The sequence below is a fragment of the Pectobacterium versatile genome (genome assembly GCF_003932035.1).
Lineage (GTDB): Bacteria > Pseudomonadota > Gammaproteobacteria > Enterobacterales > Enterobacteriaceae > Pectobacterium > Pectobacterium versatile.
Genome location: NZ_CP034276.1, coordinates 1,787,817 through 1,845,487 on the forward strand (window position 1 = coordinate 1,787,817; position 57,671 = coordinate 1,845,487).

General features: G+C 54.9%; 43 protein-coding genes and 1 pseudogene (2 of these 44 cut by a window edge). 13 read left to right on the plus strand and 31 right to left on the minus strand.

The window, feature by feature from the left end; translation table 11 throughout:
* From EIP93_RS08025 to EIP93_RS08050, 6 genes are all read right to left on the minus strand, one after another.
* Positions 1-1,239 carry the 5' portion of an HlyD family type I secretion periplasmic adaptor subunit gene (locus EIP93_RS08025; RefSeq protein ID WP_109226011.1) on the minus strand. The gene continues 120 nt to the left of window position 1, outside the view, so the window shows 1,239 of its 1,359 coding nt (coding positions 1-1,239); its start codon is at positions 1,237-1,239; its stop codon lies beyond the left edge, outside the window.
* Between the two features lie 64 nt (positions 1,240-1,303).
* A complete protein-coding gene (locus EIP93_RS08030) occupies positions 1,304-3,151 on the minus strand; it encodes a type I secretion system permease/ATPase (RefSeq protein ID WP_125232536.1) in 1,848 nt (615 codons plus the stop codon).
* A gap of 326 nt (positions 3,152-3,477) precedes the next feature.
* Positions 3,478-4,095 (minus strand): heme acquisition protein HasA, encoded by a 618-nt coding sequence (locus EIP93_RS08035; protein ID WP_010309465.1) that lies wholly within the window; start codon positions 4,093-4,095, stop codon positions 3,478-3,480.
* Positions 4,096-4,212: 117 nt separating this feature from the next.
* Positions 4,213-6,891 carry a TonB-dependent receptor gene (locus tag EIP93_RS08040; protein WP_125232537.1) on the minus strand — a complete coding sequence of 893 codons (2,679 nt, stop codon included), beginning with the start codon at positions 6,889-6,891 and terminating at the stop codon, positions 4,213-4,215.
* A gap of 258 nt (positions 6,892-7,149) precedes the next feature.
* Positions 7,150-8,103: a FecR family protein gene (locus EIP93_RS08045; protein ID WP_103941148.1), complete on the minus strand. Its 954-nt coding sequence runs from the start codon at positions 8,101-8,103 to the stop codon at positions 7,150-7,152.
* A 99-nt stretch (positions 8,104-8,202) separates the two neighbouring features.
* Positions 8,203-8,712 (minus strand): RNA polymerase sigma factor, encoded by a 510-nt coding sequence (locus EIP93_RS08050; protein WP_103971225.1) that lies wholly within the window; start codon positions 8,710-8,712, stop codon positions 8,203-8,205.
* 455 nt (positions 8,713-9,167) lie between these two features.
* Between EIP93_RS08050 and EIP93_RS22735 the strand changes: the two genes are divergently transcribed.
* The 4 genes from EIP93_RS22735 to EIP93_RS08065 all read left to right on the plus strand — a co-directional run bounded on the left by EIP93_RS22735 (position 9,168) and on the right by EIP93_RS08065 (position 15,096).
* Entirely contained in the window at positions 9,168-9,338 is a 171-nt protein-coding gene (locus EIP93_RS22735; RefSeq protein ID WP_162847959.1) for a hypothetical protein, read from the plus strand.
* Positions 9,339-9,457: 119 nt separating this feature from the next.
* Positions 9,458-10,882 (plus strand): aminobutyraldehyde dehydrogenase, encoded by a 1,425-nt coding sequence (gene patD, locus EIP93_RS08055; protein WP_103971224.1) that lies wholly within the window; start codon positions 9,458-9,460, stop codon positions 10,880-10,882.
* Between the two features lie 327 nt (positions 10,883-11,209).
* Complete coding sequence (gene ygjG, locus EIP93_RS08060) at positions 11,210-12,616, plus strand: putrescine aminotransferase (protein WP_206428389.1); 1,407 nt, start codon at positions 11,210-11,212, stop codon at positions 12,614-12,616.
* A gap of 812 nt (positions 12,617-13,428) precedes the next feature.
* Positions 13,429-15,096, plus strand: coding sequence for a methyl-accepting chemotaxis protein (locus EIP93_RS08065; RefSeq protein WP_107333091.1), 1,668 nt, complete (start codon positions 13,429-13,431; stop codon positions 15,094-15,096).
* A 140-nt stretch (positions 15,097-15,236) separates the two neighbouring features.
* Here the strand turns inward: EIP93_RS08065 and EIP93_RS08070 are convergent, their stop codons facing one another.
* Entirely contained in the window at positions 15,237-16,223 is a 987-nt protein-coding gene (locus EIP93_RS08070) for a class I SAM-dependent methyltransferase (protein ID WP_107333090.1), read from the minus strand.
* Positions 16,224-16,289: 66 nt separating this feature from the next.
* Here EIP93_RS08070 and EIP93_RS08075 point away from each other — a divergent pair, with 66 nt between their 5' ends.
* From EIP93_RS08075 to EIP93_RS08085, 3 genes are all read left to right on the plus strand, one after another.
* Positions 16,290-17,282, plus strand: a complete 993-nt coding sequence (locus tag EIP93_RS08075) for an AraC family transcriptional regulator (RefSeq protein WP_191089088.1) — start codon at positions 16,290-16,292, stop codon at positions 17,280-17,282.
* Between the two features lie 274 nt (positions 17,283-17,556).
* A complete protein-coding gene (gene proP, locus EIP93_RS08080) occupies positions 17,557-19,059 on the plus strand; it encodes a glycine betaine/L-proline transporter ProP (RefSeq protein ID WP_039492709.1) in 1,503 nt (500 codons plus the stop codon).
* 133 nt (positions 19,060-19,192) lie between these two features.
* On the plus strand, positions 19,193-20,512 hold the full coding sequence (locus tag EIP93_RS08085) for a hypothetical protein (protein WP_125232539.1): 1,320 nt from the start codon (positions 19,193-19,195) through the stop codon (positions 20,510-20,512).
* A gap of 69 nt (positions 20,513-20,581) precedes the next feature.
* On the opposite strand, the gene EIP93_RS08090 is transcribed toward EIP93_RS08085, so the two are convergent.
* Positions 20,582-20,821 carry a hypothetical protein gene (locus EIP93_RS08090; RefSeq protein WP_039540821.1) on the minus strand — a complete coding sequence of 80 codons (240 nt, stop codon included), beginning with the start codon at positions 20,819-20,821 and terminating at the stop codon, positions 20,582-20,584.
* Between the two features lie 71 nt (positions 20,822-20,892).
* Between EIP93_RS08090 and dksA the strand changes: the two genes are divergently transcribed.
* Entirely contained in the window at positions 20,893-21,315 is a 423-nt protein-coding gene (gene dksA / locus EIP93_RS08095) for an RNA polymerase-binding protein DksA (protein WP_226297477.1), read from the plus strand.
* A gap of 81 nt (positions 21,316-21,396) precedes the next feature.
* Here dksA and EIP93_RS08100 read toward each other — a convergent pair whose 3' ends face one another.
* The 10 genes from EIP93_RS08100 to EIP93_RS08145 all read right to left on the minus strand — a co-directional run bounded on the left by EIP93_RS08100 (position 21,397) and on the right by EIP93_RS08145 (position 35,127).
* Positions 21,397-22,857, minus strand: a complete 1,461-nt coding sequence (locus tag EIP93_RS08100) for an AMP nucleosidase (protein WP_125232540.1) — start codon at positions 22,855-22,857, stop codon at positions 21,397-21,399.
* Between the two features lie 417 nt (positions 22,858-23,274).
* The gene (locus EIP93_RS08105; protein WP_107333087.1) at positions 23,275-25,053 is read right to left on the minus strand and encodes an ABC transporter permease subunit; all 1,779 of its coding nucleotides are present in this window, start codon (positions 25,051-25,053) and stop codon (positions 23,275-23,277) included.
* Between the two features lie 37 nt (positions 25,054-25,090).
* Entirely contained in the window at positions 25,091-26,602 is a 1,512-nt protein-coding gene (locus EIP93_RS08110) for an ABC transporter substrate-binding protein (protein WP_103971218.1), read from the minus strand.
* 10 nt (positions 26,603-26,612) lie between these two features.
* Entirely contained in the window at positions 26,613-27,860 is a 1,248-nt protein-coding gene (locus tag EIP93_RS08115) for an MDR family MFS transporter (protein ID WP_103862036.1), read from the minus strand.
* A gap of 84 nt (positions 27,861-27,944) precedes the next feature.
* Positions 27,945-28,781: an ABC transporter ATP-binding protein gene (locus EIP93_RS08120; RefSeq protein ID WP_107333086.1), complete on the minus strand. Its 837-nt coding sequence runs from the start codon at positions 28,779-28,781 to the stop codon at positions 27,945-27,947.
* On the minus strand, positions 28,778-29,617 hold the full coding sequence (locus tag EIP93_RS08125; protein ID WP_180790252.1) for an ATP-binding cassette domain-containing protein: 840 nt from the start codon (positions 29,615-29,617) through the stop codon (positions 28,778-28,780). Before EIP93_RS08125 ends, EIP93_RS08120 begins: the two co-directional genes overlap by 4 nt.
* A gap of 186 nt (positions 29,618-29,803) precedes the next feature.
* On the minus strand, positions 29,804-30,724 hold the full coding sequence (locus EIP93_RS08130; RefSeq protein WP_107333085.1) for an Rpn family recombination-promoting nuclease/putative transposase: 921 nt from the start codon (positions 30,722-30,724) through the stop codon (positions 29,804-29,806).
* Positions 30,725-30,897: 173 nt separating this feature from the next.
* Entirely contained in the window at positions 30,898-32,691 is a 1,794-nt protein-coding gene (locus EIP93_RS08135; RefSeq protein ID WP_125232541.1) for an aryl-sulfate sulfotransferase, read from the minus strand.
* Positions 32,692-32,707: 16 nt separating this feature from the next.
* Positions 32,708-33,517 carry an ABC transporter ATP-binding protein gene (locus tag EIP93_RS08140; protein ID WP_125232542.1) on the minus strand — a complete coding sequence of 270 codons (810 nt, stop codon included), beginning with the start codon at positions 33,515-33,517 and terminating at the stop codon, positions 32,708-32,710.
* Positions 33,514-35,127, minus strand: a complete 1,614-nt coding sequence (locus EIP93_RS08145; protein ID WP_107333722.1) for an ABC transporter permease — start codon at positions 35,125-35,127, stop codon at positions 33,514-33,516. Before EIP93_RS08145 ends, EIP93_RS08140 begins: the two co-directional genes overlap by 4 nt.
* 237 nt (positions 35,128-35,364) lie before the next feature.
* Here EIP93_RS08145 and EIP93_RS08150 point away from each other — a divergent pair, with 237 nt between their 5' ends.
* Positions 35,365-36,501 carry an ABC transporter substrate-binding protein gene (locus EIP93_RS08150; RefSeq protein WP_125232543.1) on the plus strand — a complete coding sequence of 379 codons (1,137 nt, stop codon included), beginning with the start codon at positions 35,365-35,367 and terminating at the stop codon, positions 36,499-36,501.
* A gap of 12 nt (positions 36,502-36,513) precedes the next feature.
* On the opposite strand, the gene EIP93_RS08155 is transcribed toward EIP93_RS08150, so the two are convergent.
* The 5 genes and pseudogenes from EIP93_RS08155 to EIP93_RS08175 all read right to left on the minus strand — a co-directional run bounded on the left by EIP93_RS08155 (position 36,514) and on the right by EIP93_RS08175 (position 43,301).
* On the minus strand, positions 36,514-37,452 hold the full coding sequence (locus tag EIP93_RS08155) for a LysR family transcriptional regulator (RefSeq protein ID WP_039473546.1): 939 nt from the start codon (positions 37,450-37,452) through the stop codon (positions 36,514-36,516).
* Positions 37,453-37,597: 145 nt separating this feature from the next.
* A pseudogene (locus EIP93_RS08160) lies at positions 37,598-38,355 on the minus strand (CDP-diacylglycerol diphosphatase).
* Between the two features lie 270 nt (positions 38,356-38,625).
* Positions 38,626-40,635, minus strand: a complete 2,010-nt coding sequence (locus tag EIP93_RS08165; protein WP_125232544.1) for a TonB-dependent siderophore receptor — start codon at positions 40,633-40,635, stop codon at positions 38,626-38,628.
* A gap of 208 nt (positions 40,636-40,843) precedes the next feature.
* Positions 40,844-42,094, minus strand: coding sequence for an MFS transporter (locus EIP93_RS08170; protein WP_241229568.1), 1,251 nt, complete (start codon positions 42,092-42,094; stop codon positions 40,844-40,846).
* 238 nt (positions 42,095-42,332) lie between these two features.
* Entirely contained in the window at positions 42,333-43,301 is a 969-nt protein-coding gene (locus EIP93_RS08175) for a helix-turn-helix transcriptional regulator (RefSeq protein ID WP_103972622.1), read from the minus strand.
* A gap of 252 nt (positions 43,302-43,553) precedes the next feature.
* Between EIP93_RS08175 and EIP93_RS08180 the strand changes: the two genes are divergently transcribed.
* Both EIP93_RS08180 and EIP93_RS08185 read left to right on the plus strand, forming a co-directional pair.
* A complete protein-coding gene (locus EIP93_RS08180) occupies positions 43,554-45,392 on the plus strand; it encodes an ABC transporter ATP-binding protein (RefSeq protein ID WP_125232546.1) in 1,839 nt (612 codons plus the stop codon).
* On the plus strand, positions 45,392-47,164 hold the full coding sequence (locus tag EIP93_RS08185) for an ABC transporter ATP-binding protein (RefSeq protein WP_103941433.1): 1,773 nt from the start codon (positions 45,392-45,394) through the stop codon (positions 47,162-47,164). Before EIP93_RS08180 ends, EIP93_RS08185 begins: the two co-directional genes overlap by 1 nt.
* 17 nt (positions 47,165-47,181) lie before the next feature.
* Here EIP93_RS08185 and EIP93_RS08190 read toward each other — a convergent pair whose 3' ends face one another.
* Positions 47,182-47,919 (minus strand): helix-turn-helix transcriptional regulator, encoded by a 738-nt coding sequence (locus EIP93_RS08190; RefSeq protein ID WP_039473530.1) that lies wholly within the window; start codon positions 47,917-47,919, stop codon positions 47,182-47,184.
* 618 nt (positions 47,920-48,537) lie between these two features.
* Here EIP93_RS08190 and EIP93_RS08195 point away from each other — a divergent pair.
* The gene (locus tag EIP93_RS08195; RefSeq protein WP_103941168.1) at positions 48,538-49,152 is read left to right on the plus strand and encodes a TetR/AcrR family transcriptional regulator; all 615 of its coding nucleotides are present in this window, start codon (positions 48,538-48,540) and stop codon (positions 49,150-49,152) included.
* Here EIP93_RS08195 and EIP93_RS08200 read toward each other — a convergent pair.
* Genes EIP93_RS08200 through EIP93_RS08220 form a run of 5 tightly spaced genes read right to left on the minus strand, consistent with a single transcriptional unit; the run spans position 49,130 to position 53,352 of the window.
* A complete protein-coding gene (locus EIP93_RS08200) occupies positions 49,130-49,774 on the minus strand; it encodes a PqiC family protein (protein WP_103941170.1) in 645 nt (214 codons plus the stop codon). The genes EIP93_RS08195 and EIP93_RS08200 overlap by 23 nt on opposite strands.
* Positions 49,771-51,414, minus strand: coding sequence for a PqiB family protein (locus EIP93_RS08205; RefSeq protein WP_125232547.1), 1,644 nt, complete (start codon positions 51,412-51,414; stop codon positions 49,771-49,773). Before EIP93_RS08205 ends, EIP93_RS08200 begins: the two co-directional genes overlap by 4 nt.
* Positions 51,411-52,028, minus strand: a complete 618-nt coding sequence (locus EIP93_RS08210) for a paraquat-inducible protein A (RefSeq protein WP_125232548.1) — start codon at positions 52,026-52,028, stop codon at positions 51,411-51,413. Before EIP93_RS08210 ends, EIP93_RS08205 begins: the two co-directional genes overlap by 4 nt.
* Entirely contained in the window at positions 52,018-52,653 is a 636-nt protein-coding gene (locus EIP93_RS08215; RefSeq protein WP_185894033.1) for a paraquat-inducible protein A, read from the minus strand. The genes EIP93_RS08210 and EIP93_RS08215 overlap by 11 nt, the downstream gene beginning before the upstream one ends.
* A gap of 36 nt (positions 52,654-52,689) precedes the next feature.
* The gene (locus EIP93_RS08220; protein ID WP_107333077.1) at positions 52,690-53,352 is read right to left on the minus strand and encodes a DUF3313 domain-containing protein; all 663 of its coding nucleotides are present in this window, start codon (positions 53,350-53,352) and stop codon (positions 52,690-52,692) included.
* A gap of 539 nt (positions 53,353-53,891) precedes the next feature.
* Here EIP93_RS08220 and EIP93_RS08225 point away from each other — a divergent pair.
* On the plus strand, positions 53,892-54,863 hold the full coding sequence (locus EIP93_RS08225) for a chemotaxis protein (RefSeq protein WP_103862019.1): 972 nt from the start codon (positions 53,892-53,894) through the stop codon (positions 54,861-54,863).
* Between the two features lie 164 nt (positions 54,864-55,027).
* On the opposite strand, the gene EIP93_RS08230 is transcribed toward EIP93_RS08225, so the two are convergent.
* The gene (locus EIP93_RS08230) at positions 55,028-57,214 is read right to left on the minus strand and encodes a TonB-dependent siderophore receptor (protein ID WP_103971205.1); all 2,187 of its coding nucleotides are present in this window, start codon (positions 57,212-57,214) and stop codon (positions 55,028-55,030) included.
* A 179-nt stretch (positions 57,215-57,393) separates the two neighbouring features.
* Positions 57,394-57,671, minus strand: partial view of a TetR/AcrR family transcriptional regulator gene (locus EIP93_RS08235; protein ID WP_109226034.1) — the final stretch only. 976 nt of this gene lie beyond the right edge of the window; 278 of the gene's 1,254 nt are visible here — the last part of the coding sequence; the start codon falls outside the window, past its right edge; it ends in the stop codon at positions 57,394-57,396.

Genomic DNA, 57,671 nt, shown 5'->3' on the forward strand with positions numbered 1-57,671 from the left:
CCCGGCGAGTTGCTGCTTACCCTGTTCATCGACGTGAATGCGTAAGGCGTAATAAGGTTTTCCTGTCTGCTGTTCGACTAACTGATCGGCACCGATCAGCGCGACAACGCCGGAAATACGCGGCGTGGTGCTTTGATTGAATGCAGAAAACAGCAGCTCGACGGGTAGCCCGTTGCTGACTCTGTCTACCAGTTCGATAGGCAGCTGTGCGTCAATCAATAACGGTTGCCCATCAGGAACAATCTCCATCAGCATCTGCCCGCTATTCACCACGCCGCCTTCGGTGTGCAGCGCCAGCCCGACTACCGTGCCGCTAGCGGGGGCACGAATGTGCGTGTGCTGAAGTTCATACTCCGCCGTTTTCAGCCGCTGGGTGAGATCCTGAATGGAACGCTGGGTATCGGCGAGCTGGGCGCGCACCTCTTTCTGGTATTCGTTTTGGCGCTGCTGGATCTTTTGCTCCAACTCGACGACCTGCTGCTGGAGCTGTACCTGATTATTCCGTTCCTGTGCAATCGCGCCCGCTAACTGGGCGGCCTGCCGTTCGACGTCCAGCAGGCGATTACGGGCGATATAGCCTTCCTGCGCCAACGGGCGCAACCCGCGTAGCTGTTCGCTGATAATCTGGAATTGCGTCTGGCTGCTGGCCAGCAGCGCCTGTGATCCCTGCGACTGCGCTTTTGCCCCGATGATGGCGGCCTGCATCGCCGCGCGTTCCTGTTGTAGCGCAGCGCGACGGCTGATGAAGAGCTGCTGTTGGGCGATCTGAATTTGTTGCGTGACGGTGCTGTGTTGCTCTGTGGGAGCAGGGAAAACGATCGTACTGAGATCGTCGCGTTCCGCCAGCAGACGTGCTTCGCCCGCATGAGCTTCCTGAAGCTGCGTGACGAGATTATCGCGTTGCGCCTGAGCGGGCGTTTGGTCCAGCGTGGCAAGGATTTGCCCAGCCTGCACGTGGTCGCCATCCCGTACGGTGAGCGAGGCGATGCGCCCGCTACTGACGGGCTGCACGGTTTTGCGGTTATCTGCAACGACGACCCGGCCGGATACGGCGACCCCTTTATCCAGCGGTGCCATGCCGGCCCAGAGTAGCAGGCCACCAAAGCCTGCCAGAACCAGCCAGAGGCCGTACTTCAAATAGCGTCCGGCGTCGGTGTGTAACGGCATCGCCGCGACGTTATCTGCCATCTGAGGGAGGGGCGTTGTCGGCTGTGATGTGACTTCGCGTAACGCGGACATGGTTATCCTCTTCTTTCCGTGATGCTGTTCTGACGGCAGGCGTTTGCTATCAATGGGCTGAATTTCATTTATCCGGTACGGCGCGGCTAGATGCCGGTGCGCTGTACACCATACTTAGCCCGGCTGAACTCGGTTCCTTTGGGATAAAGGCATTTGCGGCGTCGGCTGTCTTAACTGGCGCAGGTTTCACGCTGGGTGATGTGGCGATAGGAGCCTTGGAGGGCTTGGCGCGCTGTAGTTCTTTCAGCACCTGCTCTGTTGCACCGAAATACTGGATTTGTCCGGCGCGCAGGACTAACAGCTTATTGGCGCAGGAAAGTAGTGCGGGTTTATGCGTGATCAGCACCTGCGTGCTTTTGGCTTCCTGTTGGGCGGCAATCGCGGCTAATAAGGCTTTCTCGCCGTCGTCATCCAGGCTGGCATTCGGCTCATCCATCACAATCAGGCGCGGCTGGTTGTAAATAGTTCTGGCTAGGGCGACACGTTGCTTCTGACCACCGGACAGCCCGGCACCGCTTTCGCCCAGCAGCGTATCGTAGCCCTGCGGCAGCCGCAGAATCATCTCGTGAACGCCTGCTGTGACGGCGGCGGAAACGATCTTTTCTGGATCTGGCTGAGTGAAGCGGGCGATGTTTTCGGCAATTGTCCCGCTGAAAAGCTGAACATCCTGCGGCAGATAGCCGACGAAGCGGCCCAAATCGGCTTTGTCCCACTGATGCATGTCTGCGCCGTCTAGCCTGACTTTGCCACCGAGGACGGGCATAGCGGCAACCAGCAGACGGGCAAGGGTGGATTTACCTGAGCCGGAAGGCCCTAACACGCCGAGCACATCGCCGGGAGCCAGTTCAAACGTGATATTGGCGAGTATGGGTGTACGCGTGTTGGGGGCGTTGGCGCTGAGCTGTTCCACCTGAAGTTTGCCTTCTGGTGCGGGCAGCGCCATGCCAGCGGGACGCGCCGGGTGATTATCGAGTAAGAGATTGACACGCTGCCAGGCGAGACGCGCCTGCATCCACTGTTTCCAGACGCCAATGATCTGATCGATCGGGCTGAGTACGCGACCCACCAGAATGGAGCCCGCAATCATCATGCCGGGCGTGATATCGCCCTTGACGGCCAGCAGTGCGCCCAGACCCAGCATCAGTGACTGAAGCGCCAATCGGGTGCTTTTCGTCAGTGAAGTAATGTTGGCGCTCTTTTCGCTGGCAACATTCTGATAATAGAGAAAAGATTTGTGCTGCGTCAGCCAGCGTTCACGCATGGCGGGCAGCATTCCCATCGCTTCGATGGCATCGGCGTTGCGCAGGTTAGCGTTAGCCTGTTGCGTCGCCTGAACGGTGTTTTGTGCGGCTAAGGCCAAGGGTTCGCGCGTGAGTTTTTGATTCAGCCAGGCCAGCACAATCAGGATGATCGCCCCCGCCAGCGCCATCACACCCAGCCAGGGATGAAGTAAGAAGATCACCAGAAGATAGACCGGAAACCACGGCGCATCAAAGAAGGCAAACAGCGCGTTTCCGGTGGCGAACTGGCGCAGGGCGGTAAGATCGTTTAAGGCTTGTCCGGCTCCCGCCGTTCCATTCTTGAGATTGCTTTCAAACGCTGCATTGTAGATGCGCTGATTCAGGCTCATGTCCATCTGCGTACCGAGGCGGATCACCACGGCGCTGCGTATCCATTCCAGTAATCCCATCAGTAAAAACAGGCCCAGCATAATGATCGTCAGCATCGCCAGCGTCATGGTGCTGCTGGAAGGCAGTACGCGGTCATAAACCTGGAGCATATAAATTGCCGGAGCCAGCATCAGCAGGTTGATGACGGCGCTGAACAGGCCAATTCCCCAAAATCCCTGACGGTAGGCGGCCAGCGCGTCAATAATCTCCCGGCCTGATGAAGCCGGATGGGATGCGGGCATGGGATGTTCCTTCTTCAATAAAGTGCCATCGTTCTCACCGTGGTGTACCCACAAGGTGGAAGAGGGGGGCGGTTAGCCGTACCGCTATTGACGCGGTTTGCCAACGGTTATTACACTCACTAGACCGTCGCGGTTCTTTACCCGTCATACTTCAAGCCGCATGTGTGTTGGCTTCCCTTACTTACCCCAGTCACTTACTGATGTAAGCTCCTGGGGATTCGTGCGGTTGCCGCCTGCATGCAACTCGAATTATTTAGGGTATATACTCTCCGTACCGCGACGGGGTTCACTCAAACGGCTAAAAGCGTCATCTTTTAGCCGTTTTCTTATGCCGCCAGCAGATCGGCGGTCTCTGCTACGCCCACAACGTCAACCACGGTATCGGCAGAAAGTGCGGCATCAGCGGTCGCCGTGGCGAAGCTGAGGCTATCCAGGCTCGCGTTAATATCGATACCTGCATTGGTCAGCGCAGTCAGCAGCGGCTGAACCTGTCCGCTCATCAGACCGTAAATCACGTCATGCACCACGCCGCGATCGCTAACGGTCTGGTTGGCAATATCAGTGGAGAGATCCAGCCCGCTGAAGGTCACTTCCGGTTCAGCAAGAGAATACGTGGTACCAGCCGTGGTGCCGCCTTGCAGGACATTACCGAATGACAGGCTGTCCAACTGACCCCACAGCGTGTGGGCAGGAGGGGAGAAGAGGCTATAGGTCAGATCGCCGCCTGCAATGAGCGCGGAGAAATCGTTCTGCGTACTCGTGATCGCATATTGAGTACCGTCTATAAAGGTGTCGCCGCCGTAAAAGCCCCCAGTATTATTGCCACCGACTTGTGTGTTACCCGCGGTATGATTAACGTCACCAAACGCTGCCGACCATTCAGTCAGGTAGCTGGCAATGCTGTAATTGGCATAGTAGGCATCGTAGGTAATTGCAAAACTCATAATAGATTCCTCATTAACTAGCGATCTACAGGCACGGTCATCCGTGTCTGTCGTGAAAGAGGATGAGCCCTCCCATCCCCTTTGTTTTCCTGCCTCCCGCGTGGGGAAACAGAGAAATTAGAATCGATATTCCACGCCAGCCTGCACCGTTCTTCCCCGGCTTGGCGTGTAACCCAGTGATTCGCCATAGCTCACGACGTAAGTACGGTTAGCGATATTCTCGACGGAACCGCGTACCGTCAGGCTGTCGGTCAGACGATAGCTGGCGTACAGATCGTAAACTTCATATTTGGGCCAGTCGGCTAAATAGGCGGAATTGGCCGGTGCGGCAGCATCCTGATAGCCGGGAGCAAAACGCATCGTGACCCCCATATCCAGCTTGCGGTCGAAGACGCGCGTCCCCAGCGTGACGGAACCGCGGTCGCCCGGCAGATAGGCGGCGTTGCTGAATAACAGCGTTTTCTGGCAAGAGGCATCGCTGGCTGTGGTATCGACAGGCGTGGAATAGTAGTTGCCTCGGGAACCGCCGACGGTCGTGACGCCACCCATCCAGGCCACCGGCGCACAGAAGTCGTTATTGCCGATCATGTGGGTGTAGGTGGCATCGACATATAAAAAGCCCGCGTCGTAATTAAGCTGGTATTCCATGCCGCGAAAGCGACTCTTCGCCAGATTGTTTTGGAACACCGAGTTGCTGAGGGAATAGCCGTTATAGCCCGGCTTATTGCGCGCGCCGTTCAGACTGATGTAGTTATTTATCCGAGTGTCGAAATAGGACACCTTGGTGACCAGCCTGTCGCCGTCAGTGAACAATTCTGGTTTCTGAATATTGAACCCGACCTCCCAGGCACGGGAACGTTCCGGCTTGAGATTGGGATTCGGATAGAGGTAATAGTTGCCTGCGCTGTAGGTGCCGTTGGCAAAGGTTTCGCTGACGGACGGTGGTCGCCAGGATAGGCCATAGCTGGTGTACAGCTGTAGCCATTCAACGCCGGGGCGGACACCAGCAAACAGGGTGGGAGACAGCTTGCCGTGTTCGTCATCGACATTCCAATCCTGCGTGGTGGTCACGAACGGCGGGCAGCGCGCGATCGACCCTTGCTTACAGGGATCCGCGACGGTATAGGGGATTTCGCGATAGCTGATGCTGGTGGTGCCGCGTAACCGATAGCGATCGTAACGCAGGCCACCTTGCAGCGTTATCCATTCGTCGTATGCGTAATTCAGATTCGCGAACAGGCTGGCCATCGCACGGTTTCCTTCCGGAGTGGCGTTACTGGCTGTGCTATTGGTGCTGTCCGTGGTGATCTTGTCGTAATAGAAGTCCAGCCCGTAGTCGGCTTTCAGATCGTGCGCGCCCTGCTGCCACAGCGTTGAGGTGTTTTGCGCCTGCGCCCCGTACGTGCGTAACCGCGTGCTCTCGTGATACGCGCTGGTGTTAGAGAGGGCATAGTTATTGGTGTCGTTATTGGTATCGGCGTAATAAATCTTGGCCTTAAAATCCAGCCAGCGCTGGTTGTCTGGCTTCATGCTGTAATCCAGTGCGGTACTGCGCGCCATAATCTCGCTGTGCCCGCTGGCCTTCCAACCCAGTTCGGTATTGGAAAGGTTGGACAACGTCCCAGCGTTTTCAGAAGAGGTTTGCGTTTGCATATAGCTGAGCTGGAAGCGCTGGTTAGCAGGGAGGTTCCAGCCGATTTTCGCCAGCCGCGAGCGCATGGTGTAGGCCGCGCTGGTCACTTTCTGATGCTTTAAATTATTGGCCCACGCTTCGTAATTACTTGAATTGCCAGGGATACGGATATTACCGAGGTTGCCATCATTGCCCGGCCAGTAATTGCCCAGATGACGCTCGCTGGCACCGACCAGAATGTCGCCGCGTTCGTTACCCAGTGCGAGCACGCCGCTGCCGATAAAATGCGTTCCATTGTCGCCCGTGCTGGCGTGCAGTTTTCCGCCCAGCTCTTTACCCGGAGCGAGAAAATCGTGGGCGTTGACGGTATTAAATGTGGCGACGCCGCCCAATGTTCCCGCGCTGCCCATCACGTTTGTCGCGCCTTTTTCAATCGTTGCGCCGGAGAGCAACTCCGAATCGATATACATCTGTCCGTTGCGCTGACCGTAGCCAGTTTTTTGAAAATTCTGCCGCACGCCGTCAATGTTCATATTCACGCGACCGAAGTCCTGTATTCCGCGAATGTTGACCGATAGCGAAGGGTCCTGCTGGCTGACGCTGGAGTAAACGCCAGCGGACTGCTCCAGCATATCAGCGGCGTGGCGGGAAGGGCGGTTATCCATCTGCTCGCGTGAAATGACGCTGATGGCGCGCGGCTGTTCATAGATCCAGTCGCCCGGATTGGCGACGGTAAATGCGCGAACTGTCATCACGTCGTCTATTTTTGCCGTATCGACGTTGACTGAACGAGGGCGCAGGGTAATCACGCCATTGCTGCCGATCTGAAAGTCGACCGGGTTGGCACCGATCAACTGGCGCAGCCCTTGCTCTGGCGTGAAGCGCCCTTGAAGCGCGGCGGCCTGCATATTTTCCAGTTTGACGTCGGCAAAGAAGACCTGTAGCCCCGCCTGTTCGGCGAAACGCAGCAACGCGCTGCTCAACGGCTGCGAGTTGATGGAAAAGGCGGTGCTCTGACGGGCCGCTTCCTGAACGCTGGCGGCCTGCGTTTCTGCTTGCGCATAGTGGAGCGAGCCAGACAACGACAGTGCGATGCCGACGGCGAGAGAAAGTGGATTACGTTGTAACAAGCGGCTGTCTTGCTGTTGTGTTTTTTTAAACATTTTTCGCCTGGTCTGCCATCCGTTAAATCATCAATAAGCATTAATAAACAAAGGGATAATTAACCCTCTTTTTCTTAATGAAAATGATAATAAAAATCATTACCTAAATATGAAGACGGCTGAGATGACAGAACCCGTAAAAAAATATTTAAATTTTTTTCTCCGGTGCGTTGCGGCCTTGTGAACGTAAAGGGAATTTATGCGTGATTACCACTCCTGAGCAGCATGGCAGGAGTGGGTAAGGCAGAGGAGAAAGGATCAGTACAGAAGGGTGACGCCGGGGAGTGAAACCGTTTTGGCACCCAGTTCGGTAGCGATGGTTTGCAATGCGCCATCCAGCTCGTTCAGCGAAAAAATGCCGCTGACCTGACGCTGACGCAGCGCTGATGTAGGGATAACGATCGTCCCCGCGCGGTACTGATTGATACGCGCGATCACAATAGCCAGCGGCTGTTGATCAAAAATGAGCAGGCCGCGTCGCCAGTCGCCGCGCTCGCGGCTATTCCAGCCGGGGAGGCGAGTCATCCCTTGTTCGGTATAGCGTGCCGCCTGTTGTTCATCAAGTCGCAGCGCTTGCCCGTTTGCCGTTACCTGAACGCTGTGCTCCACCACGCCGACGGTCGTGGTCTGTGATGAATTTTGCACGATGAACTGCGTGCCTAGCGCCTGTGTGGTGCCCGATGCCGCATCGACCAGAAAAGGCCGTTTTTCCTGTGTCGTCGTCGGTGCGACGGTGAACCAGGCGGAGCCTTGCAGCAGCGTGACTCGCCGTTCTTGCGACGTGTAGGCGAGCGAAATGGCGCTGCCTGCATCCATATCAACCTCACTGCCGTCCGGCAGCGTAACGTGTTTGACCTGATGTGCCGCATGATAATCCGAACGTAACATGAGGATGCCATCGGAAATCCACGTCGCGCCGAGACTGAAACCCAGCAGCAGCAAGGCCGCGATTTTCCACTGCGTCATACGGTTAACACGTCTGACAGGCAATGTGGCTGGCGGCTGTGGTTGCAGCACCTGTTTTTGCTCAGCGCTGAGCGACCCGAGCCCGTGCCAGAGCGTCCCTGCCTGTTCCAACGCGTGGCGATGGTGCGGATCCTGTGCCAGCCAGTGCTGGAATGTCAGTTCCTGTTCATCGTCCAGCGGCGCTTCGGCCAAACGGATGGCCCATCGTGCTGCCTGCTGTTGAATTTCAGGGGGATAAGCGTTCATGTTGTAGGCCTGGAATATGTAGGGTCTCTAAATACGTAGACGTTTGACGGCAATAAACCCGTAAATAATTTGTGATTATTTCACGATGGGCGACGTGTTTCACGAGGAGCGGATCGTCATCATTGCACTCAGCGTCATGGCAAGATGCTTCTCAACAGTGCTGAGGGAAATCTCCAACTGCTGAGCAATTTGTGCCTGCGTCATGTGTTCAAACCGATGCAGATGAAATATCAGCTGTGTGCGCTCCGGCAGCGTCGCCAGTACCTTTGCCAGACGCTCCAGCTCCTGTTGGGCGATGGCCGTTTGATCGAGCTGGGGAGCGGCATCCGGCAGGTATTCCAGTGTCGCTTCCACGTCGTCAACGGACGTCGCCATCTGCCAGCGCTGCTGGTGACGGACATGATCAAGCAGCAAATTATTTGCTGTCTTATAGAGATACGCCTTCTTGTCGTCTACATCATCTTGCTGTTCCAGCCGTTGTGCCAACCGTAAAAAACTCTCTTGCACCAGATCTGCCGCTGCCTGAGGGTCGCGCAGTTTATGATTGAGATAGCGTTCCAACCGTTCTGCATAGTGGTTGAACAGCATTCTGAGTTCAGACTCTGACATGCCAACGTCCCGTCAGGTGACCTTCCCGCCGACTTGCGGCAACAGAACCCCTTTTCCTTGCCACGGCGCTATCCATAGCAATGCACTGTCCGTTGACGGGGTAAGGCCCTGAATAATATACCCGTCATACTTCAAGCTGCTTGTGCGTTGGCCGCGTTACTCGGCACACTTGCGTGTCCCTCGCCCCACTGGGGCCGCTGCAAGCAGCGTTCAAACCAGCCTCTGGCAGGTTTGTCAGTCACCCGAATCACTTACTTATGTAAGCTCATCGGGATTCCCTCTCTTGCCGCCTTCCTGCAACTCGAATTATTTAGGGTACAAATTTAATGTAATTGATAATTATTATCACATATGACGAACCGGAAAGCAGAGTTAAATCTTCTTCAGATTGGCGGATTCTCGCCATCGACTACACTTATCTTTGCTGGCTTATTATTTAATCAGGAGATACAGAGATGACCACGAAGGACTCAACGCAGGATCCTAAAGAGGTGACGGTCAGCGAAGGGCTGGCAAAGGTGCATGAGGCATCAGAGCAGTTGACGGAAGAAGAGATTGAAGCGCTGGCTGAGGAAGCCAGACAGGCCGCCACGCAGACGCAGAAAGAATCAGGCAACGCGCCCTAGTGTAATGCCACGGTTGCAGAATGGAGCGACAGCTAAGTACAACGTGGCAGGTTTTTTGCACAGACATTTTGCAGATAGTGATGAAAAACAAGATGGTTTTCTCTCTGTAAGGAAAATGTATGCACGATAAATTACTGATAGAAGGCAAGCTGGTCGCGGGGAAAGGCGAGGCGTTAGCGGTATTTAATCCTGCCACAGGAGAGCAAATTGCCGCCATTGCGCAGGCCGATCTGCACCAGGTTGATGCAGCCGTTCTGGCTGCAGAGTCCGCTTTTGCACACTGGGGCCAGACCACACCGAAAACGCGCGCGACGCTGTTGCTACAAATTGCCGATGCCATCGAGGAAAATGCTGAGGCGTTTGCCGAGCTTGAATCGCTGAACTGCGGTAAGCCCTACCATGCGGCGCTGAATGATGAAGTGCCTGCGGTCGCCGATGTGTTTCGCTTTTTTGCCGGTGCGGCACGCTGCCTGAGCGGTTCGGCGGCGGGAGAGTATCTTGAAGGACATACCTCGATGATCCGGCGCGATCCGGTTGGCGTAGTGGCGTCCATCGCACCGTGGAATTATCCGTTGATGATGGCGTCGTGGAAGCTGGCACCCGCGCTGGCGGCGGGAAACTGCGTGGTGCTGAAACCGGCGGAGCAAACTCCACTGACCACGTTCTATCTGGCGCATCTGCTGTCCGAGATCCTGCCAGCGGGCGTGGTGAATATTGTGTTCGGGCGCGGGGCGGATATCGGCGATGCGCTGACGGGGCATGAGAAAGTCAACATGGTATCGCTGACTGGTTCGATTGCGACCGGGGCGCATATTCTGTCGCATACCGCCGCGAGCGTAAAACGAACCCATATGGAGCTGGGCGGTAAAGCGCCGGTGATTGTCTTCGACGATGCTGATATCGATCAGGTGGTTGATGGAATCCGCAGTTTCGGTTTTTACAATGCGGGGCAGGATTGTACCGCGGCCTGTCGGCTGTATGTGCAGCGAGGGATCTACGATGAGGTCGTAGAAGCATTAGGAAAAGCGGTAGCGACGCTGAAAATAGGCGATCCACATGATGAAACGACCGAACTGGGGCCATTAATTACCGAGCCACAGTTGGAACGCGTGATTGGTTTTGTCGAACGCGCCAAAGCGCTGCCGCACATTACGGTGGTGACCGGTGGCGAGCGGGTGAAAGGGCAGGGATTCTACTTCCAGCCTACGGTGCTGGCGGGAGCAAAGCAGGAAGACGAAATCGTTCAGAAAGAGGTGTTTGGCCCGGTGATATCCATCACACCGTTTGACGATGAAGCGCAGGTGATTGGCTGGGCGAATGCCTCACATTACGGGCTGGCCTCGTCGGTTTGGACGCGCGATATCGGGCGGGCGCACCGTCTGGCCGCGTGCCTTCAGTACGGTTGTACCTGGGTGAATACCCACTTCATGCTGGTGAGTGAAATGCCGCACGGTGGGCAGAAGCTGTCTGGCTACGGCAAGGATATGTCGATGTACGGTCTGGAGGACTACACCATCGTGCGCCATATCATGATCCGGCACTGAGGATCTTCTGTCTGCCGCAGGGTTCTGTTTATCCTGAACGACAAGCGGGTAATGACATAGCGCGTTTATCCAGCCCCGGCGTGCCCCAAAAAAGGGCGCGCTGGACAAAAGTGGGGCATCACAAGATGCTTTGATTTTCCTCATACTGGCATTTTCCATGCTTATCGGTTTTTAATTCCGCATATTATTATTTAGTTCAAATCATCTGCTGAATTTTTGGATTAGATCGCGTTTTTATATTTTATTCTGATTTGGGGCGGGCGACTGGCGTGTTATGTGCATTAATTAAAGTGGCATCGCGTGATGTCCGTTTTCAAGGAGCGCATTTTGTCCAGATCAAACGCCCACCTTAACCCGCTAGAGTGTACTCAGCAGGCACTGCATTGGATTCATAGTGACACGCTATCCCACGATGACATGGCGGCACTGAATCGAGAAGTTTTGAGTTGTTTTCGCGAATACGTCAACCCGGGTTTTCTGGAGTACCGAAAATCTGTCACTACCGGCGGCGACTACGGCGCAGTCGAATGGCGCGCCAGCGGCCCGAATACGCTGATTGATACCCAAGGGAATGAATATCTGGACTGCCTCGGCGGTTACGGCATTTTTAACGTTGGGCATCGTAACCCTAACGTCATTGCTGCCGTTGAGCGCCAGCTTGCCAGACAACCGCTGCACAGTCAGGAACTGCTCGATCCGCTGCGGGGGCTGTTGGCGAAAACGCTGGCGGCGCTGACGCCGGGCAATCTGAAATACAGCTTCTTCTGCAATAGTGGAACGGAATCGGTTGAGGCAGCGTTAAAGCTGGCGAAGGCCTACCAGTCACCGCGCGGTAAATATACCTTTATCGCCGCGACAGGCGCATTCCACGGGAAATCGCTGGGCGCGCTTTCCGCCACCGCCAAGCCCGCGTTTCGTCGTCCTTTCATGCCGCTGTTACCCGGCTTCCATCATGTTGCTTTTGGCGATATCAACGCCATGCGCAAGCAGGTTCAGCAATGCCAGAAGACCGGCGATGACGTTGCTGCCATCATCCTTGAACCTATTCAAGGAGAAGGCGGCGTGATTGTGCCTCCGGAAAATTACTTGCCTGCGGTCAGATCATTATGCGATGAGGTTGGGGCATTGCTGATTCTGGATGAGGTACAAACCGGAATGGGGCGCACGGGCAAGATGTTCGCCTGTGAGCATTATGGCGTGCAACCCGACATTCTGTGTCTGGCGAAGGCGTTGGGCGGCGGCGTGATGCCGATTGGTGCAACGGTGGCAACGGAAGACGTTTTCTCCGTGCTGTTTGAAAACCCATTCCTGCATACCACCACGTTTGGCGGCAATCCGCTGGCCTGTGCGGCGGCGCTGGCGACGGTTAATGAGTTGCTGACGAAGAATCTGCCGGAACAGGCGACGATACAAGGGGAATTTTTGTTGCAGGGCTTACAGCAGTTGGCAGCCGAATATCCTCAATTGATTATCGAAGCACGAGGAATGGGGCTGTTGCAGGCTATCGAGTTCAGGAAAAACGAGATCGGGTATGCCTTCGCGAAAGAGCTGTTTCAACGTAATGTTCTGGTTGCGGGCACCTTGAATAATGCTAAATCGGTCAGGATTGAGCCACCGCTTACCATCACGCGCGAGCAATGTGCCCGAGTGCTGAAAGAAGCGAAGGAAGTGCTCAAGAAACTCAATGGCACAATGCCTGACGAAAATAAAATGAAGGAATATGCGGTAGAGTGAAAAACGAGACGGAAACACGCAGCACCCGATTATGTTCACTCCGAAAGCCAGTCAGCCCTTACTGACTGGCTTTTTTTATTCTCCCGCGAGACGCGGGAACCTGCCATTATGCGTTAAATCTAATTAATTCAGTCACGTTACACTATATTGAGTGTCACAAAGCGTAATGATATGGACGGTGTTGTTACTCAATCTTAACTATTAGCTTTCTAACTTATAAGTCTGATTTAATTAATGGAACTCAGATTTTTCCCATTATTATTTTTTGATAGAAAAAAACGATCGAACAAAGGAAATTGAACGGTTTAATGATCGTTATTTCCGATCGATCTTCCATTTGTGATAGTGTATGGTTATAGAATGTAGCTTGCTTCGACCTGACGTTATTTTTTATTTATACAGACTCCAAATAATTAAGCGTAACACTAACTCGAGTTCGGTAGGTGAGAGCTAAGGCTTTTAGCTTTCTTTGAGCAATAGTTTGCTCTTTATTATGCAATAAATCATGTGAATTTCAGCGAGGAATAAAAAAGGAGAGTTAAATTACTTTATCAAGTAAACCGTTTCAGTAAGCAAATATCACAAAGACACATGCAATGTGAGATATAACAATATATGGCCAAATGGATTTCTTATGCCAGTATTCTGTTACATGCATCAGAAAATAAGAGATTTAGAGAAGCCAGGGAGCCCGGTGCGATAGCGGTTCGCTTTACCGTCTGTGCTGTTTTTTCGTTAAACAGACAGCGGCTGACTATGTCATCAATCGTGGTTGGGTAACGATTTTTAAAATGTAATATTCTGGTGCTAACATGATTTTTTTTAAAAATATAAAAATTGGCAGTCGGCTTTTTCTGGGGTTTGGCTTGTTAATTGTATTGACACTGACTTTGTCATCCATTAGCTATTATTTTATGAAAAATATTGGCGCTGAGTTTGATGAGGTGACTGAGGATAGAATGGTTAAGGTCGACATGCTGCGCGATATTCAGGACGTACTGAATACCAATGTCCGCACGCTGCGTGATATTATTCTCCTCCCTGCAGACAGAACGCAAGAAAAACAGGAACTAAAGGCGACCATAGTAAAAACGACTGACACGGCAAGTGGAATATATAAAAAGCTTGATGGTATGGTCAATTCGGAACATGCGCGGGAGTTATTTAATCAGCTTATCGATATCAGAAAACAGTATAGCCTGAGCATCAATAAAGCGATTGGCTATGCAATGGAAGATGAGGATGCGCTGGCAACAGAATTGGTATTTGGTGATATAGCAAATATTCAGGCCGTTTATTTTGCCAAACTGAGTGAATTTACCGAGCTACAGGTATCGTTTGTTGATCATGCCAAACAGGTGACGAGAACGTATATTACTGATGCGCTGTTGTGGATGTTGGTGCTATCAGTCTTTTCAACCGTTTTAGGGTGCCTTACCGCCTGGTCATTAACGCGTAGCGTCACCATACCGTTATCCACAGCACTCTCCTCTGCGAAACGTATCAGTGCAGGCGATCTGAGTGGTTCAATTGATGTGAATAGCCGTGATGAAACGGGCCTGTTGTTGGAAGAAATGAAAGAGATGCAGGCTGCGCTGACGCGGATGGTTATTGGTGTCAGAAATAATGCGGAGAGTGTCGCGACTGCCAGCATGCAGATTGCTCAGGGTAACGCTGATTTGTCATCACGAACCGAAGAACAGGCGAGTGCACTCGAAGAAACCTCTTCAACCATGACGCAATTAGGGATGACGGTAAAAAACAATGCCGACAATGCCCGCCAGGCTAATGTGCTGGCTCAAAATGCGAGTACCGTTGCCCTTCAGGGAGGGAATGTTGTCAATGACGTGGTGGGCACGATGAAGTCCATTAATGAAAGTTCGCGCAGTATTGCGGATATTATCAACGTCATCGACAGCATTGCGTTCCAGACGAATATTTTAGCGCTTAACGCCGCCGTTGAGGCTGCCCGGGCTGGCGAACAAGGGCGAGGGTTCGCCGTTGTGGCGGGAGAAGTGCGTAATCTGGCACAGCGTAGCGCAGAAGCCGCTAAAGAGATCAAAAACCTGATTACTGCGAGCGTTGAACGTGTTGAGCTTGGTTCGGTATTGGTGAATAAAGCGGGGGAAACGATGCAGCAGGTGGTGATGTCAATCCGCCAGTTGAGCGATACCGTATCAGAGATTAGCTCCGCAAGTGCTGAGCAATCGACAGGGGTTGAGCAGGTCGGTATCGCTGTCAGCCAAATGGATCAGACAACACAACAAAATGCCGCGTTGGTGGAAGAATCCGCGGCGGCAGCACAGAGCCTCAAGGAACAAGCGGATCAGCTTGTCAGAGAAGTCTCGGTGTTCAGGATTGCGGGATATGAACGTTCGGCGCCCAAGCAGCCTGTAACGGAGACGCTGTCGCTTGTTGCTATGCTTCCAGTCTCTTCCAAAGCATCTGCCCCTAGTGCGTCTGACTGGACCCGTTTCTGATAATGAAAATAGTATTGCCGCCAGCACGTCAGGGAGAGTGTGAAAGTAGGGAATCATAAAGCAGATAGTGTTATTGAAGGTTTTATTTGCCAGTCAGCTTTTGCTGACTGGCTTTTTACATTCAGATAAAGCATGCGCGGTTATCGGTGTTTACGAGCGATCAGCACATTCAGCGGTGCCATGGGGAATGCCTGATGACGATGAGTTTCGACAGAGGTAAAGCCCGCAGCCAGTAGCCACCGTGTCAGTTGGCCTTCCCGCGTAACATGGCGTCCACTCATTTGCATCGGCAGATAAAACGGCAGAACCGGTGCGGCATCCTCCGGTGCTTCAGCAATCTCCGCCTGTGCCAGAATCAGCGTGCCCTCCGATGTCAGCGCATCGTGGAGCGTGCCCAGCATGGCGGGAATGTCTTCGACAAAATGCAGGAAAGAAGAGCTCCAAATCAGATCGTATTTTTCGCTGGGAAACGGGCCGCTTTGCGCCGACAGACGTGCGGATAACCCCGCACTGTCGATATTGCGTTGGGCCACGACGGCGGTCTGCGGCAGGTCATACACCGTGCCGGAGATCTGAGCGTGACGCAGCGCCAACGTAATCGCCACCCAGCCGGGACCGCCGCCCAGATCGAGAACGTGTCTGATTTGCGGAAAATCCGGCAGGCTGGCGATCAACTGCTCGGCACGGTCGGCCGTCACCGCCCGCTGCTCTTGTGCGATCTGCTGTTCTGCGGCGTTGGCCCACGCTGCATCGCGCGGTAACTCGCTCAACTGTGTTTGCAGCGGCTGATGCATGCCGTCGCCGAGTCCCTGACCAAACTGACGCAGGCTGGTCAGGCGAAAACGCCAGGCGTCGCCCAGAAAACGTGAACTGCTGCGACAGAGCACGGCGCCACAGGCTGGAGCGGTGCGATAACCATCGTGATGACGCGTCAATAGCTGCATGCTCCACAGGATCTCAAGCAGAAACCCAGTTTTCTCCGGCTGCCAGCCCAGCGCTTCCGCCAGCTGTTCCGGTGTGGTGACCTCTTCCAGCCGATCGAAAATCTGCTGTTCCAGCGCCAGATGTAAGGCGTCAGCCTTCACGCTGCTGGCGGCAAGCTGCCATAACGTCTCTAATGGATTCATAAACGGTCTTTCTCATTGATGGTCAGTCGATAGGGAATATGCTATCTATAAATGAGAATGGTTATTATGTTCATTGTTATGCGAGGCGGCGTTTTTCATATGCGAAACGGCGGGGGGACGATGGTGCAAAGGCAGCAGCAGGGGCGAGAGGGATTGTCATCAGGCGATCGATGTCGTGTGGGCCAGGTGAATCGTTCTGATTCGCGTCGAACACTGCCGGGCGTTATTGGCGAATGCTGGTCAGATTTCAGCTGTATCGATACGGATCTGTCGCTGGCTCGTTCGCAATATCGCCCGCGCCGCAACTTGGTGGAAGAAACACAGAACCCGCATTCGCAACCGATGCTGGTCATGACGTTTGCGCTGGCAGGGGAGTCTGTTTATTACGATTGTGGCGGCTCATCGATCTGGTTTCGTCAACAGCATGTCACTATCACGACGTTTGGTTCCAGCGTGGGCGAGCGCCATTATCAGGCTCAACAGCAGGTCGATCAGCTACGGCTGCTGGTGGGAAAAATGGCGGCGACTCGCTATTTTGGCGCGAACTGTGCGGAGCAGCTATTCAGTGACGTTGGGGTAGAACAGCGTGCGTTTACGCCCCTATCTGCGGCGAGCCAGGTTCATGTCAATGCGCTGTGCGCTGACGCCGATCCGCTGAATCGTCATATCCATGCCTTAAGCCTGCTGGCGCAGTATCGGCACGTCCTGCAACCGGAAGAGAAACGAGGCGGCATTCATCCACAGGAGCGGCAGCAAATAGATCAAGTATGCCGCTGGATGCGTGAGCATTTGGCTGAACCGCTGACGCTGGCCTGTATTGCGGCACAGGCAGGAATGAGCGAATCCAGACTCAAGTTTGGGTTTCATCGCTGCTTTGCGACCACGCCGGGTCAGATGTTATTACGGATGCGGATGGAACGGGCGCATCAGCTACTGGAGCAGGGATTTCAGGTGGCACAGACTGCCTGGCAAGTTGGCTATCGACATCCCGCTAATTTCAGCCTGGCATTTACGCGCTATTTTAACCGTAACCCGAAAATGATTGCTTCACGTAAGTAAAAATACCCCGCTGACATTAATGTGATGATGTTGTAATAACTATTTACCGTTATTTTCCTTTGATTATATTCCCGTGCGTTATTTAGGCAGGCGGTGCCTGAATCCGAGCTTTTGTCCAAATTCTTCTATACTTCATCCAGCAGTATCAACGAGTAATGAATATTGCGGCCAATAAACTGTTCATTTTTCAGCGCACAGTCGGGTGGTTCCCTGTGCATGAAAGAGAGCATTTTATTTTTAATAAAGGGTCGCTTTTTAAGCAAAGGAAAAAAGGATGAGATTAAAAAAGAAAAAAGTCGAACCGATGAAAATTCAGGACATTACCATTATTGATAATGCCAGACTCAAAAAAGCCATTACCGCCGCCGCATTGGGTAATGCGATGGAATGGTTTGATTTTGGCGTATATGGTTTTGTGGCGTATGCACTCGGACAGGTCTTTTTCCCCGGAGCCGATCCCGGCGTACAAATGATTGCCGCGCTGGCAACGTTCTCGGTTCCCTTTTTGGTTCGGCCACTTGGCGGGATATTCTTTGGGGCGATGGGGGATAAATTTGGTCGCCAGAAAGTCTTGTCGATCACCATTATTATCATGTCGGTGAGTACATTCTGTATCGGCTTGATTCCGTCCTATGAATCGATTGGTATTTGGGCGCCGATATTACTGCTGTTGGCGAAACTGGCGCAGGGATTCTCCGTCGGGGGAGAATATACCGGCGCGGCAATTTTTGTTGCCGAATATTCCCCGGACAGACGACGCGGCTTTTTAGGGAGCTGGCTGGATTTCGGCTCTATTGCCGGGTTCGTCATGGGGGCTGGTGTCGTGGTGCTCATTTCTTCCATCGTGGGAGAAGAGAGTTTTCTTGAATGGGGATGGCGTATTCCGTTCTTTATTGCCGCGCCGCTCGGATTAATCGGGATTTATTTGCGCCATGCGCTGGAAGAAACGCCGACGTTCCAACAGCACGTTGACAAAATTGATAAAGAATCAAAAGACAGCATCCAATCTCCGCCGAGGGTCTCCCTGCGTGAGATTGTGACCAAACAATGGAAAGGCTTGTTGATCTGTATCGGGATGGTGATTACCACCAATGTCACCTATTACATGCTGCTGACCTATATGCCGAGTTACCTTTCACACAGCCTGAATTACTCGGAAGATCATGGTGTGATGATTATTATCGCCGTCATGATCGGGATGCTGTTTGTGCAGCCAGTGATGGGGCTAATGAGCGACCGGTACGGGCGTAAACCGTTTATTATTTGCGGCAGTATTGGGCTGCTGTTGCTGTCAGTACCCAGCTTTATCTTGATTAACAGTGATGTAATTGGGTTGATCTTCTGCGGATTGCTGATGCTGGCCGTACTGCTAAATTCCTTCACGGGAGTGATGGCGTCGACGCTTCCTGCTCTGTTCCCCACACATATTCGCTATAGCGCGCTGGCGACGTCATTTAACGTTTCCGTGCTGGTTGCGGGCTTTACGCCAACGGCAGCGGCGTGGCTGGTGGAGTCTACCGGTAATTTATATATGCCGGCGTATTACCTGATGGTGATTGGGCTGATTGGTCTGATTACCGGGATGTCGATGCGGGAAACCGCTAACCAGCCGCTGAAAGGCGCAACGCCAGCGGCATCGGATCGGACGGAAGCCAAAGAGCTGTTGCAGGAACAGTACGACAATATCGAGCAGAAAATAGAAGAAATTGATGAGCAAATTGCCGAACTGGAGAAGAAAAGAAAACGCCTGACCGAACAGCATCCTGAGATTAATTAGTCTCAATCTTACTGTCTTAAGCAAGCGCCACAGATGTGGCGCTTTTGCTCTGCCCCTTCCTGCCCGATTCTGGCATCTTTAATTGTTATGTTATAACATAACTACAAATCACAATAACATCACGGAGATAAAGATGCAGAAAACGACAATCGCAGCGACTCTGGCGCTGTTGATGGGGGCGGGGAGTGCGAGCGTTCAGGCGCACGATCATGAGGTATTGCGCGGGCGGTTAATCTTTTCCGATCATCAGAAACCGACGCTCAGCGTGCTGGATCTGGACACCTTCAAGGTTACGCATACCTTTGACGTGGGCCGGGCGAATGCGGCGTTGGTGCCTACGGAGGATGGGCGATTCACCATCATCAACCTTTATGATGATGCTGGCACTATCGCTTTTCTTGATACCGGCCTGACCTATGAATCGCACGACGACCATCTGGACGTGCATAAAGGCGAACCGCGTCTTTTGCCGCTACGGGTGACGGGAGACAAACCCTCACATATTACCTCGGAGAATGGTTGGGTGGCCTGGTCGTACGATGGCTTACGTCCGTGGGACGGCCCCAGCAAGCCAGAATCGGTCATGATCCGCTTGTCGGATCTGGATAGCGCGAATCCTGTTGTTGAGAAGCGCAAAAGCCCAGCACCGCAGCACGGCATCACCGCACCGTTGGGGAATAATCAGTGGCTGATTTCCGTGCCGAAAGCAGCCTATGCCAAAGGGGATGATAAAGCGGTGACATCGCGTCCTAACGGTTTTGTGGTTTATCAGCAAGACAAGGACTGGAAAGCGATAGCGGACTTTAATCAGGAGCAGGATCTCCAGCGTTCTTGTAAAGAGTTTCATGGGCACAGCGCGCTAAATCACGTCCACGTTTTTGGCTGTAACGCGAAATTATTGGATGGCGATGCGAAAAGCGACGGCGGAGTTTTGGTCGTAAAACAGCAGAGCGGGAAATGGGTATCACACAAGCTGGCTTATCCTGACGATCGCCGTACCAGCACGCTGAAATCCGGCCTGCAAGGCACTTATGTGATTGGTAATTACGGTGGGCTGGGTGGGCAACCGTTTAATGCACTCATTCGCATCGATCCTCAGGCTAAAAAGCTCACGGCACAGGATACGTTTGCTATCCCAGACGCTCAGGCCGTGTGCAAATTTGAAGTCTCTGCTGATGGCAAGCGGGTCGCCAACCTGACGCCGGATGGCAAGCTGCGATTGTATGACGTGGCGCCGAACTGGAAACAAGTCGCCAGCTTTGATGCGGTTGAGGCGTTTGACTGCGCTTACGGTGCGAAAACGCCAACACCATCGCTCGCCATTGTCGGCGGCAGCGTGTACGTCAGCGATCCGGTGAATCAGCGAATTCGTGAGTTTTACCTGAACAGCGCGAAGCAAGGGTTGGATATTAAAATTGATGGCGCACCCACCGAGTTGGCGGGTAAGCGCTAAAAGCTCAATCAGGGTTGAAGCAATACGCGGGCAGGGATGCCCGCATTTTCGATGTCAAAGGTGCGATGCTCAGCGACCCACGAGCCGCAGCTGAGTGCAAAATGGGCAACCACAGCCATTAACGGAGGTTGCATCACACTGACCGGGGTGAATGGTTTGGAGCCCCATTGGCGTAAAGCCAGAAAAAGTGCGCTTGGCCTCATCGATATTACGTAACCCAGCATCATCGGACTGGGCTATTTTCGCCTGAAAAGCGGAAGCTTGTGCTGCCACCAGGGAAAGAAACAGAACTGACAGACCTTTTTTCATTGGGCACATCCGTTATGGTGTTTTTACTGTTATAACATAACAAATTCGGGCGTGCTATCGTGGAGAACATTATGCCAAGTCGGATACTAAAAGAAGAAGTGCTGATTCTCGCTATGCCAGAAGTCGATTACATGAATTCGGCACAGTTGGCCTTTTTCACGCAGCGTTTACAGACCGAGCGCCTAGCGCTGCTGCAACACATTGAGGAGCTGAAAGGTGGTATTCAACGGAGTGAACAGAGCGGTGATGAAGGCGATAAAGCCATGCGCGAAGAAGAGTTAAGGATGCTATTTCGGCAAATCGATCGAGAAAGTCGGCTGTTGCCTAAAATTGATGCGGCGTTGCAACGTATCCGCAGCGGTGAGTATGGATATTGTCTGGAAACTGGCGAACCGATTGGGCTTCGGCGGCTTTTATTAAGGCCAACGGCGGAATTAAGTATCGATGCCAAGCAAACGCAGGAAATCAAAGAGCACCAGCGCCGCCGCCATTAGTAATGTGGTGAGAGGTTGGGTGCCCGCGTGAATCAGGCAACCGCACGAATGCGGTTGCCTGTCCGAACAAACGAGATGTAATCAGCGGAACGGTGGCTCGTTAAAGGTGCGTAGCTTACGTGAGTGCAGCTTGTCACTTTCCGCCCGCAGCAGATCGATAGCGCAGATGCCAATCTGCAAATGCTCTGAAATCGCCCCTTCATAGAAACGGTTCGCCTGTCCCGGCAGCTTGATTTCACCGTGCAACGGTTTGTCCGAGACGCACAGCAGCGTGCCGTAAGGTACGCGGAAGCGATACCCCTGTGCGGCAATCGTCGCACTTTCCATATCCACCGCCACGGCGCGACTGAGGTTAAACCGCAGGGCAGAGGCCGCGTAGCGTAATTCCCAGTTGCGGTCATCGGTGGTCACAACCGTGCCAGTACGCAGGCGCTGTTTAACTTCTTCCCCCGGCATCCCGCTGACCATCTTGGTCGCGTCGTACAGCGCTCGCTGCACCTCGGCGATGCTGGGAATCGGGATATCCGGCGGCAGCACGGCGTCCAGTACGTGGTCGTCACGCAGGTAAGCGTGCGCCAGCACATAATCGCCGATGGACTGGCTTTCACGCAGGCCGCCGCAGTGGCCGATCATCAGCCAGGCATGGGGGCGCATCACTGCGAGGTGATCGCAGATGGTTTTAGCGTTGGATGGCCCGACGCCGATATTGACCATCGTAATCCCTTTACCCTGACGAGGAATCAGATGATAGGCAGGCATCTGGTGGTTCTTCCAGGCTAGATCGGACACCGTCTGCTCGGGATTAGGCGTGTCGGCGGTGATATAGATCCCCCCCGCGCAGGACAGCGCCTCATACGGGCTATCGGGATCGGCAATCTGCGCACAGGCCCAGCGTACAAACTCATCGACATAGCGGGTGTAGTTGGTGAAGAGAATGAACGGCTGAATATGTTCTACCGGCGTGCCGGTATAGTGGCGAAGTCGCGCCAGCGAGAAATCGGTACGCAGCGCGTCGAAGTGCGACAGCGGCGATGTCGTGGTGGCGTGAAACAGCCCATCTGCCGTCTCGTCCCCAATCTGCGACAGTTCTGTCGTAGGGAAATGCTTGGCGATGCCCGCGCTCATGGAACGGTCAAGAATCAGGTCGGAACCGTCGAGCACGTAGGGGAAGGGAATTTCCTGCTGAGACGGACTGACCTCGATAGTGACGTCATAATCCCCCTCCAGCAGCGCCAGCTGTTCCGCCAGATAAGCACGCAAAAATGCCGGACGGGTAACGGTGGTGGAGTAACTGCCGGGATGAGTAAAACGCCCATAGGCGCGATGTCGGGGATGACCGGTCGAATTGCCACTCCAACTGACGCGTAAGGCTGGGTAGGAAAATAGTCCTGCTGCACGCGCAGTGGCATCGGGCAGCGTGCCATCATTGATGAAGTCCCCGATGGCGTCGCGCAGCGCTGAGACGGCTTCATCATACAGCGCTTCCAGTTTATCCAGAGTCTGAGTGACGGTAAGACTGACGTGGGATCCGCTGTTATGCATATTCTCTCCTTTAATCACGCTCTGCACTATACCCGTCATACTTCAAGTTGCATGTGCGTTGGCTACGTTACTCGGCACACTAACGTGTACCTCGCCCCGTTGGGGCCGCTGCCAGCAGCGTTCAACTCTGCCTTTGGCAGAGTTGTCAGTCACCCGAATCACTTACCTGAGTAAGCTCATCGGGATGAAATGAGAGACGTCCTGTCTCTCACCGAAGGCCAGCCGTTGGCTGGTCAAATTCGTTCCCGACGAATTTGTCCTTCGCTTGCCGCCTGCCTGAAACTCGAATTATTTAGGGTATATTCATATGTACTTCGACAGAGATTCGCTCACAGCGTAACTGAAGATGCACAGCCCCGCCATCGTGAAATCTGGCAGGGCTGTGAACGTCGAGAGAGGCGGGAGTCCCTCGATCGATTAGTGTTTGTGGCGACCGGAGAGGTTCGCTGCGCTCACGGCCAGTATCGACAGCACGCCGAGTGCGGCAGCCGGTGCCAGCACGCCCCAGAAGGCACGTTCGATATACGGCATCCCTTCAGCTAGGACGCGTCCCCATTCTGGCGTCGGCGGTGACGCGCCCAGACCTAAAAAGCCGAGCGATGCCAGCGCCAGCGCGATGCCTGGCAGTTTCAGCATAGCGTGACGGAAAAGCGGACCAATCAGCGCGGGCAGAATATAGAACAGGCTGCGCCGTATCGGACCGACACCGAGAATCGGCAGCATCCGAATATAAGGGCGCGCATTGATTTCGGCGACCAGTGCTGCCGTGTGGGCCGCGAGCGGAGCCCAACTGACGGCAATGACGGCAATCGCCGCGCCCGTTGCCGTCGGACCATTGACCGCAGCAACCAGCAGCCCGGCAATCACTGGCGGCAGAGCGTTAGTCACTTCGATGGGGCCGCTGAACAGACGCGGAAACAGCCCAACTAACAGGCCAATCGCCAGACAGGCCAGTGACACCGCCAGCGCCAGCAGACAGGTATTTAGCGTGCCGTGTGCGACGCGCGCCAATAAATCGCGCCCCATCGCGTCCGCGCCAAAAGGCAGCAGGAACGACGGCGGTTGCAGGCGCAGAAAGGCGGAGGTATAGGGATCGCGCGGCAGGCCAGCCAGCAGCAGAAGCGCCAGCAGCAGCACGCAGATAATCGGCAGCCAGATAGCATGACGAGATGCCGGGCTACCGTGTTCTTCCGGCACTGGCATAGCACCGCTCCGCAGTGCGCGTCCGAGAATCAGCAGTCGCACGCCGCTTGCTGTTATGCCAGCCAGCGAGGCGATGAGTAAGAGAATCAGCACGCCGACCTGCAAGGCGGGCAGATCCTGCGCGGCCGCTGCCCCCAGCGTTGCACGTCCCAGACCGGGAATCGCGAACACTTTTTCGACGGCGATAGCACCGCCGGTTAACGAAACCAGAACCAACCCGACTAGCGGCATCACGCTGGGCAACGTGCGCTTCAGCACTGCCAGTGCGATATGACGACGGTTCACTCCCGACACACTCCAAGTGGTGAGCCAGTTTTCGCTGAAAGTGGCGGATAGCGCGTCGGCAATAATTCGGCCAAGGTAACCGCCTGCTGGAATACCGAGCGCCAGCGATGGCAGTACCGCGTAGTGCAAGCCTAGCCAGCCATAGGGTGGGAACCACTGTAGCCAGACGGCGCCGACGATCAGCAGAAATGACGCCAGCAGGAATTCGGGCAGTGCGGTAAACAAGGCGGCAAACAGGCCACCTGAACGATGAACCTGACCGCGTAACCCTTGCCGAAAGGTAGGGGCGCACAGCACGGCAGCCAGCGTAAAGGCCACCAGCGCCGAAGACGCCATCAGCGTGAGCGAGACGCCCGCCGCTTGCAACATCCCCGGAAGGACTGGCCGACCAGAAACCCAGGAGTTACCCGCATCGCCGTGCAATAGGCCCGTCAGCCAGCTCAACAGCAACTGCAACGGGCCTTGATCCAGCCCAAGAGAGTGACGAATCGCGTTTAGCGTTTCCGCCGTTGCTTCCTGCTCGCCGGAACGGGCACGCAGCAGCGCCAGCGCCGGATCCTGACCAGATAGCCACGGCAACATGCCAATCAGCACCACGATGCCCGCCAGCGTCAGCAGCCGCGAAAACAGCGGGATCAGCACGCCGTATCGCGGGCGTTGCGTCTGGTTGATGGTCGCACAGGTGCGGCAATACAGCGATTCGCTCATAAACTCGTCATCTTTCTGGTTGCGGGTGCACTATCCGTTACTTGGCGCCGGTGGCAATATGCGTGGCGGCGTTAATCAGCGTGCGTTCACGCGGGTCGCGCAGTGCGTCTTTTACCTGTGCGCTTTCACCTTGAATTACGCGCTCATGCAGCATTGGGATAGCGGCATCGCTGGCCAGGATCAGGTTTTCTGCCTGCATGATGGCCTGACGGCGTGCAACGCCCGCAGGAATCGCGGCCGCTTTTTGCAGTGCCTGATCGATTTCCGGGCGGCACAGTTGAGCGATATTGAACGACCCTTCACAGGCGAAGTCGCTGTACAGATAAGCCACTGGATCGCCGGAATCCAGTACGGTGGCGCGGGATAAAATAAAGGCATCGAACTTGCCTGCCAGCGCGTCGGACTCGATCTGTGCATACTCACGCACCACCTGTTTTACCGTAAATCCCGCGGCAGTGAGCTGCTGTGCCAGATAGACCGCGACTTCAGGCAGTTCGGCGCGATCGCTGAACGTTGCCAGCGTGATGGTCGCTCCCGCAGGCGTACCAGCTTTGACCGGATTCGCTACCGGCTGACGCAGTTCCGCAGCCCACGGCAGCGCGGGACCTAATAGACCCTGCGCGATATCAGCACGTTTCTCATAGACGTTATCCACCAACTGCTGGCGATTAATCGCATCGCGCACGGCAGCACGCATCGCGGGATCTTGCATCACGCCATGACGCGTATTCAGATACAGGGTGTTGGTGCGCGGCATGGGGACTTCATGCACCAGCGATTGATCCAGCAGCGGTGCCTGAGAAACCGGAATGGCTTCGACAATGTCTGCCGTGCCGGTACGTAATGCAGCAGCGCGCGCCGCGCCGTCGGACACAAAGCTGACGTCGATACCACTGGCTTGTGCTTTATCACCCCAATAACCGTCAAATCGATCTAACACCGCGCTACTGGTGCCGGTGACGGTACGCAGAACGAACGGGCCGCTTCCGGTGTTGATCGGATTGACGACGCCATTTTTACCGTATGCTGCGGTGGAGAGAATCGCTAACTGCGGGCTGGATAAACGCTGTGGCAGCAGTGGATCCGCTTTAGCGGTGGAGACAATGACGGCGTTATCGCCATCGGCTTTTACCGTTAACTGTACGCCGTCCAGAATGCGCGGTTTGGGGGCAGCCGTGGACGCCACGGTGAGCGCATTCACTACGGTGGCGGCGTTTAAGGTGGTGTTATCGTGAAAATGGACGTTTGGCCGCAGTTCAAAACGCCAGGATTTATCATCGATCTGTTGCCATTTTGTCGCCAGCGCAGGCTGGGCTTCGCCGAGTTTGTCGAGCACTACCAGCGTTTCTGCCGTGCTCCAGCGCGACAGCTTAAAGGCATCATCGCTCAACGGCGTCAGGCCGGAGCGAGGTGGCTGAAGCATCGCCAGTTTGATTCGACCGTCATGATGTGAGCCGTGGTTTTCCTCGGGCTCATTGAAGCAGCCTGAAAGCAGCAGCGTAGCTGATAGCAAGCCGGAAACGGGCCACAGGAGATTGCGCATATTCATCAGTCTGTCCTTATTCATTCACGGTTGAAGCGGATTTAAACGGGCGGCAGATGACCATCATGGCCAGAGAACTGCACAGCGGCACGGCGGCGAGCAGCACCCACGGAATGGCGGCCTGTGGCGACGGCGTTAGCGCGCGATCGAGCTGGCTGCCGAGTATAAAGTTGCCGACCAGTACCGCGATGCCGCCCATCGATGCCAGCGCGCCATAGTGCGCACCCAGGTTTTTGTTGTTGGCAAAGCGTGGGATGAGGTCCATCCCGACGGGGACGATTAACATCTGCCCCAGCGTCAGCAGCGTAATTAACGAGATAGCCGGAAGCAGGCGCTGCCACCCGTCAGGCGGCGTGCTGGAAGCAAACAGCGCGACGCTAAAGAACGACGCGGCCAGCAGCGCGAAGCCCAGTGGCAGCATGCGCGCCGCGCCAACCCGGCGGGCAAAACGCGCCAGCGGAAGCTGTAACCCGATCACCAGCAGGGAGGCCAGGACAAACAGCGGTCCGAGATCTTTCTCGCTGCTGCCGGAGCGATGCAGTTCAACCGGCAGTGCCAGGTAGAGCTGGTTGTAGCTGAACAGGTAAGCGCTGTAGGCAATGATGAACGCGACAAAACGGCGCTGGCGGAACGTTTCCCACCACGGAGCAATCTGTAATTCTCCCCGATTGCGCTGCGTCGGTGGCAGGCTGAAAAACAGGATGATGAGCGCGATAACAAACACGCCCGCACCCGCGAGCGCCACGCGCTGGAATCCGTATCCGGCCAGCACTGAGCCGAGCAACGGCCCCAGCACTGCGCCCAACTCACCACAAATGGCAAACAGGGCGAACCACTCGGAGCGGCTGCGTTTTCCCTCTTTTTCACTTTGCGTACCGGCCTGTGCCATCAGCGCTTCGATGGCGGGAGAGAACAGGGCACCGCCGACGCCGGTCAGACAGGCGCCGAGGATGATCGGCCATAGCGAGTCGCCTAACGCCAGCAGGAGATAGCCGCTGATACGCACGACACAGCCACACAGGATGATCACGCGCGCGCCGAATCGGTCAGCCAGCGCGCCGCCGACTAAAAACATGCCCTGTTGAGAAAAGGTGCGTAAGCCAATTACTAGCCCGATAGCCCAGCCGGAAAGCAGCATGTCGTCGCGCAGGAAAATCGCCAGAAACGGCACGACGGCATAAAAGCCAATATTGAAAACAAGCTGGCTACCCAGAAGCAACGGGGGATAAGGCCGTGGTGCGCGGTTGGCGGTAAGGTCTGACATGTCATGATCCGTTATAAAAAGCCCGTTACGGGGGAATGTGTTATTGATGCGATATTTTATTGTAAAAAGCGCGTTTTCAGCGAGCTAATAGCCTGACGTCGATAGCGCGGGGACGGCCTGCAACAGATGAGCGGTGTGCGCCTGTTGCGGTGAAGCTAGCACCTCGGTCGTGGGGCGATCTTCAATAATGCATCCGCCATCCATGACTAGCATTCTGTCGCACAGCCCGGCGAGCATGGAAATATCGTGCGAGACCATCAGCAAGCCCATTTTGTTTTGTTCGGTGACCTGCTGAAGCAGGGCTTTAATTTGTTCGCGCAGCGGTAAATCCAGACCGCTGACGGGCTCGTCCGCCAGTAAAAATTCGGGTCGAACAATCAGCGCTCGTGCCAGAGCGACACGCTGTGCCTGTCCCCCGGAAAGCTGCCCCGCGACCTTATCCAGAAGCGTGACGCTCAGTCCTACCTGATCCATGACTTCGTTCAGGCGGGCAGAATGGTTTCCATTAGCGTGATGGTTCTCATCGGGGCGGAGTCGCTTCAGCGGCTCGATGAGGAGATCGGCGACGCGTTGACGTGGCGCGAGCGAGCCGGCCGGATCCTGCGGAATATATTGGACGCGGCGGCGATACCAGAGCAGCGAACGTACCGAACCGGGTTTAATCAGGTTGCCGTCACAGTACACCGCACCACTTTCTGGCGCTTCAAGCGCGAGCAGGGTTTTTAGCAGCGTGGATTTACCACAGCCGGAAGCACCGACCAGCCCGACGCGTTCGTGCTGTTGCAGGTTTAGCGACAGGTCGTGAAAAATGGCACTGGCAGGATCGGCCTTTTGCCACGGCAAACGTGACGTCTGACGATAGCGGCTGACGTGTTCAAGGCTTAAAAACGGTGAAGGAACCGCGTGCAGGTGGTGGTTCATCCGGCAAGCGCTCCGGCAACAGCGGTGGGTAACACATTATCAGGAAAAAGATTGTCAGATAAAAGCGTGTCGGCGCGACGTGCGGCAGCGACCAGACTGCGGGTATACGGCTGCTGTGGTGCATTCAGTAGTTGCTGCATACTGCCGGATTCAATGACTCGTCCGTTTTCCATCACCAGGCCACGCTGGCAGAGTTGGGCGGCAACGGCGATATCATGCGTAATAAACAGCAGGGCAGGAGCATCCGGCTGCGCGCTACGTTCCTGTAAGACCTGCAATACTTGCTTCTGGGTAATGACATCGAGCGCAGTTGTCGGTTCGTCCGCCACCAGCAGGCGTGTCTTGCCGAGTAGAGCGAGGGTAATACAAATGCGCTGGCGCTGGCCACCGGACAGTTCGGCAGGATAGCGTTGCAGGAGGTTGGGAATATCATCCAGCTTCATGGCAGCCAGAAGTGCAGAAAGCTCAGAGGAAGAGGTGGTTTTCAACGCCAGAGACAGCTGTTTTCCCAACGGCATGAGGGGATTAAGCGCCGTTGCGGAGTCCTGGAACACGGCAGAGACGCGACTGACCTGCGGGCGCGCCAGTGCTTTCAACTGGCTGACTTCTTCGCCATTCACCCGAATACTGCCGCTAATCTGGCAGCCCGACGGCGGTGTGCCGATGATCGCTTTGGCGGTGAGGGATTTACCGGAACCGGATGCACCGAGTAAACAGACACGTTCACCCGCGAACAGCGTAAAGCTGATATCGCTGACCTTGGTTTCACCACCAATAGACAGGCTCAGGTTCTCTACCTGAAGAATGGCGTCTGTGTGTCTGTTCCAGTTAATCATGGTTAACGTATAGGGTCAGTGTAAATCGATATGTAATAACATAACAAATTACAACAGCGTGATGCAAAGGAAATGTGATCCAGAGCGTATAAATTGGCGCTGCGACGCAGCCTTATCTGACCGCGTCGATGATGAAAAAGAGGGGGGAAGGGTAAATTGTAGGAAAGCGTGATGTATCTTTAGAGCCTACTCATTCGATGAATCAACAAGCTGTGCCAGTTCCGCCGCGCTCAACTGAGTAATCTGACAAACCTGAGTAGGTTCCATGCCGCTAAGCAGAAGCTGACGAGCAATATTTTGAGCACTGGCTTTCATGCCATGCAGTATCCCTTGCTGTATGCCATGCTTGATGCCTTTTTCAAACCCGATTTTCTCAAGCTGCTGTGCGATGGTCATGATCGCCTCCCGATCCGTTGACAGAGACTGCGCGACGGCCTCAATAAACTCTGCTGGCCTTGAGGTGTTGCCGCTTCGTGCGATGTAAAAAAGTATCGCTCTTTTTTGTGGCAGCGGTACCTGCCAGCGCTCAAATAATAGCCCGATATCCTGTGCTAATTCCAGCATATCGCGCGTGCGAATGTGTTTTTGCACCAGTTCCAACAGCGCCACGCGGCGATGCGTCTTGATGTCCTCATCCGGCATCACCGTTAGGTCAACCAAAGGAAAGGAGGTATTGTAGAGTTTTTCTGCCTGAATAGCGTCAGCAAAACCGTCGAGCCAGCGCAGCGTATAGGGATAAGGGCTACGCTGGCCGTGATAAAACAGTAAAGGAACGACGAGTGGCAACGTATCGTGACCTTGAGAGAGGTGCTGCTGCATAGCAGCCAGCGCGTAGCGCAGCAGGCGAAACGGCATCAGCTTTTCTGGGCGACTCTGGTGCTCAATCACACAATAGATATAACCTTGCCCTGTGGTGGTCTGAATTGAATACAGCATATCCGATATTCTTGCGCGCAGTTCCTCGTCCACAAAAGAGGCTGATTGCAGTTGCAGCGAGCTGAAGTCGCAGATAGTCCTGATTTCTTCTGGCAGATGGATGGCGAAGAAATCCTTTGCGACGGCTGGATCGCTGAGAAACTGTTTAAAAATCGCATCATGCGCGGCCATGCTGTTTTTCCGTCCCTGAATAATCTGTAGGCAATGGTAAAAGAAGCGGATATGGGCAGGGAAGAAGCGCAGAGGACGACTGCGTTGGTATGGAAGGACGTACGCAAGAAAAGTGAGAAATGAAAGCAACGACGCGACCTCACTGGGAGCGAGATCGCGTTAAGGTGTGAGGGTTAGCTCTGTTGCGTGGTCAGCCACTGGCGCAGGCGTTCGGGCTGCTGGGCGCCGCTTAGGCGAGCTTGTTCTTCACCGTTTTCGAGCCAGAGCAGAGTTGGTAGCGTCCTGACCGCCAATTTCTCTGCCAGTGCGATGTGATGGTCGGCGTCCAGATAATGACTTGGTAATTGACGGTATTCCTCGTTATCCAGAATCGCTTCTAACTGGCGATAGAGGCTTTTGCAATGGACGCAGCGCTCCGCGCCGACCAGCAGCAGCTGTGGGCCACGTTGTGCAGCCAGTTCAGGCCAACGGTCGGCGGTGAGTGGCGCAAAACGCTCACGGTTGACGGCAAAGAGCTTCGGGCTGCGCTTGAGATCTTCGCTGTCGGTCGCGACACACAGTGCATCGCCGCTCTTTTTATAAGGACGCGTGCCGTCAATACGAATCACGCTGGCGAAGCCGGGCGCGGCGGCTCCGGGCTGGCGTAGTTGAGTATTATCAGGGGCAATCACCGGAGTTTCCTGTGGGCGCGACAGCTGCGGCACCCATTCATAGGGGACGCGGTAGGCGCGATACAGCATGTTGGTGTTCACCGTCTTGCCCCAATAGGGGGAAATAAACTCCCAGACAATTTCATGATCGGCGGTGACTTCAAACAACCGACCGTTGGCTCCTTCGTTAATCAGCGTATTGCCGTTCGGCAGGCGCTGGATATTACTGATGTACGGGCTGTAAAAACGGAAGGCGTCAGTCGGGTGCGGAATGCCTGCTTCGTAGGGCGAATAGCGCCAAACAATATCCAGCGTGACCGGGTTGATTTCCAGTACGCGGGAATAGTCACGCCAGGCGTTTTTCACCCCGTCAGCCGATGCCGGGTTGGGCGCGCCGTAGCCAGCCCAGCCGCCGTTATCAAACACCAGAATATTGCCCGCGCCCGGTAAGCCTGCGGGGATCATATGCGCGTGGTGCTGGCCGATAATCCAGCCGATGTGTTTGAGCTCAGGCGTGTTGTAGTTGGGGCCAAGCTGCCAGACAATATTGCCGCTCTGCTTGTCGATGATGGCAATGATGTTGGATTCGCGCGCGTCCCAGATGATGTTATCTGGGTGGAAACGGGTATCGCCTTGATCGAACCACGGATTGGGGCCGAGTGCCGACATGGAGTTGATGTGCATCCAGTCGCCCATCCCACCGCCGCTTTTGCGCAGGTTGGGATTGTTGTACAGCGCGGTTTTTGCGTCGTCATCAAAGCCGAGTTCATCGAAATGGTCGCTGCAACGCCACTCCCATAAAATATTGCCCTCCCAGTCCACCTCGATGATGGTGTCGTCGAGCAGCAGTTTGTCGCTGATCCGTTCATTATGCAGGTTGGTATGCGCCAGCAATAATGTGTTGCCGCCAATCGACTGTGGTTCTTGACCCGGCGCGTAATAGCCGACCGGATTGCCGCTGCGCTGGTAGTCATGGTGGACGCGTGCCATCCATTCTGGCGGAAGGTCAGGATCGGTAATGTGTTCATAGCCGTTGAATTTCCAGACGACGTTGCCGTCCCAGTCGACCTGAATCAGATCGACCATGTCCTGCATGCCGTAACGCGAATCACGTTCGCCGCTGTGCCCGAGGATGTAACCGCCGGGCAGGATTTTGTTAGGGAAGCCGTGCAGACCTTCCCACAGGCGCAGTTCGGTGCCGTTCATATCCACCAGCACCGCGCCACGTTCCAGCGCCTGAAAGACGGTGTAGCCGCCCCAGGCTTTTTCCGGGTTGTAAATCGTTGTGCCGGTCGGGTAGACGGAAGGGTGTCCCATAATGGTGCTCCAGTGTTTACGTGTTCAGATAAGAGGGGTCGGCAGCCGTATCGGCAGGCTGCGTCAGCAGTGCGAGCAAGTCGCCGCACTGCTGGTGAAAGGCCTGACTGTCACGCTGGCGTGGATGCGGCAGCGAAATGGTCGCAATCTGGCGGATACGTCCCGGTCGTGGTGCCAGCACGACGACGCGATCGGCGAGATAGACGGCTTCCTCGACGTCGTGAGTGACCAGCAGCGTGGTCGTGCCTTCTGCCTGATGAATGCGGCGCAGCTCCTGCTGCATCTGCTGGCGGGTCAACGCATCCAGTGCGCCAAAAGGTTCATCCAGCATCAGGATACGTGGATTGGCGACGAGCCCGCGTGCGATAGCCACACGCTGCGCCATACCGCCGGAAAGCTGGGCGGGCAGGGCATCGGCAAAATCCTGCAAATGGATGAGCTGAATAAAATGATCGATCAGGCGCTTCCGCTCTTTGCTATCGATGGCTTCATTCGCCAGTCCAAGTGCGATGTTTTGCCGCACCGTCAGCCACGGAAACAGGCGCGGTTCCTGAAACACCATGCCACGCTCACGCCCGATGCCGCGCACGGTTTTTCCTTCAACCAGCACGCGTCCCTGATAGTCGTTGTCCAACCCGACCAGCATACGCAACAGCGTGGATTTGCCGCAGCCGCTGCTGCCGACAATCGCCACCAGTTCACCGCTGTGAATCGACAGTGAAAAATCATCGATTACCGTCAGCGACTCACCCTGAACACGAAACTGTTTACGCAGCCGATCGAACTGTACGACTGGCGGTGATACCTCAAGGGTTGTGGACGTCATGCGATTTCTCCTGCGGAACGCCAGCGCGTCATCCGCTGTTCCAGACCTAATCCGACGCGGTCGAGCACCGCGCCCGTTAATCCAATCAACAGCATGCCGCTGATAATCAGGGGCATATCCAGTAGCTGTTGGGCGTTGATCATCAGGCTGCCGATCCCGGTGCCGGATGACATGAAATATTCAGCGCCGATGGTGCCAAGCCAGGCGTAAATCAGCGACAGACGTAAACCAGTGAAGATCGCGGGCGCGGCCCCCGGCAGGATCAGTACTCGCAGGCGGGTTGATAAACGTAGCTGCAACACCTGCGCGACCTCTTGTAAGGCTTGTGACCGCTGGCGGATACCGCGATGGCTGGCCACCAACATGGGGAAGAACGAGGCCAGCGCCACAAATGTGATTTTCCCAGTTTCATCGTTGCCGACCCAGGCCGTCAGCAGCGGCAACCAGGCAAACAGCGCGATCTGGCGCAGTGTCGCAACCGTGGGCGTGAAGAGCGCGTCGCTGGTGGCATTCAGCCCGAGCAGCACGCCGCACACGAGGCCCGCGACAATCCCGCATGCCGCACCGGCGAGCGCGCGGGTCAGACTGGCCTGCATCGCCTCGGTGAGTGAACCGTCACGCACGCCTTGCAACAGCATGTGCCACACGTCGGCGGGCGGTGGCAGCAGCAGCGGATCGACCCAACCGAAACGGCTGGCCTGTTGCCAGAGCAGCAGAAGCAGAAAGGGTAAAACCAACGCGGATAAGCGACGAGACGGTGTAGCGGTTAAGCGGCTGAGTGGCGGATGTGGCCAGAAAACCAGACGGCGTTCCAGTTGATTGATTGCCCACTCCATCGTCAGCCCTGCCAGCCCAATGACGGCGATACAGACAAACACAATATCCAACTGAAACAGCTGGCGTCCCCATACCAGCAGGTAGCCAATGCCCTGAGACGATGCTAGCAGTTCAACCACGATCAGCGACACCCACGCCTGCGAGAGCGCCAGCCGTAAGCCGGTTAACCAAGTGGGTAGCGCGGCGGGCAGCGTCAATTTGATGAGGCGCTGATACCACGGCAGGCGCAGAGTGCGAGCGACTTCCTGTAGTGCATGCGGCACGTTACGCACGCCTGTTTGCGTATGCAGTGTCACGGGGATAATCACGGCCTTGATGATGACGGCGAGCTTCAGGCCGTCATCGATGCCGAACAGCACCATAAACAGCGGTATCCAACCCAGCGTTGGAATTTGTGCCAGCGCGTAGACCGTCGGGTGCAGCAGGTGTTCGGCACGGCGTGAGGCTCCCATCAGCGCACCAAGTAGCGTCCCCGCCAGTACGCCAGCCAGCAGGCCGCTAGCTAGCCGTTGCAGGCTGATAAAGAGCTGCGGCAGGAGATCGTTGTGCCAAAGTTCGACGGCGGTTTTAGCGACGATGTCGGGAGCCGGGAGAATCTGGGAAGGCATCCAGCCGTAATGGGTGCTGATATACCACAACGCCAGCAGCGCCAGCGGCACAATTAGTGGTACTACAAGCGGCACCCCTATTGACACGACAAGAGAATAGACCCGCGCTACCGGCAGTGCAGGCCAGACGATCGCGTTTTTTTTCAGCAGTATCGACTTATTCATTTTATTCCCGAAAACCATCGCAGCTGGATGAATAGGGAATAAAAAACAGGTTTCAAGGTTGAACGCCAATGCAATAAAGCGATGGTCGTCGTGCAATAAATGCATACGCGTAGCCCAAGCCCGCCAGCCCTGATTTATGCTTTTTTCCGCTGAACAAACCTGTAAATGTTATTTAAGACTGACGCCGACGGTTCGCTAGTTTCATGACAGATGAAACGAATTATTAAGGAAAACCGTATGCAACAAGCCACCCTGTTGGTCACCGCCTCGTCGATAACGGCATCTTCCCGCTGGCGCTGGGGGATGAAGGTATTAAGTACTGCCTTGCTGATGGGCGCCGCGCTCGTTTCCACCGTTCAGGCAAATGACGCCGCCCCGCAGGAGGCACAGAAGCCGACGGAGATTCGTATTGGTTTGCCGGATCAGAGTGCAGGCAGTAAACCCTTTATTCGCGGGCCACTGGGGTTGGCGCATATTCGCCAACAGTTAGAGAAAGAATTTGAGCCGCAGGGTATCAACATTCGCTGGTCGTTCTTTAAAGGAGCAGGCCCAGCGGTGAATGAGGCGCTGGCAAACAAGCAGCTGGATGTGGTGTATCTGGGCGATCTGGCGGCTATTATCGGCCGTGCGGGTAGTCTGCCAACGCGGGTGCTGGTGGGGTCGCGCGGCTCTAATTCTTATCTGGCGGCGACGCCGGAATCTGGAATTCAACGCATTGAAGATTTACGCGGCAAGCGGATTGCGGTCTACAAGGGAACGGCCGATCAGCTGTCGTTTGAGCGTGCGATTAAAAGCGTCGGGCTAAACGAGCGCGATGTGCGAGTCATTAATCTGGACTGGACGGCAGGCAAGGCTGCACTGGCGGCCAGACGCGTGGATGCTGTGTGGGGCGGCGTCTCTCTGCTGGCGTTGCGTAAGCAGTGCATCACTATTGTGACCACCAGCCGGGCGCTGGGCTGGCCGAATACCACGCAGGCCGCGGTGCTGGCGACGCAGGACTTTATCGATCGCTACCCGGGCACGACGCAGCAACTGGTAAATGTGCTGGTGGACAATGCGCAGTGGATCGGCGATGCGCAGCACCTGCCGGAATACACCGCGCTCATGGCCGAGCAGAGTCAGATTCCGCAGACGATTTTTCAGGAAGAATTGAAAGCGGAGGATCTCCCTTTCCAAAGCTCGCCGCGTCTCGATCCGTTCCTGCTCAGCAGCTTGCAGGACAGCATCGAGCGGGCGAAAGCCGCCGGGTTGATTCGCAGCACGTTCTCGGCCAGCGACTGGTTTGCTGGCCAGTTTGTTGACCGAGCACTGAAAGCCAAAGGGCTGGAATCGAACTGGGCAGTGTATGATGCCAGCGGTAATCCTGCGAAATAATCACGAATGCGCTCACAGGGTTGGCAGTGCCGGAGCCGGTGAGCGCAGCCTGTCCTGTGCCAATATGCTTTCGATCATCAGCTCGGCCAGCGGTGGTAGCGTTCTCTGCAAACAGGTGACAATACCGAAGCGGGTTTGCATATTTGCCCATTCCGGCGGCGTGCCCGTCAGCGGAATTTCTACCAACTGATGACTTAATCGACCCAGCGCAAAGCCATCCTCGCTAGCGAAGCTGATGGCCTGCGTATGCCGCAGGATGCTGAAAACAGAATAGATATGGTCACACTGAATCTGTGGCCGATAATCGGGCTGGCGCGTTAAGGCGGCCAGCACCTTGCGCATGCCGACGGGCATAAAAGGGGAGGCGAGCGGAAAGCGCAGGAGATCGTCCGGCGTGACGTTTGCCTGCTGTACCAGCGGGTGCGAAGAGTGGCAGATAAAAAAGCATCGCTGCTGGCTTAATGGCTGGACATGGAGGTTGGTTTCCATTTCGGCCTGCCAGGTATCGGCAACGATAAAAGGCCACTCGTCGGCTAGCAGCCGTTCACGCAGGGATTGCCAGTTATCCACGCTGTAGGTGACTCTGGCTCGCGGACGAAGGGCGTGGAAATGTGCGACCGCCTTGGGGATCAGCGTGGTAGACGGTGCTGGGCCGCAGCCAAACGTCAGTTCGCCTTCCTGCGCCTCGCTGATCTGCCGCATGTCGGTCATCAATTCCCATGACAGCTCCTGCATACGCCGTGCAAACGGCAGCAGCGTATTGCCCTGCCACGTCAGCGCAAAGCGGCGGCTCTGGCGGTCGATAAGCGGATGCCCCATCGTTTGTTCCAGCGCCTGAATGCTGCGGCTGAATGCCGATTGCGACAGGCAGACGGCCTCAGCGGCCTGTACAAAACTCCCATGTTCGGCCAGTGCAAGAAAATTGCGTAATTGCCGTAAATCCAGATGCATATTGCAGCTACCTACCGTGTCGATTTTTCCCACTTTTTAGGCGGAGGTCGGATGCCAACGCAATGAACAAAATGTTATAAGTTATAGCGAATTGATTACGATGGGACCCCAGCGCGCGCAGGCCGCTGTCTGACGCGGTCAGTGGCTATTTCGCCAGCGCGCAGGAAAAATCCTGAATTTCTTCCACGGATCCGAGACTCATATTGAACACGTCCAAACTGCTGGCGAGCAGCACCTTTTCGCCCGTCGGCATGGAGACCATTGCAAGGCCGTATTTGCCGATAGATTCATTCTGCTGCTGTGCGTAGCGATCGAGCGTTTTGAACGGATCGCTTTGCGCCAGTTCGTTCACCGCGAGCGTTTTTGCCAGATAGACGTGCCCGTTAATTTTTACTGGCAGCGTTTTCCAGTCGGCAGAGAGCGTTGGGAACTGCTGGTTCAACGTTTGATAAATCTCCGGGCGCAGGCAGGCAATGTGGATATGCAGCTGGTTTTGTGTACGGCCATAGCGTGAGTTAATCGCCAGCGAGAGATAATCATCTCTGATCGGCTTACCAGCTTCGCGCGACAGATGGCTGCGGTTCGCCCATGCCTGTTCGAAGAAATTGGGCGTGTCTTGCTGCAACAGCGTTGGACTCTCGATGCCGCTGATTTTATCGATAGGGAGCAGCAGGTCGTGATAGGGGCCGTTTCTGTCGTCAAAAAGCACATAGCCATTCGCCAGATTGACGTCCAGACAGGGGGCGGGTTTACCGTTGGCTGTTGGTTGGGCACGCACTGTTCGCTGACGATCTCCCACAGCGCATTGCTGTTTCCCCGACCAACTTTCCACCATATTGTTGTGGCTGCTGCGAGTAAAATGATGGCAGAAACCGTGAAGATCAGGATCGTGTTACGTTTCATGACGGGTCTCCGGCAGGCGCACGAGGCGCAAAGTAGCAGGGAAAAACGGGGCATGAGAATTCAGTGATAAGCCAGCAGTATGGGGCAGGGGTAATGTCATTAATATGACTTTGGTGCAAGGAGACATCCTAATCGGTAACGGATTGTAAGGGTGAAAGACGGTAGGTTAATCCGTAGGAGATGGGGATAAAAGGCATTCAATGCGATGCTATCGGGATGGCTGAACACCATCCCGACAGGTTGCGACGGTACGAATACCGATAATAGAAATCAGAACAAATCGACCCGCACGTCCACGCCAACGGTTCGGCCTTCATTGACCTGCGCGTAGCCCGATGTGCCGCTCATAAAGCCAAAGGTGCGGTAGCGGCGGTCGAAGACGTTATCCACATAGCCAGCGATATTCACCCGGTCGGTGGCCTGCCAACTGAGGCGCAGGTCAGTCGTGGTATAGGTACCCTGACGCAACGCGTTGTCGCCGTCGAAGTAGTGAGGCCCAACCACATTGAAGGCCAGACGCGGCATTAACGCGCCGAACGAGGTATCAATCAGTCCGTTCAGGCTGGTGCCAGCCCCGTAGCGCGGTACGAAGGGCACGCGCTTATCCTGATAGCTTTCGCTGTCGCCGGTAAATTCAGAGCGGACATAGGTGCCATTGATATCCCATGACCAGTTAGGAACGAACTGCCACTTCAGCATCATCTCTACACCGCTGGCATCGGCGCTACCTGCGTTGCTGAGCGTTTGCATACCGACTGGGCCGGAATACAGCTGCATATCACGCGTGTGGGTATGGAACACCGCACCCTGAAGCTGCACATCGCCGCTCTGATAGCGCGAGCCGATTTCATAGTTAATCGATTTCTCTGCGCTGTATGGAATGGCCTGTGTGCCGGCGGCAGGTGAGTAGTTAAAGCCCGTTGGCTTGTAGCCCTGCGCGACGCGGGTATAGACACGCCAATCATTATTCAGCAGATAGCTGGCGGAGAGCTGCCCCAGCACCTGATCGTCATCGACGCTATTGCGATCGCCTACGTTCATGCCGGAGAACTGCTGGTGGTAACGGGTTTCGGCGCTATCGTGTGACACGCGCAGCCCGCCGCCCAGATCGATACGGTCAGTCAGGTGCCAGGTCAGATCGCTGTAGGCGGCTAACGTCTCCGACGACGTGTTGGCATTGCTCTTCATGAACGGAGAACCCGCCGTGCTGTAGGTCAGATCGAGTTTTTCACGTGTGTTCTGTCGGTAAAGACCGAACACCATATCCACCTCGCGGCCTGCACCGTGTGTCGCAGCACGCAGCTCCTGCACGTCCTGATTCCAGCGCTCCGGCATATCGGCAATCAGCGTACCGTTCGGGAACGTGCGGTCGTAATTTTGCTGCTGCCACGCGCCAATCAGGCTAAAAATCCAGTTATCGGTGGTGTATTTTCCGCTCAGCGACTGACTGTGCGTACAGCGGCGCAATGTAGGATCGGGCGCGCCAGCGGCGATCTCCAGCGTTCGGTTTTTGGCATCGCCAAACGGCAGGTAAGTATCCTGCGTGGCGCGCGTGCAGTCTTCCGTCAGTGCCAGACTGGTTTCCCACGGCTGATCATCGGGTGCCAGCCGCAGTCGAAGATTCCCGACGCTGGATTTTGTCCCGCCGAGATTGTCGCTGCCGGTAGCAGGGTTAGTCATCGCGCCCGAATCGACCTGACGCAGCAGCGTGACGCTACCGTACAGCAGGCCATCTTGAATGGGGCCGCTGAGGTTGATTTTGCCGTGATAGCCGTCACGGCTGGCGACGCCACCTTCAACATAGCCACGCGGCGTGCTGTCCGGTTGCTGAGTGACGATATTGATAATGCCGCCCTGAGCGCTTTTACCGTACAGCGTTCCCTGCGGGCCTCGCAGCATTTCGATGCTTTCCACATCGGAGAGTGCCTGCACGGTGTTGGTGGCGAGCTGCGGTATGCCGTCCACGTAGACGGTCACGGCTGGGCTGTAGAAATCCTGTGCGGAAGACACACCGCGCAGTGAGATTGACGGGAACAGCAGGCTGCCGTTATTGCCGAGGTTCAGACCGGGCATCACACGGGTTAGCTTATCGGTACTGGTGACGCCAGCGTCTTTCAGCTCCGGTGCCGTCACGACGGTGGAAGAGACGTTATTGGCCGAGGCAGAATATGGCGACTGTTTGCTGGCGGTGACAACAAGCGTATCTTCCTGAGCGGCAAAGGCATAAGAAGAGAGAAATACGCCGGTTAAGGCAAGCGGATAAAGACGCATTATTTTCATTATTAAATCCCTGAAAAGACTAAAATCGATGTCAAAGGCAACGGCTTTCATCACGACACGCTTTCTTACGATACGGAAAGCTACGACACGGAAAGCGTGTGAGACAGAGAATGATGAAAGTTAAATGATAATCGTTTGCATTTTTTGAGCTACCCGTATCGGGTCTATTTCAACCCGAATACAGCAGATGTCCTGCACGTTCTCCCTGTCATGAATCCTGTCCCTGTTGGTTTGCAACTACGGGGGACGTTCCCTCTGAAAACGCGCGGGAAAGCCGTACCGATAGCCGCTTGGCGGGCCACAGGCTGGCGACTGCGAAGCAGGCCAGTACGCCTAGCGTGGTCTGATAATTTGTGTGATGCGCGAGCTGAAGCGCGGCAATCGACACAATCATGGCGACGGCAGCATCGGTCGATTGGAACAGCGCATAGTCGGAAGCGGGCTGATGCGGTCTGACTAATCCCATCAGAACGTTGTATAGCGTGACAAACCCGACGGCGGCAGCCAGATTGACCACGCCAAAGAGCGCGATCCAGGCGTTCAATGAATACAGCGGGTAGCCGACGGCCAGCACAATGGCCAACAGAGCGTGCACAACCATCACGGGCAGCAGGCAGCGCAGTGCGCCCATACGTCGAATCAGAACATTGGCGAGCACAATCCCTACGCCGCTGACGGCGGTGCTGTACACCGTCATGACGATACCCAGTTGGCTCAGGCTAAGCTGTCTGTCGATCAGCATGACGGTTTGTAGCGCCATCATGCCGCGCATTGCCAGATAGAAAATGGCCGTGAAGGCTAATACCGGCCAGAGCGTTTTAAACGTCAGACGATTTAGCGTCGGGCGTGCGGCTTGTTGGGTTTGATGATGCTGAGTCTGACTGTGCTGAATAGGGGATTGTTGGAGATAGCGCAGCGGCAGGATGAGCATCAGCAGCGACAGCCCCGCCAGCGCGAAGAAGCCACCTCGCCAGCCCGCCTGTTCCGCAATACTCAGGAACGCATAGGAACCGAACAGAATGCCCAGATAGCTGCCGCCGACCTGTGCGGTATTCGCCAGAGCACGACTGGACGCGTTGGTGGTGCAGATCGTGATGCCGTCGGCATAGATATCGTGGCTGGCGGAGAGCAGCGCCAGCAGCATCAGCGCGATGACGATTGTCAGGACGGATTGTTCGGGCGAGATGACCCCAATCACGACCAGCGTCGCCGCCATCGCGATCTGGAGCAGCACCAGACTGCCTAAATAGGGATTACCGCGCAGGGGAAGTGCGTGACGCTCACCCCACGGTGCCCACAGGCACTTGGCAATCCACGGCAGAAAGGTCAACGACAGCCAGCTTAGTTGCGCCAGATCCAGCCCGGCATGGCGAAAATAGCCCGCCACGCCTTGCATAATGAGGGCGGTGATCATGCCCTGATGGAGGTAGAAACACCAATAGGGTAGATAACGTGTCATCGAGTTATGCGTCATGGTTTGTTGCGATCCAACCGCGTTATCGCCAGCGCTTCAAGCGAAGTGACGACGGTAAAATAGGCGTGCGTCTCAAAGAAAGGATGTGGTGTTGCAACGGAATGGAGCATGGCGGTTTCTCCTGCTTATAATGGAGAAAATGATAATCATTCGCTGTTGCAGCGCTACCCGAATCCAGTCTATTTGTACCCGTATCGGGATGAACGGTGGCGTTGGCTATCGACTAAATGTTCAGACGCTTGAAAGCGGAAGGTGTAACGCCGAACTGTTTTTGGAAGGCGGCGCTAAAGTGGCTAGCATTGGCGTAGCCCAGATCGGTGGCGACCACCATAACCGGCGCACCCGTGACAAACAGGCGACGCCGCGCTTCGTGCATACGTTCCGCCTGAAATAACCCATAGATGCTGTTATTGAAGAGCTGGCGGAATCCGCGTTTCAGCTTGAGCACGCTTAACCCAGTTTCTCTGGACAGCATGGCGATAGTGGGGGCCTGTGACAGATCTGCCAGCAGCAGATCTTTGGCCCGCTGCAGCTTTTGGCGATCGGACTGGCTGAACGTGTCCTGCTGGGAAACCGTGTCGGCATGTCCGGCGACGGCGAGGCTGACCAGAATCATGCTTTGCCCCAGCAGCCACAGCGGCGCATGGCGGTTTTCACCGGCCTGCTGTGGATGCGTCAAGCTGGACAGCGCGTGGCTCAAGACCTGAGCGGTTGCCCGCATCTCGGCATTGCAGTCGCAGTGGGTGCAGAGCCGGCCAGAATCCAACTGCTGTTGCAGGTTACCGGTGAGATCTGGCACCCAGTTAGCCAATAGCTCAGGGCTCAGCGACACGGTGACGCTTTCAAACTGCCCAGCGTAGGATGACGTACCCTGACAGTTCGGGGTATAGCTAATACAGCCAGCCCCTTGCTTCAGCACGTGCTCTCGTCCCCGATCGCCTTTCAGTGAAAATTGCGAATCTCCCTGCAACGAACAGGAAAAATTGATGCGTCCCCAGTCGTCATGCAAATGCATGGTCGTCGGCTGCCGGAATTGCCCGCGCCACACCAGAATATCCAGCCCTTCCTGAAGCGTAGCACGCAGCAGGCTACAGTCCGCACCGGTATCCGGCCGCATAACGTGCAGTTCAGCGATTAAATTTGAAATGGTGACTTCAGGCTCGCGGGCGGATTTCAGTGGGGAGGCATTCAATGGGCAGACTCCAGAAGATACGGGGTGCGGTCATCGGACGATCCGATCATGGGACGAGCATCGCAACGCGGTTGATGACGATAACCCGTACCGATTCGGGTAGAAATCGGCTCGAATCGGGTAGATACACAATTGAGAATAGTTATTATTCCTGACTTTATTGCCGTCGTCGAGTTGATTTGCTTGTTTTGCGGGTAAGCGACAGACAGGCGGCAGATAAGCGACTGTGCGGGAAGGAGAAAAGAGAAAACTATGCCATATGCCGCTGTTGAAGGTGGTTCATCCGCTGCCACGTCGCCTTCTACGCCACAGAACCGTGCCTGGCACATTATGCACCCCGTACGCGGGCAGATTCGTCTGGCGATGTGTCTGTCGGGGCTATCGGTTCTGGCTGGCATCGCATTCCTGCTCTTTCTGGCGTGGAGTATCCAACTGCTGATCGTGCAACCCGCGTCATGGCCGCTACTTGCGATGAGCGGCGCTGTGCTTTGCCTGTGCGCCAGCTATCTGCTGCGTCTGCTGGCCTTTAATCAGTCTCACTACGCTGCGTTTCGGCTGGAAAATCAGATTCGTCGCGCGTTGGCGGAACAGCTGGCGCGGATCCCGCTGGGTGAGGCGCAGCGTCTGGGCACCGGCTCGCTGGCGAAGATCGTGCAGGATGATGTAAAAGCGCTCCACCTGTTTGTGGCAGACAGCACACCGCTCTACGCCCGCGCGGTTGTGGCACCGCTGTGTACGTGCGTGTTGCTGTTCTGGCTGGACTGGCGTCTGGCACTGGCGGCCTTGCTGGTGCTGGTCATCGGCGCCGTGGTGCTGATGCTGGCGATGCGCAATGCCGGCGAGATGAATCAGCGCTACAACCAGGCGCGGGAAGAAGTCAGTACCGCCGTGATCGAGTTTGTGCAGGCGATGCCGGTGGTGCGCACCTTTGATACGGGTGCTTCAACGTTTGGGCGCTATCAGCAGGCGCTGGAAAATTATCTGGACGTGCTTACGCGGTGGTATCAGCAGGCGGGGTTCTCGGCGCGCTTCTCCTTCGCGGTGCTTAACCCGCTTCCTACGCTGCTGGTGCTGTGCTGGGTGGCATACGGTTTCTATCACTCCGGCGAGCTTGATTTCAGCCTGTGGGTTGCCGTGCTGCTGCTCGGTAATGGCATGGCGGAGGCCGTCATGCCGATGATGGCGCTGAATCACATGGTGGCGAAAACCCGATTGAGTATCAGCCGGATTCAGGACGTGCTGGCGTTGTCGCCGCTGCCGGAAGCGGAAAGTGATGTCTTGCCCGCTGACGCTAGCGTCAGCGTTGAGCAGGTCAGTTTCCGTTACGATCGGCACGCGAGCGACTGGATGTTGGAGGACGTCAGTTTTCAGGTGCCGGCAGGCTCGGTCACGGCGCTGGTGGGGGCCTCTGGCGCAGGGAAAACCACCGTGGCTCGGCTTATTCCCCGCTTTTGGGACGTAACGGCCGGGCGCATTTTGATTGGTGGTGTCGACATCCGACAGATGAAAACCGCCACGCTCATGCAGCAGGTGTCGTTTGTTTTTCAGGAATCATTCCTGTTTGCGGACACCATCGCTAATAACATCCGGCTCGGCTTGCCTGAAAAAAGTATGGAAGAGGTGGTTGCCGCTGCGACGGCGGCGCAGGCGCACGATTTTATCATGGCGCTACCGCAGGGTTACGACACGCTGGCCGGTGAGCGCGGCCAGTTCCTTTCTGGCGGACAGCGTCAGCGCATCGCCATTGCGCGAGCGCTGTTGCATAACCGACCGATTTTGGTGCTGGATGAACCGACGGCCTTTGCTGACCCGGAAAACGAGGCGGCGCTGCTGGCGGCGCTTGGCGTCTTGATGCAGGGTAAAACGGTCATCATGGTGGCGCATCGTCTGTCGACGATCCGCGATGCTGACCAGATCGTGGTCTTCGATCGTGGACAGCTGAGCGAATCGGGTCGTCATGACGCGCTGCTAGCGGCACAAGGCCGCTATAGCGAACTGTGGCGACACTATGAGCAGGCGCAGAACTGGGCGCTAGGCAGCGCATCATGCAGCACACCGTCGAGCAACGGACCGTCAGGAGATCGTGCGTGATAAACGAAAACCATTCCTCCATAACTGCGTGGCTATCTGCGTGGTGGCACACGTATCGTCAGTTGGAGCGGGTGACGGGTTCACAAGCTCATGTATTCCGTCGGTGTTGCCTGAGTCTGCTGGCGGCGGCCATCACTCAGGGGCTGGCGCTGGCGTGTCTGTTTCCGCTGCTGTCTGCGTTTATCCACGCAGAGGCTGCCCGCGAGATAGCGATGTGGCTGGTACTCATGACGATCCTAAGCCTGTTGACGCTGGTGCTGCGCTGGTATGGACAAGGATTTGAATATCGCGGGCAGCTTGCGGCGGCGACTCATGAATTGCGTATGCGTCTTGGAGAACAGCTGCGAAGCATGCCGCTGACTACGCTTCAATCCGCGCGGGCGGGGGACATTAACGCGCTGTTGCTGGGCAGCGTGGATGAGAACCTGAATTATATGCTGGCGATAGTCAACCAACTGCTGCTGGCTATCGTAACGCCTATCGTGATAGCGCTCGTCATGCTGCTGGTGGAATGGCGATTAGGCGTGAGTCTGCTGCTGATCTTTCCCGCCATCGCGCTGCTTTATCGCTGGCGGCGACCGGCATTTGCACGCACGATGCAGGCGCTGGCGGAGGCGAATCAGCAAACCAGCGCCGACATTGTGGAATATGTGCAGGGGCTTGCCGTCCTGAGAACCAGCTGTCAGCAGGCTGAACGCACGTCGGCACTGCGTCAGCGTTTTCAGCATCTACAGCAGATACAAACGTCGGCTCACCGCCGCGGTGCGAAACCCGGTGCGGTGGTCGCCAGCGTCGTGGAGTTGGGTCTTCAGGGTGTGCTGATTTTTGGTATCAGCGGCGTTGTGGTAGGCGCGTGGGATATAGCCATCGTCGCCGCGATGATGGTGATTGTGGTGCGCTTCTCTGAACCGCTGGCGACGTTTGTCAGCTATACGGCCGTGTTGGCTCTGATTGATACGGCGCTGCATCGCATTGATGATCTGCTGGCGATTGAACCGCTTCCCGTACACCAGCCTACTGAGGTGCCGACAACGTATGCGATTACGTTCGAGCAGGTGAGTTTTCGCTATGCGGATGAGGCTGAAGCAGTGCTTGATAGGGTGGACATCGCGCTGCCGGAGAAGGGAATGACGGCGTTGGTCGGGCCGTCTGGCTCGGGGAAAACGACGATAGCGCGGCTGCTCATGCGCCATACGGATCCGCAACATGGGCGCGTGTGTATCGGCGGCGTGGATATTCGCTGCATTCCAACGCGTGAATTGAATAAGCTGATTTCTGTGGTGTTTCAGGATGTCTATCTGTTTGATGATTCGGTGCTGGCGAACATTCGGATGGCGCGGCCAGATGCCAGCGATGCCGAGGTTGAGCAGGCTGCGGACGCCGCGCAGTGTCTGGAATTTATTCAACGATTGCCGCAGGGATGGCAAACACGGCTGGGTGATATTGGCGGCAGATTATCCGGCGGTGAACGGCAGCGTATTTCGATTGCACGAGCATTATTGAAGGACGCGCCGATTGTGATTCTGGACGAACCGACGGCGGCATTGGATACCGAAAGTGAACTAGCCGTACAGCGGGCGATTGACAGGCTGGTTCAGGACAAGACGGTCATTGTTATCGCGCATCGGCTATCGACAATTGTGGGGGCACATCGAATTCTGGTTGTCGAGAATGGCGTTATTTCCCAGCAGGGAACACATAATGAATTACTGGGTGTTGAAGGCCGCTATTGCGCGTTGTGGAAAGCACAGCAGTCTATCTCACTAAAGTGAAATAGACGTGATGACAATTATAAAGGCTCAGGCTTGATGAGCTGTAATTCTACGCCGAGTCTGATGGCATGCTTGGCATTCAGCACGCCCAGTTTTTTTACTACATTACCAATATGGAATTTCACGGTGCTGATTTTGATATCCAGAATCAGCGCAATTTCCGGGTAGGTTTTTCCCATGCTGGCCCAGTACAGAATTTCGTTTTCGCGCTGGGAGAAAATCTCTTTGTCACCTTGTTTTCTGCTCTGCGGGCTTTGCGTCATCTCTTTGTAAAGCGTGGTGATTTTCTCATGAACGGCAATGAGCAGCATTTGCAGTTTGTCTTTATTTTCCTCAACAATATTTTCCATATCCGTTGGCGCGTGTTCTTCAAACATAATCGATAACGCCGCAAGATTATTATTGTTGTCATGCAAGACAAAGGTGTAGCCATTAACAATATCGTACTCTTTTGACAGGTTAAAAATCTTGGAGAACTTCAGCTTAGAGTTAATAACGATGTTGTCTTCCCAGGAGAACGGCGAGACTTTATTTATTGCCGTCAAAATAACCGGATCGATATGCTGATAGTTATTTTCTTTATAGGTATTAACCCATTCCTGCGGGTAATTTGAGATGATCACAACCTGAGACGGGTTCTTCTTGTTCATGATCATGTAGGCGTATTTCAGGTCGCCATACTGCTTTAATTTTCGGCCGAGATAGCTTTTTATCGTGTTATTGATAATTTCATTGTCAGAGCAAAATACAGACATGTAACGGCCTCAATAAAAAGCGAGAAAGTACCCATAATATAGATGACGTCATAAAAGTATAGTGCTGACCTATACCTAAGTCTAACTACTGTTACCCCATGATATCACTTATAATTTTTTCATGAACAGGACAATTTATAAAAAAATTTAAGAAAGTAAATTTTAAAAAAAATTGTTACAAATTGATTTGCCAACCCAGGGAACTACCCATAATTTTGTTCCTGTTCTGCCTACTGAATTTAGGGTGTGTGGTACCAAACCACGCGCCCTAAAAGCAGTTCTCCCGTCATACTTCAAATTGCATATGCGTTGGCAATACTCGCTCACCCCAGTCACTTACTAGTGTAAGCTCCTGAGGATTCACTGCGTCGCCGCCTTTCTGCAATTCGAATTATTTAGGGATATCCCGTCATTCGGAGCTGGATAGTAAATAATCCGTTTTCGCTTATCAACCCCGTCGTCCTTTGTTGTTCATCGTCATACCTTTCCCGTCCTTCTCCCGTTGTTACAGGCTGCAATGCTGCTTTGTGTAAAGAGGCGGCGGTGAGGCTAATGTTTTGATAATATTGCTATATCGAATCCTATTTTGCTCGTCAGCATCGGCTGGCAGGAGTGGTGATGAAAGTCCGAACTAAGGCTCGTCGTGAGGCCATCGTTAAAACGGCGGCGCAGCTTTTTCAGGAAATGGGCTATGAACGCGCCACCATGAATGAGCTGGCGAAGCGGGTCGGCGGTTCCAAGGCAACGCTGTATGGCTATTTTTCAACCAAAGACGAGCTGTTTACGGCTGTCGTTCGTGAACATGCGACCATGCATTTGTCCGAGGCAACGGCGGGGTTGATGACGGACACGCTGGCATCCGAAATGCTGGACGTGCAGCTGACGCGCTTTGGCGAACGCATTCTGTACGTGTTGACCAACGATAGCAGCGCGATGGCGATTTACCGGATGGTGGTGGCCGAGGCCGGGCATTCCGATATTGGTTCGCTGTTTTATGAATCAGGCCCGAAAGAGAACGTCGATAAGCTTTCTGAACTGATGGCTGCGGCGATAGCGCGGCAGGAACTGAAGCCGGGAAACCCACGTTTGCGGGCGCTACAGTTTTTGGCGCTGCTGACGGCAGAAATTGATGACCGCATATTCCACCGTCATTTGCAGCCAATGAGTCTGGAACGCATCCGCGAAATCGTCGGGGATGCGGTCAGCATGTTTATGGCCGGAGCGGCGGCGTAAGGCAGGTGCCTTGGCGATCCGGCATCCAGCGGGTCGCCGTTGCGGCGATCTGTTCTGCCAGCCGTGTGATGACCTGCTGCTGAGCGTGCAGCATCGCGGTATCACCGCCCGCCGCCTGCTCGGTAAACTGGCTGCGACAGATCAACCGTGCGCGCTCATCTTCTTTTCCAACGGCGCTTAGGCTCCAGTCGGCGTCAAACGTCACCGATTGACCGGGCCAGCTATCAAATCGCCGAACCTGAAGGTGAATTCTGACCACTGGCGTGTCTGCCGAACGCACCAAGCCTGAAACATCCTGCGTGTTGAGACGCTGCGTCAGATCGGCGGAAAGCGCGGTACGGATTTCCTCGCTCAGCGGGCTGAGCCAACGGTCGTTATCTAGCACGACGGCACCGCTATCACCCTGTCGAATAACAAGCTGCGACGTGTCGATTTGCGCTGGTACACCAACAGGCAGCACATCAATGAAAAAGGGGGCGGCGTGCGTTGTGTTTGCCATAGGGGATAGGGTTGCCACTGGCGAGGCGGGTGCCAGCAGCGTGTGGTAACGCACCTGAGGCGACGAGCAGGCGCTCAGCAGCGTAATAACAACAAGCTGACAAAATAGTGTCACTCGTTTCATCTTGAAGATCCTTCTCGGGAAAGGGGAGCGCGGTTAACGGCCGACGATGAATCATTTGGTCGTCCTTGCAGCAGCGATTCTGGGTGACGGTCAATCTGCTCGGCCAGACTGCGCAGGGCGCGTAAGGTACGCTGAATTTCCTGTAGTGACTGCGTGATGCCCAGTTGCAGCGGCGAATCCTCTTCCAGAACATCCTGTGCGCGGCGTGTGGCCTGCTGCATTTGTTTCATCAATCGATTGGCCTCTGGCAATGTCTGTCCGTTAACCTGCCGCAGCGCTTTATTGGCTTCTACCAGCGTGGTGTTCATGTTGTGACCGATAGCATCCAGCGGCAGGTTATCGATCTTGCCAATGATGCTCGCCATCTGCGTTTGTAACCGGTCAAATCCCCCATCGACGGTCGGCAGCACTAACGGGCGGGCGTTGAGATCAAACGGTGTCTTCGCCGCCTCGGGCACAAAATCGAGTGAGATATAGAGCTGTCCGGTCAGCAAATTGCTCGGTGCTACCTGTGCTCGCAGGCCGTGTTCAACCAGATCGCGCGTAAACTCAGCCGTTTGCTGTTCGAGCGACATCGCTTGCTTAGGCAGCCTATCCAGCACGTCGCCAAGCCGGTTAGGAAAAACTTCAATGCTGACGACGGTAGGAAAGCGATAGCCTGTTTTGCTGTAATCCAGCGCAATGGCGGTCACGTGGCCGATTTTGACGCTGGAGAATTCCACTGGCGCACCGATCTCCAGACCGTGCAATGAACGATCGAAACGGAGTTTGAAGAGGATGGGCGGGCCATCCGGTGGCGATAGGGCCGATTCCCGATCGTTCGCCAGTTTGTAGGTGGTCAGCGGTTCTGGTCGGGCAATCGTGTCGTCCAGATCGGGCGTGGAAAACGCGATACCACCGGCCATGACGGCAGCGAGGGTTTGTGTTCTGAGGCGAAAACCGTTGGCGTCCACCGAGAGGTCCACCCCGCTGGCATTCCAGAAGCGGGTATCCGGCGTCACAAAGCGGTCATAGGGCGCATCGATAAAAACCTGAAGCTGGACGCTGCGACCATCGCGATTCAACTGGTAAGACGCGACGCGACCGACGGGGATGCGACGGTAGTAAACCGGCGAACCGCTATCCAGCGACCCGAGATCGTCTGCCTGAATGACAAAACGGCTGCCCGGCATACCGTTAATCACTGCGGGCGGTGACTCTAAACCGATAAAGCGAGTTTCTTCCTGAGTCGATTCGCCTTTATCGGCCCCGATGTAAGCGCCGGAAAGCAGGGTATCGATGCCCGTCACGCCGTTGATGGCGACGCGTGGGCGAACGACCCAAAAACGGCTATCGGCATGCGCCAGATTTTCCGCATTTTTATTGAGCTGTACGGTGGCAAGAACCTGCTGACTGTCCTGACTCAGCGAGATGTCTTTTACGCTGCCTACCGCTACGTCTTTATATTTGACGACGGTGCGGCCCGCTTCAAGACCGCTTGCGCTCTGAAAGGAAATCACGATTTCCGGCCCGGTATCCGACCAGGTTTGAATCAGCATGGCGAGCCCCGTTAGCATGGCGAGCGCCGGGACCAGCCAGATTAATGAGATTCGCCAGCGTTGGCGGATAATCACCGGATCGCCGGGTTGTTCGTGGATCATTTTTTGTCACCTTTCCAGATAAGACGCGGGTCATAGCTCATGGCAGATAGCATGGTCAGTATCACCACCAGCCCAAAAAAAAGAATGCCGCTGCGGGGTTCCGCTTCACTCAGCGGCGGAAATCTGACGAGTGCAGAAACGGCGGCAATGACGACGACATCCAGCATGGACCAGTAACCTACCCATTCCGTTAGCCGATACAGTGCCGCGCGCTCGGCCATTGCCTTACGGCTTTTTTGGCGTGACATGAATAGCAGCAGGCCAAGAATTAGAAATTTCATACAGGGGATGACGATGCTGGCAGTAAAGATCAGTAGGGCGATGCCGTAATCACCGCTGTGCCAGAAATCCATCACACCGCTTAAGATGGTGCTTTCGCTTCCCAACCCGAACAGACGGGTGTACATCACGGGTAACACGTTGGCGGGAATATAGAGAATCAGGGCGGCGACCAATAACGCAGAAGAGCACGCTGTGCTGTCCTTGTGGGAAGACGTCAGCCGTGACTGGCAACGTGGGCAACGCACCGCGTCGTGCGTGTCGGCTTCATGCTGGCAGACGAGGCCGCATACCGGACAGGCAACCAACGGCTGGGCCGACGGATTACTTTTCATGACTGACCACGCTGCGGTGACTGTCCGTGGGCACCAGCGACCATAGCGGGCGAAGATCCAGACTGTTGACGACGACGAGCAGCAACATCAGCGCTGCTAGCGCCCAGCAGCCCGCTCCCGGAATAACCTGCATAAAGCCGGAGAGCTTGATGGCAGCGATCAGAAAGCCCAGCGCCGCAATCTCCAGCATGCTCCAGGGACGAAGCCACAGCAGTATCTTCATCACGGGAATAAAACCGGGGGCACAGCGGTGTTGGTTGGCGAACATCAGTACCCAGCCAGTCAGCATGATTTGCAGAAAAGGGGCAATAATCAGGAGAAAAAAACAGCCTATCGCCAGCGGCAAAGTCGCACCGTTAGCCAGCGCGAGCGCCGTTTGCCACAGCGTGGCCGTATTCTGTAACGCATGGAAACTGACGCTCAGTACCGGATAGATATTCGCAATAAAAAACAGGATGGCTGCCGTTTGTATCAGCGCCAGCCGATGCCCAGTATTCATCCAGCCTGAACGATAAAGTGTGGCCTGACAGCGTGTGCAGCGTGCCGCCTCACCGGGGTTTAACGCCCGGTAATGATGCACGCTGTCGCAGTGCGGACAGATAATTAAGTGGGGATAGATTGTCATCATGCCGTTCCGCACCGTTGTATATTCGTTTTTTGCTTACTTCAGCATGTCAGCCAGTTCTTCAGCCGCTTTATCGATACCGACCTCCGCAGCGCTCAGTGCACCCACGCTGGCGCTGACGTTCATGGCGTTCGGGTACTGCTTCGCGACATAGGCATTGAGCAGCTTGTTGGTTGTCGCATCATAAATTTCAACGGCATAGTTCACGGAACCGTTGAGCAGACCTTCTTTGCCGCGAATGGATTGCACGATGTTGTATGGCCCGCCAGCTAGGTCAAATTTGGTAAACGTACCGGCAACCGGCGTCGTGGTATCGGCACCCGTCAGCGTCAGTTTCAGCCGCAATGTGCCGGGCGCAGGCGAGGTCACGTCGTTGAAACGGGAACGCAGGGTTTTACTGAACGTATCCTGCATATAGGCGGCCAACGATTGCCTGTCCTGCTGTGACATGTCGTTAAATTGGTTGTCACTTCCCTGATAAATACTGACCGGATCGATGATGATGTGGGTGTACTGCTTCCAGTCGACGGGCGTGCTGTAGCGGTAAGGAATGCGATCCGCGTGTTCGCCTGAGTTTTGCGCCAATTGCGAAGACGAAGCGATGCCGCTGTAGCGCACGGGAGGATTGCTGGCGCAACCTGCGAGTACGACAGCCAGAGCCAATACGGTAGGACGTGCAACCCGGGATAATGTGAACATATAAGAATCCTGTAAAGAGAACCGCGAAATAGCGTGATAACACGCAGCCTTAGCCACACGACGTCCAGTCACGCCAGCCGTTTAGGTGCCAGAACACCTTCACTGTCGCTATACGTTAATTTCGGCATGTGTACTTTTAAAACTAAACTGTACGGTATGTTTTTAGTTTTTTCTGATTGCTGTGTCAAGAGAGGTGTGAGGTTTTCTTCTCAGGCAACATTTCTGTCACGATTTGGGATAAGGTGTTGGCAAATTCTGCCGATATTAATGGTTCAGGGAATGTTATCTGCACCTTAAGGATGCTAGCCGACTGTTATACTGAAGAGGGCTGATATCCGTCTACTGGTCCGATGATTGCCATCGTTGGATGATGAGGTTGACACACTTAAAAATATTTTACGTTTGACGCTGGATAAGATTGAAGAACACGACTATCACGTACAGTGGAGCGGTCGGATGTTGGTTCCTGTTTGCTCACATCTCGAATGTTGCCTTGTTACGGTACACCTATAATGACAATGACTCGCACTGAGGAAAGCATGGATAATTTTCAAAAAGAAATCGATGAGAGAACAAACCTCACCTCTGCTAATAAATTTGAACTCTTATTATTCCAGCTGGGCAAATCACCTGAAGGTGGCAAATCGGAGCTGTTTGGCATCAACGTGTTTAAACTGCGTGAAATTGTGCCGATGCCTACGCTGACCAAAGCAGCTGGCATGAAATCGCCGATGCTGGGTATGGTCAATATTCGTGGACAAATCATTCCCGTTATCGATCTTCCTGCCGTGGTCGGCAGTTCATCGGAAACTGGCTTGAACATTCTCCTTATCACGGAATATGCACGTAGTACGCAGGCGTTCGCCGTGGAATCAGTAGACGATATCGTTCGTCTGGAATGGAGTCAGGTTCTGGCCGCTGAAGCGGGTGTGAGCAGCTCCTATATCACAAGTATTGCGCGTCTTGATAACGACAAAGACAGCAACCGTCTGGCGCTGGTGCTGGATGTTGAGCAAATTCTGTTTGATATCATTCCCGGCGAACGTGAAACCAAACTCAAGAACGCAGAAGAGAAAATCTACCCCTATACGCCAGGCGCGATTGCGATTGTGGCGGAAGATTCCAAAGTCGCTCGTTCGCTACTTGAGCAGGGGCTAACCCAGATGGGCATTCCGTTTAGTATGCACATCACCGGACAGGATGCCTGGAACAAGATTCGACAAATTGCGCAAGAAGCACAGTCAGAAGGCCGACCTATCTCGGATAAGATCTCGCTTGTTCTGACCGATTTGGAAATGCCGGAAATGGACGGCTTTACGCTGACAAGAAACATCAAGCGTGAAGAGTTCCTGAAGAATATCCCGGTGGTGATCCACTCTTCACTGTCTGGCAGCGCGAACGAAGATCACGTACGCAATGTTGGCGCAGATGCTTACGTTGCGAAATTCGAGATCAATGAGCTGTCGACGGCGATTCAGACCGTGCTGAATAAAGTGAAAGTACGCCGCTAATTAATCAAGCGCGCGTATTACCATATTCGGCCTTTGCTTCCTCCTTGACGGGAGAGGGCGGAGGCCGATTTTTTTAGTCGTTGAACGTTGCTAGCCACCGACGCTTATCCTGATGAATTCGCTTTCTGGCCCCTGAACAAGCCGAGCCAGATACGCGGTAATGATCAGAATGAGGTCGTTACCCCTGCATAGTAGGCACGTCCCGGTTCGTTATAGGTGGACGCACCTTTTGCCTCGCGATAAATCTGCTTATCAAACAGGTTACTGATACCGGCATTGACGCGCAGGTTCTTGTTGAACTGATAGTTCACTCCCACGCCCGCAACGGAGTAGCTGCCGATTTCGCGCGAAGAAAGCCCACCCCGGCTCTCTGTCCAGTTTGTCGCATACTGACGGGGCTTTTGCTTGCCGTACATTGTCCAGCTAACGTTGGCGGAAAGCTTATCCGTCGCCTGCCAGTCCAGTAGGGTATTGACGGTGTATTTCGGGATAATCGACAGCGGGTTACCGGTGTCTTTGTTTTTCGATTCAATCATATAGGTGGCGTTGGTGCTCCAATCCAGCGTGTCTTCAATCACTGGCACCAGCAGGTTGGCTTCCAGCCCTTCCACCAGCGCTTTGCCGCCATTTTCCCAACGTAAAATCGCCGCATTTGACTGCGTCAGCCCGAGAATATCGGTACCGGAAACAATCTTGTTTTTATAGTCATTACGGAAATAGGTCACACCCGCCTGCCAGCCGGCATGTTTGAACTCCAGACCGATTTCTTTGTTGACGCTGATTTCGGGATCCAGATTGTCATTTCCCGCCAGATAGCAGCCACCGCCGTTATTATAATCAACGCCGAACGGGCAGCCGTTACCGCGCGAATAGAGCAAATAGCCGGTAGAGGATTGATAAAGATTGGGTGCTTTAAAGGCGCGCGCAATGCCGGCTTTTACGCTAAACATTTCGCCCAGCTCCTGCTGGATGTTCAAGCTGGGGCTGTAGTTGCCGCCAAATTTGTCGTGATAATCGAAGCGCAGGCCGGGAATCACTTTGGTTCCGGGTACCACTTCGATATTGTCTTCAAAATAGAGTGCACTGAGTTCGGCGCTGTTTTTGCTGCTGCGCTGGGAAGGATTGACAGACGTACCGGGGAGAGTATCGCCGCTGTTTCCTGTATAACTGCTTGCGGAGGGATCGTTTAACTGCTCTCGATTCCACTCCGCGCCCAGCGTGAGCGTTTGTTCCGCCCAAAGCTCAAGCGGGATATTTAACTCGCTGTTAATGCGTAAATTTTTTAAACGACTGGTACTGTAGCGATCGCTGTTGATTGATCCTTCAAAGCGGCCATACAATCCTTCATCAAGCCGGGTGTTATTCGTTTGGTCATAAGCGATGCCTAGCTTGGATTGTCCCCAATCCCAGATGCCGTTATGCGTAATGGCATAATTCTGGCGGTACAGTCTGTTGGTTTCTGCACCGCTCTTTGCCAGACTTTCGGGGATTACCCCTCCGCCGCTGAACTGTGTATCGCCAGTGTAGATATTACCCTGACGGCTATAGCCCGCTTCAATATCAACAATCTGCTGTGGGGAAAGTTTCCAGGACAGCAGCGTATTGAGATCCTTATTGCGCACGCCTTCACGTCCGGCAGCAGAAGAACCGTTTTGGTTCCGGTTGATATCCCAACTGTCGGAGTCGGTTTTATTGATATTACCGTACAGGCGCATGGTCAACGCATCACCGGCCAGCGGGCCGCTCAGGTTGATATTGGCACGGCGCGTGGCACCTTCTTTGCTGTTTTCCGGCTGATTGCCGTACAGCGAGAGTGAGCCAGTCCAGATGTTGGACGGACGTTTGGTGATGATATTCACCACGCCGCCAGCCGCGCCGGAACCGTAGCGGGCCGCAGCAGGACCACGGATTACCTCGATACGTTCTACCTCTTCAACTGGCACCCAGTTGGTGTCGCCTCGGGTATCGCGTTCTCCGTCCCAGGCGTAGCGAACCGCGTTACGCGAGGTAACCGGACGACCATCAATCAGAATCAGCGTATTTTCCGGCCCCATTCCGCGCAGATCGATCTGGCGGTTGTTGCCTCTTGCCCCGGTGGCGCTGTTGCCCGTGAGGTTCACCCCCGGCATTTTGCGGATAATGTCTGACAGATCGTTAACGGGCGGCGCTTTTTTAATATCTTCCGCTGTGATGATGGAAACGCCGGGCTGCTGTTTTAATTCCTGCTCAGCGGTGGCTTTTACCGTCATCACATCGTCATCGGCTGCCTGTGCCGTACCCAGATGGGCGCCGAGTAATCCGGCAACGATCAACGCTAATGGTTTTATGGTATGGAACTGCTGTTTGTGCATTTTTTATTTTCATCCCTAACGACGCGCATATGTACGAATGCAAACGAGAGTTATTTGCGTTTGGTAATTTGGCAAAAAATAGTACACATGTACAGTTTTTATTGTGGCGATATGCGGGAGAGAGAAAAAACGAGCAACAGCAGGTGGGAAATAGCTTTCCCACCAGAAAATCGTATTACTTAGCGGAAGGCGTTATACAAGGCTGAAACCGCCTGATGGACCAGTTCACGTGGCAGCGTGCGTTCATGTTTTTCCAGCAGTGCACGGATGAAAAAGCCGTTCAACAGCGTACCTAGCGGGAGCGCGGCGCTATCGGGCGTGACCACTTTAATGATGGCGACCACGGTGTTAGACCATTCAAGTGCGATAGGGCGCAGGGAAGGGCGTGAAATCGCGGCGGTAAATAATTCGTACTCACGTGCCAGATCGTCAATATCTTCGATTCCACGCATGACAA

What these genes read in the sequence shown, in the direction of transcription:
- EIP93_RS08200 (WP_103941170.1), bottom strand. Translation starts at nt 49,774, where the DNA reads ATGAAACGAGTGACACTATTTTGTCAGCTTGTTGTTATTACGCTGCTG.
- EIP93_RS08225 (WP_103862019.1), top strand. Translation starts at nt 53,892, where the DNA reads ATGGATAATTTTCAAAAAGAAATCGATGAGAGAACAAACCTCACCTCT.
- EIP93_RS08035 (WP_010309465.1), bottom strand. Translation starts at nt 4,095, where the DNA reads ATGAGTTTTGCAATTACCTACGATGCCTACTATGCCAATTACAGCATT.
- EIP93_RS08100 (WP_125232540.1), bottom strand. Translation starts at nt 22,857, where the DNA reads ATGCATAACAGCGGATCCCACGTCAGTCTTACCGTCACTCAGACTCTG.
- EIP93_RS08150 (WP_125232543.1), top strand. Translation starts at nt 35,365, where the DNA reads ATGCAACAAGCCACCCTGTTGGTCACCGCCTCGTCGATAACGGCATCT.
- EIP93_RS08030 (WP_125232536.1), bottom strand. Translation starts at nt 3,151, where the DNA reads ATGCCCGCATCCCATCCGGCTTCATCAGGCCGGGAGATTATTGACGCG.
- EIP93_RS08120 (WP_107333086.1), bottom strand. Translation starts at nt 28,781, where the DNA reads ATGAACCACCACCTGCACGCGGTTCCTTCACCGTTTTTAAGCCTTGAA.
- dksA (WP_226297477.1), top strand. Translation starts at nt 20,893, where the DNA reads ATGCCAAGTCGGATACTAAAAGAAGAAGTGCTGATTCTCGCTATGCCA.
- EIP93_RS08045 (WP_103941148.1), bottom strand. Translation starts at nt 8,103, where the DNA reads ATGAACGCTTATCCCCCTGAAATTCAACAGCAGGCAGCACGATGGGCC.
- EIP93_RS08140 (WP_125232542.1), bottom strand. Translation starts at nt 33,517, where the DNA reads ATGACGTCCACAACCCTTGAGGTATCACCGCCAGTCGTACAGTTCGAT.
- EIP93_RS08230 (WP_103971205.1), bottom strand. Translation starts at nt 57,214, where the DNA reads ATGCACAAACAGCAGTTCCATACCATAAAACCATTAGCGTTGATCGTT.
- EIP93_RS08075 (WP_191089088.1), top strand. Translation starts at nt 16,290, where the DNA reads ATGTTCATTGTTATGCGAGGCGGCGTTTTTCATATGCGAAACGGCGGG.
- EIP93_RS08190 (WP_039473530.1), bottom strand. Translation starts at nt 47,919, where the DNA reads ATGTCTGTATTTTGCTCTGACAATGAAATTATCAATAACACGATAAAA.
- EIP93_RS08090 (WP_039540821.1), bottom strand. Translation starts at nt 20,821, where the DNA reads ATGAAAAAAGGTCTGTCAGTTCTGTTTCTTTCCCTGGTGGCAGCACAA.
- EIP93_RS08170 (WP_241229568.1), bottom strand. Translation starts at nt 42,094, where the DNA reads ATGACACGTTATCTACCCTATTGGTGTTTCTACCTCCATCAGGGCATG.
- proP (WP_039492709.1), top strand. Translation starts at nt 17,557, where the DNA reads ATGAGATTAAAAAAGAAAAAAGTCGAACCGATGAAAATTCAGGACATT.
- EIP93_RS08110 (WP_103971218.1), bottom strand. Translation starts at nt 26,602, where the DNA reads ATGAATATGCGCAATCTCCTGTGGCCCGTTTCCGGCTTGCTATCAGCT.
- EIP93_RS08205 (WP_125232547.1), bottom strand. Translation starts at nt 51,414, where the DNA reads ATGATCCACGAACAACCCGGCGATCCGGTGATTATCCGCCAACGCTGG.
- EIP93_RS08145 (WP_107333722.1), bottom strand. Translation starts at nt 35,127, where the DNA reads ATGAATAAGTCGATACTGCTGAAAAAAAACGCGATCGTCTGGCCTGCA.
- EIP93_RS08125 (WP_180790252.1), bottom strand. Translation starts at nt 29,617, where the DNA reads ATGATTAACTGGAACAGACACACAGACGCCATTCTTCAGGTAGAGAAC.
- EIP93_RS08210 (WP_125232548.1), bottom strand. Translation starts at nt 52,028, where the DNA reads ATGAAAAGTAATCCGTCGGCCCAGCCGTTGGTTGCCTGTCCGGTATGC.
- EIP93_RS08115 (WP_103862036.1), bottom strand. Translation starts at nt 27,860, where the DNA reads ATGTCAGACCTTACCGCCAACCGCGCACCACGGCCTTATCCCCCGTTG.
- patD (WP_103971224.1), top strand. Translation starts at nt 9,458, where the DNA reads ATGCACGATAAATTACTGATAGAAGGCAAGCTGGTCGCGGGGAAAGGC.
- EIP93_RS08195 (WP_103941168.1), top strand. Translation starts at nt 48,538, where the DNA reads ATGAAAGTCCGAACTAAGGCTCGTCGTGAGGCCATCGTTAAAACGGCG.
- EIP93_RS08130 (WP_107333085.1), bottom strand. Translation starts at nt 30,724, where the DNA reads ATGGCCGCGCATGATGCGATTTTTAAACAGTTTCTCAGCGATCCAGCC.
- EIP93_RS08155 (WP_039473546.1), bottom strand. Translation starts at nt 37,452, where the DNA reads ATGCATCTGGATTTACGGCAATTACGCAATTTTCTTGCACTGGCCGAA.
- EIP93_RS08220 (WP_107333077.1), bottom strand. Translation starts at nt 53,352, where the DNA reads ATGTTCACATTATCCCGGGTTGCACGTCCTACCGTATTGGCTCTGGCT.
- EIP93_RS08065 (WP_107333091.1), top strand. Translation starts at nt 13,429, where the DNA reads ATGATTTTTTTTAAAAATATAAAAATTGGCAGTCGGCTTTTTCTGGGG.
- EIP93_RS08070 (WP_107333090.1), bottom strand. Translation starts at nt 16,223, where the DNA reads ATGAATCCATTAGAGACGTTATGGCAGCTTGCCGCCAGCAGCGTGAAG.
- EIP93_RS08215 (WP_185894033.1), bottom strand. Translation starts at nt 52,653, where the DNA reads ATGACAATCTATCCCCACTTAATTATCTGTCCGCACTGCGACAGCGTG.
- EIP93_RS08180 (WP_125232546.1), top strand. Translation starts at nt 43,554, where the DNA reads ATGCCATATGCCGCTGTTGAAGGTGGTTCATCCGCTGCCACGTCGCCT.
- EIP93_RS08105 (WP_107333087.1), bottom strand. Translation starts at nt 25,053, where the DNA reads ATGAGCGAATCGCTGTATTGCCGCACCTGTGCGACCATCAACCAGACG.
- EIP93_RS08165 (WP_125232544.1), bottom strand. Translation starts at nt 40,635, where the DNA reads ATGAAAATAATGCGTCTTTATCCGCTTGCCTTAACCGGCGTATTTCTC.
- EIP93_RS08050 (WP_103971225.1), bottom strand. Translation starts at nt 8,712, where the DNA reads ATGTCAGAGTCTGAACTCAGAATGCTGTTCAACCACTATGCAGAACGG.
- EIP93_RS22735 (WP_162847959.1), top strand. Translation starts at nt 9,168, where the DNA reads ATGACCACGAAGGACTCAACGCAGGATCCTAAAGAGGTGACGGTCAGC.
- EIP93_RS08085 (WP_125232539.1), top strand. Translation starts at nt 19,193, where the DNA reads ATGCAGAAAACGACAATCGCAGCGACTCTGGCGCTGTTGATGGGGGCG.
- EIP93_RS08135 (WP_125232541.1), bottom strand. Translation starts at nt 32,691, where the DNA reads ATGGGACACCCTTCCGTCTACCCGACCGGCACAACGATTTACAACCCG.
- EIP93_RS08040 (WP_125232537.1), bottom strand. Translation starts at nt 6,891, where the DNA reads ATGTTTAAAAAAACACAACAGCAAGACAGCCGCTTGTTACAACGTAAT.